Raw genomic sequence first — 57,671 nt, 5'->3', positions numbered from 1 at the left:
CCGCCGGCCGGCCGTCGATTCCTGTCCGCTGTCGTTGATCGTTGCCGCGCACCCGATGCCAGAGCACCCATTCGCGAACCTCCTCACGAGTGGCGGCCGCCCAATCGACTTCCACCGCGTCGAGGAACCGCAACCAGCCCAGCAGGTCATAGGCGTACGAACGCAGCGTCCCCGACGAGTAGCCGCTCGCCCACATCTCCCGTAACCAGGCTCCCGCGAACTCGACCTCCGTGCCGTCCGCGTCGAGCACACGCCACGGAACGTTGCCGGGAGCGGCAGCGGGAACCACCGCGCCGACACGCGGCACGATCAACAGTTCGACGCGCACCGGGTCGCGCTTCGGGTCGGAGTCCATAACGAACGACTACCAGCCCGCTCCGCGACTGTGCAACAGAAATCAGACGGCAAAGTCTGCAGTCAACATGTCCGGGAGCCGGCAAGACCATGCTGGCGCGCAGGCTCGCCGGCATCCTCCCCGACCTGGACGAGGAACTCGCACTCGAGGCCGCATCGATCCGCTCGCTGATGGGGGAGAGCGTCACCCGGCTGGACCGTCGCCCGCCCTTCGTGGCTCCGCACCACAGCGCGTCGATCGCAGCGCTGATCGGCGGTGGATCCCGGGCGGCTCGTCCCGGGGCGATCGCCCGGGCGCACGGCGGGTTGCTCTTCGTCGATGAGGCGGCCGAGGCGCCGGGCGGCGTCCTGGATGCGCTCCGACAGCCCCTCGAGGCCGGCATGATCGAGATCCATCGCGCGCAGTTCACGACACGCTTCCCCGCGCGGTTCCAACTGGTGCTGGCCACGAATCCGTGTCCGTGCGGGGCATTCGGCGTGGTGGGCGAGGAATGCATCTGCCCGCCCTCCGCGATCCGGCGCTACGCGGCGCGGCTGTCCGGACCGATCAGGGACCGGCTCGACATCGAGGTGCGGGTCGCTCGTGTGTCCGCCGTTCAGGTCACGGCGCAGGAGCGGGGCACGCTCTCGACGGCCGACGCACGCGGGCAGGTCGAGGCCGCCCGCGAGCGAGCGGCGCGGCGATGGAGGGGGACGCCGTGGCGGCTCAACGCGCACGTGCCAGGCACCTGGCTGCGCCAGGGCGACTTCCGGCTTCCGACCGAGGCGCGGGCGCCGCTGGACCGAGCGTTGCAGCGCGGCGCCCTCACCCTGCGCGGATACGACAGGGTTCTGCGTCTGGCGTGGTCCGTGGCCGATCTGGCGGGTGCGGACGCGCCCGAGCTCGCGCACGTGGGCCGTGCGCTGTTCCTGAAGAAGGGGATGACGGCATGAACGCAACGGAAGACGCGGGGGCACGGTCGAACACCGCGACCCCCGCGCAACGCACGCCGGGCGTCGCGGAGATGAAGTCGATGCTGCGTAATCTGCGCGAAGACGCCCGCTTCGTTGCGGCGGTCGCCCGACTCCGTCCCGATGCGGAAGAGCCCCACGTGCGGGACGGGCTGATCTGGAGTCTCATCACCGAGCCCGGCGACGGCGTCGCGGGAGCCCTCGTCGGGGCGCTCGGCGCGACGGAAGCTCTGAAGGTGGTGGCCGGCGGGCATGGCGGGTCACGGGAGCCGGCGGACGACGAACGCCCGGCGGCGGGTGCGCTGCGGGAGGGGCGACGCCGATGGGCGCCCCGGTTCGATCCGGAACCGCATCTGGGCGGCCTGCGAGCAGCGGTGCGTATGGGCGTGAGGCTCCTGCTCCCCTCGGATCCGGAATGGCCTGCGTCTGTGGCCGACCTCGGCGCGCACGCGCCGCTCGCGCTCTGGCTGCGTGGCGACGCGGCGGTGCTGGCCGCAGCCGGCGTCGCGCTCGTCGGCGCGCGGGCCTCCTCCAGCTACGGGGAGCACGTGGCGGGGGAGTTCGCGGGCGAGCTCGCCGCGGAGGGGCGCGTGATCGTCTCGGGAGGCGCGTACGGAATCGACGGCACCGCGCACCGGGCTGCGCTGGGCGCGGGCGGGGTGACGGCGGCCGTGCTCGCCGGCGGCGTGGATCGGCCGTATCCGAGCGGGCACGCGCAGCTGTTCCAGCGGATCGGGGCGAGCGGCGCGCTGGTGAGCGAGGTCGCCTGTGGTGTCGCACCGACCAAGTGGAGGTTCCTGGCTCGCAATCGGCTGATCAGTGCGCTCTCCGCAGCGACGATCGTCATCGAGGCGGGGCAGCGCAGCGGATCGCTGAACACCGCGGGGCACGCGGCCTCGCTCGGCAGGCCGCTCGGAGCCGTGCCGGGACCGATCACCTCGACCGCGTCGGCGGGATGTCATCGGCTGCTGCGCGACTACGACGCGCGCTGCATCACGTCGGTCGCCGACGTGCGGGAGCTGCTCGGAGGCGCACCGAACGCAGCGACGAGCACCTCGGAGGATCCGGACATGGTGCGCCTGGCTGATGCCCTGAATGTGCGCACGGCGCGCAGCAGCACTGAGCTGGCGCAGCGCAGCGGGCTGGGCATCGATCGGGTCGAGGCGCTCCTCGGCATCCTGGAGCTGGATGGCAGTGCGGTCCGTGCGGAGCGCGGATGGCGCAGTGTCCTGCACTGAGTCGGCACCCCGCCCGCGCGTGCTCCTGTCACTGTGGCGCGGGGGAGAGCATGCTGGAGCCATGCGCGTATCCGAGGCCGCCGCGGCGTTCACGGCGCACCTCGCCCAGGTGCGCAGGCTGTCCCCGGCGACGGTGCGTGCATACCGCTCCGACCTGGCCGATCTCGCCGCCTCCACGGCAGATGCGGAACTCGTGGAGGTCGACCTCGAGGCGCTGCGGGACTGGCTGTGGCGGGCCACGCAGCGCGGCGATGCGCGCTCGACTCTGGCTCGTCGGACGGCGGCGGTGCGCTCGTTCTTCTCGTGGGCCGCCGAGACCGGGCTCGTCACTCTCGATCCCGCGCTGCGTCTCGTGACCCCCAAACGCGGGCGGACGCTGCCGGCGGTCGCCTCAGCCGATGCGATGCGCGTACTGCTGGACGAGGCGCGCGACGGCGCGTTGGACGGAGATCCGATCCGGTTGCGCGACAGCGCGATCCTGGAGCTGCTTTACGGATCCGGCATGCGCGTCTCCGAGCTGTGCGGACTCGCCGTCGACGATCTCGATCTCGACCGGGGCACCGCGCGCGTGCTCGGAAAGGGCGACAAGGAGCGAGTCGTGCCGTTCGGAGCACCGGCACGCGATGCGGTGGCATCGTATCTGCGCCGAGCGCGTCCCGTGCTCGTGGCCCGTGCGGAGCGGCCAGGACCGGCACTCTTCCGCGGAGCCAGAGGGGGAACGCTCGGACCACGCACGGTCTATGAACTGGTCGCCCACGTGCTGGCGCCCGTCATCGGCGCAGAGACTGTGGGCCCGCACGCTCTGCGCCACTCCGCCGCCACGCATCTGCTCGACGGCGGGGCTGATCTGCGCGCGGTGCAGGAGATCCTCGGCCACGCGAGCCTCGGGACCACCCAGATCTATACCCACGTCTCTGCGGAGCGGCTCACCGCGAGCTACCGGCTCGCCCATCCGCGAGCGTGAGGGCGGCGCTGTACGAGCTCGGGGGCGCGTCCGCGAGCGAATCGGTCAGCATGCGGCGGGGCCGCAGGGGAGCAGCACTGCTCGTGGCACGCCGCCGAACAGCAGCATCGGATTGATGTAGTCGCCGTTCCATCGCACGCCGATGTGCAGCGCACCCGCCGGCGTGTGGCCGCCGGACGACACGGTCGCCAGCACATCGCCCCGACGCACCGAAGTGCCGGCGCTCAGCTCTGACTGCACGGGCTCGAGCGTGGTGACGAGGCCGCGGCCGTGATCGATCGTCAGGAGCGGCCGGTCGGCGACCACACCGCGGAAGGCGACCGCCCCGGAGGCCGGCGCCCGCACCGCTCCGGCCGCCGCGACGTCCATCCCGCGGTGGCCGGGCCCGTAGTCGTGTGCGGGAGCACGGAACGGCGCGATCACCGTGCGTACTCCCTCGACCGGCCACTGCCAGTCGCCGTCCGGCAGCGAGCCGGGGTCGCCAGCTGGGTCAGGCATGCGTGCGGCGCTCACCTCGAGAGCAGCCCGGCTCGGGACGGCGAGGGGCCTCGCCATCGCGACGGGTGCCGCAGCCGTGAGGATCACCGGCACCAGCCCGCCCAGCAGCCCGGCCGCGACCACGACTGAGATGGCAGAGGGACGGAATGCGCGGGCAGGTGCGACGGGGCGACGAGGGGAGCGGGGCATCCCCTGATCCTGCGCCGGTCGTCCTGCGCGCGGAGGGACGTTCGCGCAATCGGTGGGGAGCGCGCATCACGACTCGATTGTGCGGACGGACCGCGCACGATCCGGGCAACGACCCTGATATGCTTGCAGGGCATCCCGTACGTCGGGGTGACTACGCGTGCCCACAGCGTTCAACGTGGCGAACACTCCACAGGTCTCTCGGAAGAGAGCGGAGTGCGCGCCGGGCACCAGGATCGCCGATCACCCGATCGGCAGCACAACCTCAACCAACAAGGAGTACGACCATGGCCGTCGTCACCATCCGCCAGCTGCTCGACAGCGGCGTTCACTTCGGACACCAGACCCGTCGGTGGAACCCGAAGGTGAAGCGCTTCATCCTCACGGAGCGCAGCGGGATCCACATCATCGACCTGCAGCAGTCGCTGGGCTACATCGACAAGGCCTACGACTTCGTCAAGGAGACCGTCGCGCACGGCGGCACCATCCTCTTCGTGGGCACCAAGAAGCAGGCGCAGGAGATCCTTGCAGAGCAGGCGACCCGCGTCGGCCAGCCCTTCGTGAACCAGCGCTGGCTCGGTGGCCTCCTCACCAACTTCACCACGATCTCCAAGCGCCTCGCGCGCATGAAGGAGCTCGAGGAGCTCGACTACGAGACCCCGGCCAACAGCGGCTTCACCAAGAAGGAACTGCTGCTCAAGAAGCGTGAGCTCGACAAGCTGCACAAGTCGCTGGGCGGTATCCGCAACCTGACCAAGACCCCGTCTGCTCTGTGGGTCGTCGACGCCAAGCGCGAGCACCTCGCCATCGACGAGGCCAAGAAGCTCGGCATCCCGGTGATCGGCATCCTCGACACCAACGCGGACCCGGATGACTTCCAGTACCCGATCCCCGGCAACGACGACGCGATCCGCTCCGTCTCGCTGCTGACCCGCATCATCGCCGACGCCGCGGCCGAGGGCCTGCAGCTCAAGCACAACCCCGAGGCCGGCGACGCCGAGCCGCTCGCCGAGTGGGAGCAGGAGCTGCTCGAGGGCACCGAGGCGCAGACCGCTGCGACCGAGTCCGCCGCGGACGAGGCCGGCGCTGCCGCGCACGACGAGACGATCGCCGCTGCCGCCGACGAGACGGTGGCCGAGGTCGCCGACGCCGAGTCGACCGACGCTGAGTCGACCGACGCTGAGTCGACCGACGCTGAGTCTGTCGACGCCGAGGTCGCTGTCGCCGAGTCGACCGACGCCGAGTCCGCCGACAAGTAATCGCCGGTCTGTCAGCCGGCGGAAGCCGGCTGACCCGCAACCCACCACGCACACATACGAAGCAAGGAGCCACCACAACATGGCCAACTTCACCATCGCCGACATCAAGGCGCTGCGTGAGCAGCTCGGCACGGGAATGGTCGACACCAAGAAGGCGCTCGAGGAGGCTGACGGCAACGTCGAGAAGGCCGTCGAGATTCTCCGCCTGAAGGGTGCGAAGGGCAACGCCAAGCGCGCGGACCGTTCCACCAGCGAGGGCCTCGTCGTCGCCCGCGAGCAGGACGGCGCCGTGACGCTCGTCGAGCTCGCCTGCGAGACGGACTTCGTCGCGAAGAACGACCGCTTCATCGCGCTGGCCGACAAGGTCGCCGACGCCGTGGCCGCCATCAAGGCGGACTCCGTCGAGGCAGCCCTCGCGGCCGACGCCGGCGGCCAGACCGTCGAGCAGCTGATCTCGGACGAGGCGGCGATCATCGGCGAGAAGGTCGAGCTGCGTCGCGTCGTGACCATCTCCGGTGACAAGACCGAGGTGTACCTGCACCGCACGAGCAAGGACCTCCCGCCGCAGATCGGCGTCGTCGTCGCCTACACGGGTGACGACGCGGAGACTGCTCGCAGCATCGCTCAGCACATCTCGTTCGCGAACCCCTCCTACCTCACCCGTGAGGACGTCCCGTCTGCGGACGTGGAGAAGGAGCGCGAGATCGTCACCGAGATCTCCCGCAACGAGGGCAAGCCCGAGGCGGCGCTGCCGAAGATCGTCGAAGGTCGCGTGACCGCGTTCTTCAAGCAGGTCGCCCTGCTCGAGCAGGACTACGCCAAGGACAACAAGCTGTCCGTGGGCCAGGTCGCGAAGGACGCCGGTCTGAACGTGACCGGCTTCGCCCGCTTCAAGGTCGGCGCGTAACGTCATCGAAGGGGTTCGGATCCACCAGGATCCGAACCCCTTCGTCATGCCCCCGGGTTCGGATGCGTCGCACGGCGCATCTCCCGCGTTCCTCCGTGCTCGCGCACGGTAGTTTGTTCCACGGATGAGAGGAAGCACTCCATGACCGAACGACAGGGTCGACGTCGCGTCGTCCTCAAGCTCTCCGGTGAGGCCTTCGGCGGCGGCCAGCTCGGGGTCAACCCCGACATCGTCAGCCAGATCGCCCGGGAGATCGCGGCAGCCACCGACCGCGTCGAGATCGCGGTCGTCGTCGGCGGCGGCAACTTCTTCCGCGGCGCGGAGCTGAGCCAGCGCGGCATGGACCGCTCACGCGCCGACTACATGGGCATGCTCGGCACCGTCATGAACGCGCTCGCGCTGCAGGATTTCCTGGAGCAGGCGGGCGCCTCGCCGCGCGTGCAGTCCGCGATCGCGATGACCCAGGTGGCCGAGCCTTACCTGCCGCTCCGCGCGGAGCGGCACATGGAGAAGAGTCGCGTCGTGATCTTCGGCGCCGGTGCGGGCCTGCCGTATTTCTCCACCGACACGGTCGCCGCGCAGCGCGCACTGGAGATCGGAGCCGACGAGGTCCTGGTGGCCAAGAACGGCGTGGACGCGATCTACACCGCGGATCCCAAGAAGGACGCCTCGGCGGAGCGGATCGAGGAGATCACGTTCCAGGACGCGCTGGTACGCGGTCTCAAGGTCGTCGACTCGACGGCGTTCAGCCTGTGCATGGACAACGGCATGGACATGCGCGTGTTCGGCATGGAGCCGGCGGGGAACATCACCCGCGCACTGCTGGGCGAGCCGATCGGAACCCGCGTCATCGCCTGAACGCATCGGATCCCCGGACCGCGCCGCAGGGCGTCTGGCCGGGGATCCGCGCTTCCTCCCCGATAGACTGGGGGCGCTACCCCCTGACGAATAGGAGCCACCGTGATCGCGGATGTCCTCGCCGACACCACCTCCCGCATGCAGCGCGCCGTCGAGGCCGCCAAGGAGGACTTCAGCACGGTGCGCACCGGCCGTGCCAACCCGCAGATGTTCCAGAAGGTCCTGGTGGACTACTACGGCACGCCGACTCCGCTGGCGCAGCTCGCCTCGCTCGCCAACCCCGAGGCGCGTTCGCTGATCATCACGCCGTATGACAAGTCGGCTCTCAAGGCCATCGAGCAGGCGGTCCGCGACATGCCGAACCTGGGCGCGAACCCGACGAACGACGGCAACATCGTGCGCGTCACGATGCCCGAGCTCACGGCCGACCGTCGCAAGGAGTACGTCAAGCTCGTGAAGAGCAAGGGCGAGGACGCGAAGGTGCACGTCCGCGGCATCCGTCGCAAGGCGAAGGATGAGCTGGACGGCCTGAAGAGCGATCTCGGCGAAGACGAGATCGCTCGCGGCGAGAAGGAGCTCGATGCCCTCACGCGCCAGCACGTCGACCTCATCGACGAGGCTGTCAAGCGCAAAGAGGCCGAGCTGCTCGAGGTCTGAGACCGTCCATGAGCACTCCGTCCGACGGCGACGACGCGTCGAGGATCCCCCCGCGACCGCCGCTTCCGCTGCCTGCCGGCGATGTTCCGCCGGTGTCCGCCGGCGAGAATCCGCCCCCACGCACCGGCGATCTGCAGGCGCAGTTCCGGGCGAAGCGCGCGGAACTCGAGACGCACGTCTCGCACGCCCGTGATCAGCTCGATCAGGCGAACGAGCGCATCAAGGAGCGCACAGGGCGTGACCTCCTGGTCGCCACCGGCGTCGGCCTGCTGATCGGCGGGGTGATCCTCGCCTCACTGCTGTTCGCGAAGTGGTCCTTCGTGGTGATCGGCCTCGCCATCGTCCTGCTCGCGGTCTGGGAGCTCGTGCTCGCGCTGCGCAGCGGCGGGCGCAAGGTCGACCTGTGGCCGCAGCTCGTCCTCGGCGCCCTGCTCGCGGCCGGCGGCTACTTCGCGGATCCCTGGCTGACCTGGGTGATGCTGTTCGTCGCCGTTTTCGGCGTCGTCGTCTGGCGCCTCGTCTCGCAGATGGTCGCGAAGGACGGACGCACCTACGGCGACGTGCTGACGGACGTGATGGCCGGCGGCTTCATCCAGGCGTATGTGCCGTTCCTCGGAGCCCTCATCCTGATGCTCCTGCGCCAGCCGCGCGGAGAGTGGTGGGTGCTCTCGCTCATCGTCGTCGTTGTCGTCGCCGATACCTGCGCTTATGCCTCCGGGCTGCTGTTCGGACGTGGTGGACGCCATCCGATGGCGCCTCGGGTGAGCCCCAAGAAGACCTGGGAGGGTTTCGCCGGCGCCGTACTCGGTTCCCTCGTCGCCGGCGCCCTCGTCGGCGTCTATCTCCTGGGCGTGCCGTGGTGGGCTGGACTCATCGTCGGCGCCGGTCTGGTCGCCTCCGCGACGATCGGCGACCTGGCGGAATCGCTGCTCAAGCGCGATCTGGGCATCAAGGACATGAGCTCCTGGCTTCCCGGCCACGGCGGACTGCTGGACCGGCTCGACAGCATGCTCCCGTCCGCCGTCGTGGCCCTCGCTCTGTACTTCCTCCTCACCCCTCTGGCGGCAGCATGACCGATTCCGCACGTTCCGGCAGCGCCGTGTCCGGCGCCGCAGCGAGTTTCCCCGTGGTCCCTCGACGCGAGAGGGGCTATCAGCGCGCCGCCGTCGACACGTTCCTGGCGCGCGCACGCGGCGCGTTCGAGGACGATGTGGACGGAGTCGGCTCCGCAGACATCCGCGCGGCTTCGTTCCCGCTGGTGCGCGGCGGCTATGACATCGCGGCCGTGGACGCCGCGCTGGCCAGGGTCGAGGAAGCGTTCGCGCAGCGCGAGCGCGCTCTCGTCGTCTCGACCGACGGCGCCTCCGCATGGGTCGGCAGGGCGCGCACGGATGCGCAGGTGATCCTGGATCATCTCAGTCGCCCCCAGGGCAGGAAATTCGCGCGGACCGGTCTCCTCACCTTCGGCTATCGGATCGACGAGGTGGATCACGTCGCCAAGCGGATCGTGCGCTTCCTCCGCGACGGCGATGCGCTGACGGCGGAACAGGTGCGTCAGACCGCATTCCGGATGCAGCGTCGTGGCTACCGCGAGGAGCAGGTCGACGCACTACTGGATGCGACGATCGACGTGCTGCTCGCGATCCGTTGAGCCGGCTGAATGGCGGCGCGGAGCGCATCGCGGCGATTCTCATGGCGAATTCAGCTTCGGCTGGCTAAACTCGGAGCCATTGTGACTCCCGATAACGATTCGATTGTGGCGCGCTCCCGAACCGCCGCGCAGAACGACGCAGCCACAGCATCCCGCCTGAACGTGAAACCGCACCCCGGTCGGCGTGCGAGTTCTGCGGTGCTGGCCGGGCTCGCCGTGGTGGGATTCTCGGTCGCGATCGTGGCGCCCGCAGGGTTGGCCATGTCCGCCTCGGAGCCGGCCCACGCCTCGGTGACCACGGCATACTCGCTGGCGACGCGCGACGCGCAGAACATCACGGTCTCCGTGCACGGCGCGACGCCGACGGCGCAGACGCGCGACGCGTTCGACGTCTACGTCACGCCGAAGCCGACCCCGACGCCGGAGCCGGTCGTCGCGTCCAGCGACTCCTCATCGTCGTCCTCCTCGTCCTCGTCGTCGGGCGATGCCGGGCCGATGTTCTACAGCGGCGGCGGCGCGCCGGCCGAGTGGATGGCTGCAGCCGGTATCGCCTCGAGCGACTGGGGTTACGTCGACTACATCGTGAGCCGCGAGAGCGGCTGGAACCCGAACGCCACCAACAGCGGATCCGGCGCGTGCGGCCTGGTGCAGGCGCTTCCTTGCAGCAAGGTGCCCGGCAACGGCTACGACCCCGTCGACAACTTGCGCTGGGGCAACGGCTACGCCGTGGGACGGTATGGCAGCTGGGGCGCCGCGGTGGCGTTCTGGTCGGCCAACAACTGGTGGTGAGCGGCGCTCGCCCATGCCACGCCCGCACCGACGACGTCAAGAGCGCCCGCGCGATGATTCGCTCGACCGGCTGATCGCCGGATGGAAGCGCACCGAGATGCGTGGAGGCACCGAGTGGTACGTCCAGCCTCTGACGGCGGCTCAGGCGCAGAAGGAATACACCTGCCCGGGGTGCCGCGCAGTGATCCCCGCCCATACGGCGCATCTGGTGGTCTGGCGTGCCGACGGCGTGCTGGGCGATGCGGCTGACCTGGCGGCGCGTCGGCACTGGCACAACGGCTGCTGGAAGAAGAACTGAGGTGGAGATCCGCGGACCCCGCGCGCTGCCTGCACGGCGCGAGGACATCGAGCTGCGCACCGGCGACGGTCTCCGCCTGGTCGGGGAACTCGCTCTGCCCGAGGCCTGCGCCCCCGTGGCGACCCTCGTCACGCTGCACCCGCTGCCCACCGCCGGCGGTTTCATGGACTCGCACATCCTGCGCAAAGCGGCGGCACGGCTGCCCGCGCTGGCAGACCTCGCCGTACTGCGCTTCAACACCCGCGGCACGAGTTCGCCTCGGGGCGTGAGCGAGGGCGTGTTCGACGGCGGAACGGCGGAACAACACGACGTGGCCGCCGCGATGGCGTTCGTGCGGGAGCGCGATCTACCCCGGCCGTGGCTGGTGGGCTGGTCGTTCGGCACCGAGCTCGCGCTCAAGTACGGCCGTGAGCACGAGATCGAAGGCGTGATCCTGCTCTCGCCGCCGTTGCACCGCGCGACCGCCGACGAGGTCGCGGCCTGGGCTCATGAGGACCGGCGCGTGGTGGTGCTCGTGCCCGAGCTCGACGATTATCTGCGACCGGCCGAGGCCGTGGAGCGCTTCGCCGCGATTCCGCACGCCGAACTCGTCGCCGTGGACGGTGGAAGGCACCTCTGGGTGGGGGAAAGCCAGACCCGCCGCGTGATGGACGAGATCGTCGCCGCCATCAACCCTTCCGCGCTTCCTCTTGCGCGGGAGTGGCCGGCGGGCTAGCGCTCGTTCATCCGCGGGATCAGCACCTGGCGGTAGATGATCAGGATGCTGGCCGCGACCGGGATGGCGATGAGCGCTCCGAGCAGCCCCAGCAGTGCTCCGCCCGAAAGCGCGGCGATCACGACCACGGCACCGGGCACCGCGACCGCGCGGTTCATCACGCGCGGCGAGATGACGTAGGCCTCGATCTGCATATACACGAGGTAGTAGACCGCCGCGATGAGCCAGGCCCACGGAGGAGAGCCGAGCCCGGGGATCAGGCACAGCAGCACGATGAGCGTCGAGCCGGTCAGCGTGCCGACGAGCGGGATCAGGGAGAAGAAGAACGCGATCACGGCGAGCACGATCGGGAACGGGGCCCGGATGATCGACAGGAAGATGAAGCTCAGCACGCCGTTGATCACGCCCATCGCGACCTGGCCTATGACGTAGTGGCCCACCGAGGCGGTGATCTGCTCGGCGAGATCGATGAAACGGTCGCGCTTGGAGGCGGGCACGACCTGGTACACGGCGCCCTTGAGCGAGGGGATCGCTGAGGTGAAGTAGATGGTGAGGATCAGCACGATGAAGGTCCCGCTGATCCCTGCGAACAGGGCGCCTCCGACCACGATCACGCCCTGCCCGATCGAGCTGCTGATGTCGCCGAGGTTCTTGTTCAGCCAGTCGTTGATGTAGCCGAAGACGGTGTCGACGTCCAGGTTGGGGAGCAGGCTCTCCAGCCAGTGCTTGAAGTCGGCCATGGCCGTGCCGCTGTTGACGATCACGGTGATCTGCTGGACGAGCTGGGAGATCTGGTTCACCAGGATCGGGATCACCATCAGCACGATGCCCRCGAAGACCCCGAGCACCACGACGATCGTGATCAGCACCGCCGCCCACCGGGGGAGGCGGCGACGGGTCAACCAGCTCACCATCGGATCCAGGCCGAGGCTCAGGAACAGCGCGGTGCCGACGTAGAGCAGGATCGTGGACAGGGACTGCACGCTCTGGATGAGCATGATGCCCAGGCCCACGCCGAGCGTCGCCACCAGCGCGGTGCGGAACGGATTGTGCAGCTTCATGAGATCCTTCTAACTCGGTCCCTCAGCCTAACCGGCAGAGTTCGCGGAGCCTTGGCGCATCGCGGCCGAGGTCCCGGCTGAGCGAGTGGAGGGACCTCTCGTGGCATCCATACAGGTCGTTTCGCTAGTCTGAAACGTCGAGCGGAGATCCCGGGCGCCTACCCGCGGATCGCGGAGGAGATTTTTCGTGCGTTTTGTATGGGCTGTTCTAGCCTTCGTGCTGGCGGCCGTCCTGATTGGGACGGGTATCGCGCAGCGGACCATCTTCCTCGGCCCCCGGGATGTGACGGCCGAGCTCTCGGTGAAGGCCCCGCAGGCCTTCACCATGATCGATTCCGCCGTGCTCCGCGCTCACCCCGGCGAGCAGACGCTCGTCGCACACGGCGACGGCACGATCTTCGTGGCTCAGGCCCGCACGGCTGATCTCGAGGCCTGGCTGAGTGACACGAGCTACAACCGGATCACCCTCGCCAAGGACGGCACCACGACCACGGCGAAGCTGATCGAGCCGACCGCGAAGAGCGAGGACGGCAAGGACACGCAGCGCGACCCGGCAGGATCCGACCTCTGGCTCGACAGCTTCAGCGACAAGAACTCCCTGGTCGACCGCATGCAGGTGCCGGAAGGCGTGAGCGTGCTGCTCGCGTCCGATGGCAAGGCCGAGGCGCCGTCCGACGTCGCGCTGAAGTGGCCGCTCGACACGGCGACGCCGTGGGCGGGGCCGCTCATGGTCGCCGGCGGGGCCTTCCTCCTGCTCGGGCTGGTGCTGTACGTGCTCGCGATCCGGCACTCGCGCAGGGGCCGCGGCCCGCGCCGCAAGGCGCCGCCGCCCCTCCCGGTGACCGAGCCCATCGACGTGGCGGATCGTGCCGCCATCGATTCCGCTCCTGAAGCCGCTGCCGCTCCTGAGGTCTCGCCCACGCCTGATGCCACGGGTTCGYGTGCTCAGCCTGAGGCCGATCCCGCGGCGAACCAGGACGGCGCCGTGCGGGAACGCCGTGCCGTCGCGCCGAAGCGTCGGCGCGCCCTGCTGCTGATCCCCGCTGTAGGCGTCACCGCCGCGCTGCTCAGCGGCTGCACGCCCGACATCTGGCCGCACACCGCCGCGTCGCCCACTCCGACGCCGACCGAGACCCAGGCCGTCGAGGCGGGGCAGCAGGCCCCCGCGGTCTCCGAGGCGCAGGCCGCCCGGATCCTGGAGAGTATCTCCGGCACGCTCGCCGACGCCGACAAGAACCTCGACGCGGCGAAGGCGGAGACCCGATTGGAGGGTTCGGCGCTCGAAGCGCGCAAGACGGCGTACGCCGTGCACAAGAGTGTCGCGGACTTCGCGCTGCCGGCGACGATCCCGGCCGACAAGGTCAAGATCCTCGTGCCGCAGGCATATGACTCGTGGCCGCGCACCGTGCTGATGCTCGTGGAGCACGGCAGCAACGACAAGGTCGCGCCGCTGATCATGACGATGACGCAGCCCGATCCGTGGTCGAACTACAAGATCTCCCACGTCGCCGAGATGCAGGCGTCCGCGAAGCTGCCCAACATGGCCCCCGCATGGCTGGGCGCCAAGCTCACCCCGCCCGACTCCCCGTTCCTCGTGGTCGCGCCGGACGAGCTGGGCTCGGAGTTCGCGAACGTGATCGATAAGGGGGACAAGAGCGAGTTCTACGACAAGTTCGACAAATCGGCGCTCGCGTTCGCCAAGTCCGTGCAGGACAGCCGGGCGACCGTGCTGCAGGCGTTGAAGGACAAGAGCGCTGACACGACGTCGAGCCTCTCCTTCGCCGCATCGGTCGGCGCCGGGACGCCCGTCTCGATGTCGAGTATCGACAGCGGTGCGATCGTCGCCGTCACGGTCGACGACTCGCAGACGATCAAGCCGACGAGCGCCGACGCTTCGATCAAGAACGTCGATACGAACGGGACGGTCGTGAACGCTCCCGCGAAGGCGCTCACCGGTGTCGACGAGTCGAAGACGGGCTTCGTCTCGGTGTACGGGATGCAGCTCTTCTTCGCCGTGCCCGCGCAGGGATCCGATGCGAAGATCACGCTGCTGGCCGCGTCCCAGCAGCTCCAGAATGTGACGGAGATCAAATGACCGAGCTGTCCGCCGCCGCCCTTCGCGGCGCCGTCGACCTTTCCTCGCTGCGTAACCGCCCTGCGGCACCGGCGCCGGATGCCCCCGCCCAGTCGCCTGCGGACGGCACGACCATCCCGCTGGTCGTCGATGTCACCGACGCCACGTTCGGGCAGGTGCTCGAGCTTTCGCAGAGTGTTCCGGTCGTGGTCGACCTGTGGGCCGAGTGGTGTGGGCCGTGCAAGCAGCTCAGCCCGGTGCTCGAGAAGGTCGTGACCGAGCTCGCGGGCCGCCTGGTGCTCGCGAAGGTCGACGTGGACGCCAATCCTCAGCTCGCCCAGGGCTTCCGCGCACAGTCGATCCCCATGGTCGTCGCCCTCGTGGCCGGTCAGCCGGTGCCGCTGTTCACCGGTGCGGTGCCCGAGGAGCAGGTGCGCGAGGTGTTCGCCCAGCTGCTCCAGCTCGCGGCCCAGCAGGGTGTCACGGGCACGATCCCGGTCGGTGATGGCGCAGAGCAGGGCGAGCCCGCAGAGCCGGTCGAGCAGCCGCTCCCGCCGCTGCACCAGGCGGCCTTCGACGCGATCGAGCGCGGCGATCTCGCTGCGGCGATCGAGGCGTACGAGAAGGCCCTGGCCGAGAACCCCCGCGACGAGGAGGCCCGCTCGGGCCTCGGGCAGGTCCGGCTGCTGTTCCGCACGCAGGATCTCGATCTGAACGAGGCACGTGCCGCGGCCGCTGCGGCGCCGACGGACATCGCGGCGCAGTTCGCCGTGGCCGATCTCGACGTCGCGGGCGGTCACGTCGATGACGCATTCGGCCGCCTCCTCGACCTGTTCTCCGCTGTCCCCGCCGATGAGCAGGGTCGCGTGCGCGAGCGCCTTGTGGAGCTGTTCGGTCTGATCGGCGATGCGGATGCCCGGGTCGTCACGGCGCGCAAGCGCCTCGCCGCTCTGCTCTTCTGAGTCACGTCCGGCGCCTGCGCGTCAGGACGAGTGGGGCAGTGCGCGCAGCCAGCGTTCCGTCTCGTGCGGATGCGTGAACCGCAGGACCGGGAGAAGCGGATGCTCGACGGCGATCTCCGGCATGCGCTCGGTCCACTTGTGCAGGGTCGTGGTCTGCCAGCGCAGGATGTTCTCCTCGGGGCCGTGGCGGAGCATGGCCCACAACGGCTTCTCGCGGTTGCCGTTCCAGAGCTCGCTGCGCAGAACGCTCCGGGAGATCGTCCGCCGCAGCAACCGCGCCCGCACGACGCGATACGGGTAGTCCAGCCAGATCGCCAGATCGGCGCGAGGGACCAGGATCGGATCGGTGCCCTTGCCGGAGTACTGCCACTCGGTCACCCAGCGCTCGGCGTCGGCGAAGGCGCGGACGTCGTCCAGGAACGAGGGACGCGGGGTCCAGCCTGGACCGTGGAACAGCGCGTCCAGCTCGATATGAGGGAGGCCCCGGATCGCACTCAGCCGCCGCGCGAGGGTGGTCTTCCCGCTCCCTGTCACGCCCGCGATGAGGATCCGCTGCGGTGCGGACGGCACAGTCGCGGGCTCGGCGGGCATCGGATGAGGCTAGCATCCGGAATATCCCCGAAGAACATGCGGTTGAATCGAGGTGTGAGTGAACCCATCTCGATCGACATCTGGTCCGACATCGCCTGCCCCTGGTGCTACATCGGCAAGCGCAATCTCGAGGCGGGGCTCGCCGCCACCGCCGAGGACGACGACGCGCCGCAGGTGACGATCACGTTCCACTCCTTCGAGCTCTCACCGGACACCCCTGTCGACTTCGAAGGAGATGAGGCCGACTTCCTCGCGGGCCACAAGGGCATGCCGCGCGCGCAGGTGGAGCAGATGCTCGATCGCGTGACGGGCGTCGCGAAGGAGGCAGGACTCGAGTACCGCTTCGACCTGCTGCAGCACACGAACACGGTCAAGGCCCATGAGCTGCTGCACCACGCCAAGGCCGAGGGCCGCCAGCACGACATGGAGGAGCGGCTCATGTCCGCGTACTTCATCGAGGGACGTCACGTCGGACGCGTCGACGACCTGGCCGACCTCGCCGCCGAGGTCGGGCTCGATCGGGAGGCTGCTCTCGAGGCGCTCCGTTCCGAGCGGCACCTCGCCGACGTGCGCGCGGATCAGGCGCAGGCCCAGGCCTACGGGATCCAGGGTGTGCCCTTCTTCGTGATCGACGGTCAGTACGGCGTCAGCGGCGCGCAGCCCCGGGACCGCTCAGTCGAGGGCGTTCTCGATGGCGGAGACGATCTCCGGATCGTCCGGCACCTGGCGCGGACGGAAGCGCTGCACGGATCCATCGGGCGCGACGAGGAACTTCTCGAAGTTCCACTCCACGCGTCCGGACTTGCCGTGACCGTCCTCGGCCTGCTTGAGGGTCTTGTAGAGATCCGCCGCGCTGCGTCCGTTGACCTTGACCTTGTCGTTGATCGGGAACGAGATCCCGTAGGTCGTGGAGCAGAACTCGAGGATCTGGTCCACCGATCCGGGTTCCTGACCGAAGAACTGGTTGCAGGGGAAGCCGACGACGGTGAGGCCGCGTTCGCCGAATCGGCGCTGCAGTTCCTCGAGCTGCTCGTACTGCGGAGTCAGTCCGCATTTCGACGCGACGTTGACGACGAGTACGGGGCCCGTGCCGTAGTCGTCCAGCGTGCGGGTGGCGCCTTCTGCATCGGTGAACGGGATCTTGCGCAGGGGAGTATCCGACATATCCCCAAGCCTAGGAGCGACGGGGATCGAAGGCTCGGAATCTGGGACAATGGACAGGATATGACTCTCGCCCCCGCTTCCGTCCGGCCCCTGCAGATCGGCCCGCTCCGTATCGACGTCCCCGTCGTGCTCGCGCCGATGGCGGGCATCACCAACACGGCCTTCCGCCGGCTCTGCCGCGAGTACGGCGCCGGCCTGTATGTCAGTGAGATGATCACGTCGCGGGCGCTCGTGGAGCGCAACGCGATCACCATGCGTCTCATCCAGCACCACGAGAGCGAGACGCCGCGATCGATCCAGCTCTACGGCGTGGATCCGCAGACCATCGCCGAGGCGGTGCGGATCATCGTCGCGGAGGATCGCGCGGATCACATCGACCTCAACTTCGGCTGCCCCGTGCCCAAGGTCACCCGCAAGGGGGGCGGCGCCGCGCTGCCGTGGAAGATCGGCCTGTTCGCCGACATCGTCGATCGCGCCGTCAAGGCCGCCGGCGACGTGCCGCTCACCGTGAAGATGCGCAAGGGCATCAACAAGGATCACCTCACGTTCCTCGATGCGGGGCGTGCTGCGGAGGATGCCGGGGCGGCCGCGGTCGCGCTGCACGCGCGGACGGCGGGGGAGTACTACTCCGGACACGCGGACTGGTCGGCGATCGGCGAACTCAAGCAGGCGGTGACCTCGATCCCGGTCCTGGGCAACGGCGACATCTGGAGCGCCGATGACGCCGTGCGGATGATGGCGGAGACGGGCTGCGACGGCGTTGTGGTGGGCCGTGGCTGTCTCGGCCGGCCCTGGCTCTTCGGCGAGCTCGCCGGGGCGTTCGGCGACGAGAACGCGGTGCAGGTCGACGCGACCCTGGGCTTCGTGAAGGACGCGTTCCGCCGGCACGCGGAACTCCTCGTCGAGTTCTTCGAGGACGAGGACCGCGGCTGCAAGGACGTCCGCAAGCACGTGGCGTGGTACTTCAAGGGCTACCCGGTCGGCGGAGAGACCAGGGCGGCGCTCGCCCGCGTCTCGACACTGCAGGAGATGGACGACATCCTGGGCACGCTCGGCGACGCCCCGTACCCCGGTGCGCCGGCCGAGGGGCAGCGGGGGCGCGCGGGCACACCGAAGCGCACTGCGCTGCCGGACGGTTGGCTGGACTCTCGCGAGGTCGCCTCCGAGGTCACCGACATGATGCGCGGCGCCGAGGTCGAGAACAGTGGCGGCTGAGGCCGTCGTGCCCGTCGACGGCTACGACGCGCACGATGCCGCCCGCTTCTTCGCCGAGACGCACCGCTCCGAACGGGACGACTTCGCCCGCGACCGCGCCCGGGTGCTGCACTCGGCGGGGCTGCGCCGTCTCGCCGCGAAGACGCAGGTGCTCAGCCCCGCGAGCACGGCGGACTTCGCCCGTAACCGGCTTACGCACTCGCTCGAGGTGGCGCAGGTCGGGCGCGAGCTCGCGGTCGCCCTCGGGGTCTCCGCCGATGTCGTCGACACCGCGTGCCTCAGCCACGATCTGGGGCACCCTCCGTTCGGTCACAACGGAGAGCGCGCGCTCAACGATTGGGCCGAGGACATCGGCGGCTTCGAGGGCAACGCGCAGTCGCTGCGGATCCTGACCCGCCTCGAGGCGAAGGTGCTCGACGACCAGGACCGCTCCGTCGGGCTCAACCTCACGCGGGCAAGCCTGGACGCGACGTGCAAGTACCCCTGGACGGTCGACAGCCCGCTGCCCGACCCCGGCGGCCGGCTCAAGTTCGGTGTGTACCCCGACGACGAGGATGTCTTCCGCTGGATGCGCGAGGGCGCTCCTGGTCGCCTGCGCTGCATCGAGGCCGAGATCATGGATCTCTCCGACGACATCGCCTACTCGGTGCACGACTTCGAGGATGCGATCGTCAACGGCTACCTGGACGTGGCGCAGCTGGCGGATCCGGCAGAACACCATGCACTCGTCGGCCGTGTGCAGCAGTGGGTGGGCTACGACTTCACCCGAGAAGATCTCGCCGATGCTCTGTACCGGCTCACCCGGCAGCCGATGTGGCTGCCCTCCTTCGACCGTTCTCGCCGCGATCTCGCCCGCCTGAAGAACCTCACGAGCGACATGATCGGCCGCTTCGCGCGCGCCGCCGTCTCAGCGACCCGGGAGGCCTACCCCGGCGCGAACCTCGCCCGGTACAACGCGCACGTGGTGGTGCCGAAGGTCATCGAGGCCGAGATCGCGGTGCTCAAGGGGATCATGGGGCAGGCGATCGTCACGATCGACGCCCGCCGCGGGGTGTATAAGGAGCAGCGGCGGGTGCTCAAGCGCCTGGCCGATGCGCTGTGGTCCACCGACGCGTTGTGGACGGCCGGAGCTGACGTGCTCGAGCCGGCCTTCGCCGCAGACTTCCACGCGGCCGGATCCGACGCCGAGCGCGCCAGAGTGGTCGTCGACCAGGTCGCCAGCCTCACGGACCAGACCGCGGTGGACTGGCACAATCGCCTGGTGGGGGACATCGACCCGGCCGAGGTCGGCATCTGGTCGCCCCGGCACGCAAGGCCCCGTGCGGCGCACGCGCCGCGAGCCGTGCTCGCAGACGTCGAACACGGCGGGCGCTGATGCCGCGGATCTTGCAGGCGGACGTCGACGAGGTCAAGTCGCGCACCAACATCGCCGACATCGTGGGGGAGCGCGTCTCGCTGAAGTCCGCGGGCGTGGGGTCGATGAAGGGCCTGTGCCCGTTCCACGACGAGAAGAGCCCCAGCTTCCACGTGCGCCCGCAGGTCGGCTACTACCACTGCTTCGGATGCGGCGCGTCGGGCGACGTCTACTCGTTCCTGCGGGAGATGGACCATGTGAGCTTCACCGAGGCCGTGGAGCGTCTCGCAGGGCGCGTCGGCTACACCCTGCACTACGAGGATGGCGGGCCCGCGCCCGAGACGAGCGGGCGCAGCCGTCTCTACGCCGCGAACACCGCCGCGGCAGAGTTCTTCCGCGGCCAGCTGCTGAGCCCCGAGGCAGAGTCGGCGCGCGCCTTCCTCGGCCAGCGCGGGTTCGACGCGGGAGCCGCCGCGCACTTCGGGGTGGGATATGCCCCGCGCGGCTGGGACGGGATGCTCAAGGCACTGAGCGCGCAGGGATTCACCCGCGACGAGCTCACCGCTGCGGGACTCGTGTCGGCCGGGCAGCGCGGCGTCTACGACCGGTTCCGAGGGCGCGTGGTGTGGCCGATCCGCGACGTGACCGGCCAGACCGTCGGGTTCGGGGCGCGCAAGCTCTACGACGACGATCAGGGCCCGAAGTACCTGAACACTCCCGAGACGCCGATCTACAAGAAGGCGCAGGTGCTCTACGGCCTGGATCTGGCCAAGCGCGACATCTCTCGCGGCGAGCCCAAGCGCGTGGTCGTGGTCGAGGGCTACACCGACGTGATGGCCTGCCACCTCGCCGGCGTGACCACCGCCATCGCGACCTGCGGCACCGCGTTCGGCGCCGAGCACATCAAGCTTCTGCGCCGGGTCATGGGTGATGACTCGGCTGCGGGTGAGGTCGTGTTCACGTTCGACGGCGATGAGGCGGGCCAGAAGGCCGCGCTCCGGGCCTTCGCGGAGGACGATCGGTTCAATGCGCAGACCTTCGTCGCGGTGGCGCCGGACGGCCTGGATCCCTGCGATCTGCGCCTGCAGCGCGGCGACCAGGCCGTGCGCGCGCTCATGTCGGCCAAGGTACCGATGTTCGAGTTCGTGATCGACCGCAAGATCGCCACGTTCGACCTGAGTACCGCGGAGGGGCGGGTCGGTGCGCTGCGCGCTGCGGCGCCGATCGTCGCGGAGATCCGCGACGCTCTGCTGCGCCCCGAGTACGAGCGGATCCTCGCCCGCCGTCTCGGCATGGATCCCACCGACGTGCACGCCGAGGTGCGCCGCCACGAGCGCCGTCGCCGTCAGGGCGACTCCGGCGCTCAGGAATCACGCACGGCCTCTCCGGTTTCCGGCGCGCGTCCCGGTGCGCCCGACGCGCCACCCTCCGTGCCGGTTCCCGTAGTGACGCTCCTCACGCTTCCGCGGACGGGGGACGCGCTGCTCGAGCGCGACGCGCTCATGGGGGCGCTGCAGTACGGCCATCAGCTGGATGCCGAGCTGCTTCAGCGGGCGATGTCCGCTGAGTTCTCCGTTCCCGCACTGGACGCGGTGCGGGAGGCGATCGCGCAGATCTCCGACCGGCAGCGTCCCGGGTGGGCGCTCCACGCCGTCGACGCCGTGCGGGAGCCGTACCGCGGCCTGGGCGGAGAACTGCTCATGGCGGCGTTCCCCGCGCGGGACGAGCAGGGCGCCAGGGCGTCCGCGACGGACCTCTGCCGACGACTCATCGCGCGTGGCCTGGAGCGGGAGAAGCATGAGCTGCTGGGAGCCATCCAGCGGCTGCCGGCGGATTCCGACGGCGCTCGTTCGATCGCGCGCCGCATCGTCGAGATCGATGCCGAGCGGCAGCGCTTCATCGAGTACTGAGGCCCGCCGCCGAGCACGACCCTGCGCCCCCGGGCATCGGGCAGGATGGGGGCATGGCACGTGCGACGGGGGATGCTTCCACTGCGATCGTCTGCGAGGACATCGTGATCGATCGGATCGGGCACTCGGCGCCCACGAGGGCGATCGACGGCGTGACGTTCTCGTTGCCCGCAGGCGAGCTCATGTGCATCGCCGGTGCGACAGGATCCGGAAAATCGACGCTCGTCGGGGCTCTCGCCGGCGCTGCTGATTCCTCGATCCGCGTCGTCGGCGGATCCGCCACGGTCTGCGGCGTGTCCGTGCGTCACCCCGGACGCCGCCTGCGGGAGCTGACCTACCGGGCCGGCTACCTGCCGCAGAACGCCGGAGCCCAGCTCACGCCGCAGCTGACCGTGCAGGAGACCATTGCAGAACCGATCCTGCAGCGCGAGCGGCGCGTGAACGTGAAGGCGCTGGCCATCCGGGTCGCGACGCTGCTGGATGAACTGCACCTGCCGCTGGGCCTCGCCTCCTCGTTCCCCTACGAACTGAGCGCCGGCATGCGCCAGCGCGTGGCGATCGCCCGCGCCCTGGTGCTGGATCCGACCGTTCTGATCGCCGACGAGCCGCTCGCCAACCTCGATCTGGAGGTGCGGCCGGTGGTCTTCGCCGCGATCACGCGCCGACGAACCGAACGCGGGATGGCTGCTCTGCTGGTGAGCAATGACGCGGCGTTCGCACGCGAGCTCGGCGCGGAGACCCTCATGATCCGTGAGGGCCATGTGGTCGCCCGCGGCGCGGGCGCGGATCTGCTCTGGACGCCCGGCACCGAGCACGCGCGCTGATTCGCCACGCAATGATTCCGACGTCGTTCGACCGTCGGATCACGTCGCCGGACGGATCACGGCATTCGATTGTGCACAGGTGGCTGACTAGCGTTGCAAAAGATATGCGATGCCGAGTCCCAGGAGCACCACGACGAAGCCGAGGAGAGCCCAGATAGGCGCTCCGTAGAACTCCTTGAGCAGCCACGGCCTCTCATAATCGCTGTCCCCTTTGCGCGCACGGTTGCGCCTCTTTTCTCTCGCCATCGCCGCCTCCCCAGTGGCTACTTCGTGCACAGCAGTACCGCTGATCGCGGAGCATATGAGAGACACTACAAGATCAGACACCCTCAAGCATCATCGTGTTTCCGGCACGACCAATCGAGATGCGGTTGCCCCGCCCTATTTGTTGACGTTATGTTAACGCGGGATAACGCAACTGGGGGAGTTCGTCTCGCGGTGATCGACGGGGGAAGATCGTTAAATGGGGAATGCCACGATTTCAGGGGATTTGACACGGCTGCTCCGCGGAGAGCGGCAGCATCCGATCGTTGCACTGCGCTACCGCAGTGTTCTTGCGACGCAGCACGTCGTGGGTCGTGACATATCGTGGCGCTGGATGCCACAAGAGGTCGACGGAACGGAGACGGCGGCGCTTCTCGTCTCTTCGATTCCGCTCGAGATTCGCGGAGCGGAGGGGGAACCGCAAGAGGTCCCTCCCGGTGCGCTGGTGTTCCTGCATCCGCATCGCACGGCGTCGGTGAGTGCAGTGAAGGCCGGTACCGTCATGATCGCGTGGGTCCCCTGGGGTGAACTGGCCGAGATCGAATCGGGTGTCGGCGCTCCGATGGAGGTGATCGCGGCGAGTGCACTCGGGCGCGGGCTGCGTGCGTTCCTCGACTCCTTGCTCACCCAGCCCTCCGAACCGACGCTGTACACCGACTACCTCGTGGAGCAGCTGATCACGGAGATGGTGTTCGGGGTCCTCGTCGAGGCGGGACCGCGTACGACGATCGCGGGCATCGAGGCTCCAGGGATCGCACGGGCGCGCACCCTCATACTGATCCGGCGCACCGAGCCGGAGTTCGGCGTCGCCGGGCTTGCGCAGGACCTGCACATGTCGGTCCGGAACCTGCAGAGGCTCTTCGCGCTCGAGGGGACGACGCCGGCGGACGAGTTGCGACGCGCGCGGGTGGACCTTGCGCAGGAGCTGCTGGCCAATGCGGGCAACGCGCCGTTGGGCATCGGCGAGATCGCGGAGCTCGCGGGCTTCCGGGATGCATCGGCCCTGCGTCGGGCGTTCGCATGGGTGGGGCTTGCCACACCACGAGAACTGCGCAGGGCGTCCCGTCGCTGATCCTGGTCAGAAGGGGGCGCGGGCGCTGTTCATCACTATCGCGCCAGAGATGTTAGATTCTGCGACGCCGAAGTCGCAGAAGCGAATTCTGTCGACGGTCGTGCGACATTCTTCGCGGCAGATGGCCGGATCGCCGGCGAGGGACAATCTCATGTGATTTGATGAGTTGCGCGACTTCCTGTGTTCGACGGATCTCCGGGTCCTGTTCGATCGTCCCTGGGAAGGCGCGTGATCCTCGGTGTTCGACCGAATTTCCCGTCGGTCTGGCAATGGTCGAAATGACTTCCTCGCCGAGAATCGTCTGATCGGTCACCGCAGATATTCCCTCCCCGGATCCTGCAATGGCCGGGCATTGAGAATCCACCTCGATGCCGATAGTTCGCCTCATGGGGATGCGAACGGGTCCGGCGGCTCCTCCAGGGTATGTCGAGCCGCCGATTCCCGTGCCTTCCCGCGCGCGCTCCCCGATGGTGAGATTGCATTCCGCGCCGCATTTCATCGTTATTGCGCCTGAGCACTCCGCCGTGGCGAACCGTGCATCGATGATGGTCGAGCGTGGCACCTGCCCGCCCGTCGCGACGGGCACTGGGCCATGCGATCCGAACACTACTTCTTCTGGGGAGAGACACATGTCCGAAAGCAAGACCACGGTGAGCACGCGTCCCGCCATCGATCGCCGCACCATCGTCAAAGGCGCGGCGTGGAGCATCCCGGTCGTCGCCGCGGCAGCGGCCATGCCGCTGGCGTCCGCCTCGACTCCGGGTTGCCCGACGTGCATCAAGGCGGGTTTCCCGATCATCGGAGGCATCATCTCCGGCGCCTGGACGTCCCAGGCGGTCGTCCTCGGGAACAAGGCGACGATCGCGTTCYCGTCGATCTTCGGTCTCGACGCGACGCAGTGCGGCATCAGCTTCACCAACATCTTCCAGCCCGCCTTCACGTACATCGTGACCCAGGCGCAGCTGACGATGTCCGATGGCAAGACCTACAACTCCGCCGTCGGCCTCGGCGCCGGTGCCGGCAACATCTCGACCGTCGGCGCGATGCCCGGAGCCTTCGTGTTCACCAACGTCTCGCTCCCGAACGGTGGAGCGGTGGGTGGTCTCGGCAACTACACCGATGTCCCGACCAAGCTCTCGGTCACGGTGCAGACCACGCTCCAGTACGGAATCGGCCTTTCGATTCAGTGCCCGATGGTTCTGACCTGGGATCTTCATGGCGTCGCGACAGGGCTCGTGGCGTTCGGCGCGGGCACCGTCAACTTCACCGGAACCGCGACCGCCTGAACCGCGTTCGCACGTGCAAGACGCCGTCGGGTCGCACCCGGCGGCGTCTTCGCAATGGACAGGGCTTTAAACACGGGCGGGACCCCYGCGCTGTGCCGTCGTCTCTGGCTACCCTCGGAAGAGGCAGAGATGAGAGGAACGAATCATGAGGGAAATGATCGTTGTGGGAGTCTCGGACTCGCCGGTGGCGGCGCGGGTCGTGGAGTGGGCGATGGCACGCGCCGCGGAACGATCGCAGCGCGTGGAACTGGTTTCCGTGGTCGGGGGAGCGATCGGCACTCTCGGCGAAGGCGGTCCGCTGGCTGAGGCCACCGCCGCGGCGCGCTCCTTCATCGAGGAGCATCTCCAGTCGTACGCCGAGCGCGGCGTGGAGGTGACCGTGCGGGTAGACGTGGGAAGTCCCGTCGAGCGGCTCGTGGCCGCATCGGAGGACGCCGCGTTGCTCGTCATCGGGAGCGACTATCAGGGAGGGTCATCGCCGTCGGTCCGCGGGTTCCACGGGGTCCGCATCACCGCCGCCGCGAAGTGCCCCGTCGTCGTGGTCCCCGACTACGACCTGACAGAGCGGAGGGGGATCATCGTGGGCGTCGACGGATCCGAGACCTCCGAGAGCGCCCTTCGTTTCGCTGCCGCGGAGGCAGATCTTCGCGACGAACCGCTGACGGCGGTATCGGTGTGGACGCCTCTGACGGCGCCCGGTTTCGGGCTGGTCGGCTATTCGCAGCCCTATCTCGACAACATGCAGACGGCGACCGAGGAGATCCTCGCGATCGCCCTGGCCGGATTGTCGACGGACTATCCCGATCTCACGATCATCCCCGTCGTGGAGAGCGGCTATCCCTCCCGGGTGATCGACGAACTCGCCGCATCGGCACGACTCTGCGTCGTGGGCTCACGTGGGCGAGGCGCGATCCGGCGCCTTCTGCTCGGATCGATCAGCCAGGAGGTCATCGCGCATCCGGCCACGGCCACGGCCGTCGTCCGGTAGGCGTTCGGACGCGCATCACTCGTGCTGCTCCGTCGACGCGGGCGCGAGGTGAAGCGCGTCGCGATCCAGACGTGCCTGCAGCCGGTGCAGGGTGACGTCGCTGATCGCGCCATGGTTGCGGAGACGGATCACGACGTCCCTGGTGTGGTCCACGAGGGCGAGACTCAGCGCGGCGTAGTCACTGTCCAGGTCCCGCCGGGTGCTGCGCTCGGGTTCGGGTGAGCCGTCGATCCTCTCAAGGCGCTCCCGGTACTCGTCCACGAGCCGTTCGCGTACGTGGTCCGGGGCGTCGATCCCTTGCGCGATCGCGGGCGTCGCGTCGATCGCGGAGAGCAGAGCGGTCCGATGCGCGCGGGAGAATTCGGCGGAGACCATCGTGTCGGGTTCGAAGCGCGCCCAGCGGATCACCGCAGGCAGGAGCAGCCCCTGCGCGAGGATCGTCAGAATGACGACCCCGGTGGCGACGAACACGATCTCGGCGCGACCGGACATCCCTGCGGGCACCGCGAGCGCGACGGCGAGGGAGATCGCGCCGCGGAAGCCCGCGACGGTCGACACGACCCTGGCCCGATGCGTCATCCGCTTCCTGCGCTGAGCGGGGCTCCGATCCACGAGCCGGATCGTCCAGGTCGTGAACATCTGGAACACGAAGCGGATGAGCAGGATGGCGATCCAAATCAGCACGCAGAGTGCGAGCAGCAGCGGAATGCTCTGTGGCGAGACGGATCGGAGCGCGGACTGCGCTTCGATCCCGATCAGCACGAAAAGTGCGCCGTTGAGGGTCGTCGTCGTCAGAGTCCAGAAGCCGTCCCGCTGCTGGCGGGACTGCGGTGTTCCGGAGCGGGGTCCGGTGCGGCTCAGGTACAGGCCGGCGAGGACGACGGCGATCACGCCGGACGCATGGATCTGCTCCGCGGCGAGGAACGCGGCGAAGGGCACCAGGACCAGGGCCGCGTTGTGCAGGAGGGGATCGCTCAGGCGCTGGAGGACGGCGGTGGCCAGAGCCCCCGCGAGGAGGCCGATGACGGCGCCGCCTCCGTAGGCCAGCGCGACGAGCCCCGCGATCTCTGCACCGGAGTAGTGGGCGCCGCTTCCGGCGAGCCCGATCACGACCGTGTAGATGACCAGGGCGGTGCCGTCGTTGATCAGGCTCTCGGTACGCAGCTGGACGAGGTTCCGGTGCGGGAGCGCCTTGGCGAGTGCTCCGACGGCGGTGGCGTCGGTGGGAGCCAATGCGGCGCCCAGGACCAGCGCCGGCAGCCATCCCCAGCCGAGGGCCACGCCGATCCCTGCCGTGCCGAACGTCGTGGCGACGACCAGCAGCGTGCTCAGCAGCAGGATGACCCGCAGATCCCGTCGCACCTCGCGCAACGGCGTCATCAGTGCCTCCCAGAACAGCAGCGCAGGAAGGAACAGCACCAGAACGGCATCGGAGGGCAGGTGAATGCTCTGCACCGCGGGAATGAGTCCGACGAGCAACCCGACCAGGAGCTGCAGCAGCGGGCGAGGCAGGCGAAGCCGCGGGGCGACCCAGGACGCGCCCACCACGAGGCACCCGACCAGGACGAAAGTGGTGAGCGGATCCATGAGTTGTCCTCTCCGGCAGGCAGGCAGGCAGGACGGAGCAGGGAACCGGGGATCCCGCCATCGCGACGCCGGTCCGGAAGGCTCGGTCGAGAAGAGCATCTCAGCCCGGTGTTTCGATGCCGTTTCCGGGAGGAGCGAGGGGCGTTTCGCCCGCACCGCAGCACGGGGACAGCTGGTCTTGTTCTTCCAGGGCCTACGGACTCGACGTCAGTTCGTCAGCTCTCCAGCCGAAAATACGTTGTGTACCGCTCATCCGTAACTTCATTGATCGGGATGAACCGGATGTCGGGGACACCCCTCGTTCGATAGCGGCCGGCATTCCACCAGTGGTGCTCCCGCTCGTCGTCCGGCGCCAGAAAACTGGTCGGATCCGCCGGGTCACCATGGAGATCGTGTCGCTCGTCGGTGACTCCGACGAGAACGTGGGGTCCCTCGGCGAACGCCACGACCTGGGTGTCGTCAGGTGCAGGGATGATGCGCAAGCCGATCGGGAACTCGAGTCGGAGCGTCTGAGCCTGCCATTGTTGCCTGACGATCAGCCATCCCTCCTCCATGCGAATCGGCTCAGCAGACCCGTCGAGGGTGAGCTTCGGTTCACCCTGCACCCATTCGGGAAGCCGGATGCGGAGGTCGAACTCCGTCGGGTGGTCGGCGGAGATGACGATTCGATACACGACTCGCTGCGGCCGGTGTAAGGGCAGGTCGGGAACGAGCCTCTGAATGGCGTCGAGCCCCTCCTGTGTGCGAGTCTGCCCGAAGACCAGACCGTCGTTCGGATCCTGGTCCAGTCGGACCTCGACCGCGGAACCCTCGATATCCCAGCGCGTGACGGACGGGATGAACTGTGAGAGGCGCAGCCCGTCCGCATCGCGTTGGACTACCGCCGTTGCATGATGAGAATGGGCTTGCAGCAACGTTCCGTGACAGCACCAAAAATCGTTGGTGCGACTGCCCCACTGCTTCGCGCTTCCCGGTGCCAGGGGCTGGAAGTAGGTGACCATACCAGTACGCGCGTTCTGCTGCGAATAGATGCCGTTGAGCAGGTTGCGCTCCCAATAGTCGGCGTATTCTCGGTCGCCCGTCCAGCGGTAGAGCGCCTCGGCGAGCCGCATGAGATTGTAGACCAGGCAATGCTCCTGCACTCGATTCAACCGAGTTACGACGGTCCCAGGCGGCTGCCACACCTCGCCCGAGCTCGATCCGCCGGTGCAGTAGGTGCCTCGTTCCCGAATCGCCAGGCGCCAGAACTCCTCGACGATGCGCCGCCATCGTGGGTCGCCGGTGACCTCCCACGCCCTCGCGGCTCCGAGGATCTCCGGCACCTGCGTGTTCGCGTGACGATTGCTGATCACATCCTGGCCGGCGAGCATGCGATCGAAGAAGCGCGGGCGGTCGTACCGGCGGATCAGCTCCAGATGGATGGGATCCCCGGTCAAGCCATAGAGGTCGGCCCAGATCTCGAGCATGCCGCCGGTCTCCACGTCGAGCACATCATCCAGTTGCTCCCGGCTCATGTCGTCGGTCCAGCGGCTGAACCACCTCGCAAATCGCAGCAGCACCTCGAGCGCTTCCGAGCTGCCCGCCACTGCGTACATGTCCCACAGCCCCATGAGCAGCTTGTGAATCGTGTACTGCGGCGCCCACACGGCGACGCCATCGACGACGCGCTGCAGATACTCAGGTGGAAACGCTGCAACCCACTCGCCCCCGTTGGCATCCTGACAACGGCGCAGTTCGCGAACGATGTACTCCGCGCGTGCGCGAACCTCGCCATCGTGGACCGAGAAGTAGGCAGCGGCGGAGAGCCAGTGACCGAGGATGTGGCCGCGCAATTCGCTCGTCGGGGACTCCCATCCCCAATGCCACGCGCTCGGACCATCGACCGCGGCCTCGCTGATCGTTGTTCCGACGGAACCGGAATATCCCCACAGGCCTGCTTGGAGCCGGAACGTTCGCAGCAGGTTCTCTGCGCTCAGACTCATCAGATAGTCGCGGTCGACGGTCGCGCGCGGGAGCGCAGGTCCGTCCAGCAGAAGAGCGGACGCCGGCGACGCGTGGCGGATCATGATGTCGATGACAGGGGCTCCTTCGGTGACCAGCATGAACAAGGCGGGGGTCGACTCAGCAGATGACAGCTCAGCCGCCATCAGCAGAGCCGCTCAGACCAGCGCGGCGGCCCGCGTGCTCGGTACGGGACTTCGAAGGAGATGCGGGGAGCTGACCGAGACGTAACGTATCGCAGTTTGCTGCGGGTGGCGAGATAAATATCGATCTGACGGCGTCATGGGCAGATCCGCTCGCGTTCAGCCGGAGACGTCGAGTCCAAGGGGGAGTAGCGACCGTGGCGGCCACCGGGTAGAGGGCTTGCTGTTCCTACTGAGGAAGCACTCGAGGTTGACTGGCGCGTTTGGTGCTCGTGGGGAGGATCGGTTTGTGCGTGCCGGCGAGGCGTTTGCGTGGCTTCGGCGTATCGTTTCATCACAGGCGCGCTTTCGTGGCGTGACCAGAAGGGACGTAGGCATGACGCGTCGAAAGACTTCTGCCACCTATACCGATATCCAGAGAGTCACTGGTTTGTCGCTTGCAACGATCTCGAAGTACTACAACGGCGGCAACGTGCTCGAGCGGAACCGGGACGCCATCAAGGCCGCGTCCGAGTCGCTGGGATTTCGTCTCAATCGCAACGCGAGCGCCCTGCGGCGAGGCGCGACCCGCACGATCGGTGTGCTTCTGCCGTCACTTCTCAGTCAGTTCCATGTATCGATCGTCGCGGTGGCGGAGCAGTATCTTCGTGCCCACGGCTACAGCGTTCTGCTCGCTTCCGACGAGGGCGGACCCCTCGGTCGCAGCCGCGACGCCATGGAGTTGCTCCTCGGCCGTCAGGTCGACGGCATCATCACCATGCCGTCGCACTCCGATGTTCCCGCGTTGGCCGGGGTGATCGAGTCGGGCATCCCCGTGGTCGCGATCGACCTCTGGCAGCCAGGCTTGAACGCGGACTTCGTCTGCCTCGACAACAGCGGGGCGGGGTGGCTGGCCGGCCAGCACCTCGTCGACCACGGCCATGAATCGGTTGGTGTCATCGTCGGCGACTTCGCGATTTCGACCATGAAGGAGCGATACGAGGGATTCGCCGCAGCTCTCCCCGCCGCGATCCCGACCGAACTCGTCCAAACGGGGCCGCTGACGTCCGAATGGGGGCACGAGGCGATGAACAAGATCCTCTCTCAGCGGCCCAGACCGACCGCCGTGTTCGCGGCCAATTACGATCTCACGCTCGGCGCGGTGATCGCCATCAACGAGTCGGGTCTGCGTCTCGGTCAGGACATCTCATTCATCGGGTTCGACGGCAAAGAGCTGGCACGCGTGACACGACCGCCCCTGACCATCGTCACTCAGCCGGTGGCAGACCTCGCGCGCGAGGCGGCCCGCACGATGCACGAGCGGCTGGAGGGCGACCGGTCCGCTCCATCGGAGCCGACCATGACGAGGCTTCCCGGAACCCTCGTCGTCGGGGGATCCGTCGCGACCCTTCGCGTCTGAGGCTTCTGCTCCTCAACCGACAACAGGCGCTCTGGGAGACATTGTCAGGGCGGAGTGAGGTGTTTCGCTCGATCTTGCGGCGACTCGTCTCCGTCTCGAGGTGGGCTGCGTACGCGTCCTGAGGGACCCTCTCGCTGGGCTGAACGTTGAGCTCAATGCGGTGTGATGACGTCGGGCGACACTACCGATCCGTGTCGATTACCGACTCCGCAGGCGTCTGGCGGGTGCCCGTCGCCACGTCCTGTCGTCGAGGTGATCTTCACGCCGAAGAGTCCGCGGACTAAACGTTACGCGTATGTTGTCGGCTCGGAGTCTCAATTACCAACCCCGAGTTGACGGTTCGCGTTCGCGAAGAGTAGCTTGAGAGCGAATCGTTTCAGGCTTGGTCAAGGGAGATGAATGTCGGCGATCACGCGGTCCTTGCTCGGGTCCACTGCCGTCAGCTTTGGAGCGACCACGGTCATGGCCCCGCCGGACAAGTCACGGGCGACGGCGCATGTCGACTACCGAGCAGAACGGGAGCCCACGGTCTCGTTCCACGCCTCACCACGGGCCTTCGCACATCGGGATAACCCCCTTTGTAAAGGGGGCGTCATCGACCCGCCCACCACGAACGTGCCCGGCGAGACGCTCGCTGATGAGCAAAGGAGCAGAACATGACCGACGAACGAAGCCTGCCGACCTGGGCGCAGGAAGCCACCTTCGGCATCTTCATTCACTGGGGGCCCTACTCGGTGCCGGCGTGGGCGGAGCCGACAGGCGCGTGGGGGGCCGTGCCTCCCGAGCGGTGGTTCGCTCACAACGCATATGCCGAGTGGTACGCGAACACCATCCGCATTGAGGGGTCTCCTGCTGCGGAGCATCACCTGAGAGCATTTGGCGGCCTGCCGTACGAGCAGTTCTTGGACTCCTGGACAGCGGAAGAGTACGATCCCAAGGCTTGGGCGGCGCTGTTCGAGTCAGCCGGCGCGGACTACGTGATACCCGTGACGAAGCACCATGACGGAGTGGCGTTGTGGGACGCGCCGGGAGCGGGAGATCTGACCACTGTGGCGAGAGGGCCGAAGAAGGACCTCCTGGCTCCGCTGGCGGACGCCGTTCGCGAGCGCGGAATGAAGTTCGGCGTCTACTACTCGGGAGGCCTCGACTGGGCATTCTCGGGCTTCCCGCCGCTGGAGTCCATGGAGCAAGTCGAGGCTTATCGCCCCATCGATGATGCCTACGCCGCGTATGCCTCGAATCACGTGAAGGACCTCATCGATCGGTATCACCCCTCGGTCATCTGGAACGACATCAACTGGCCGGACGCGGGAAAGGCAGACGGGTCCTTGGACTCCCTCATGGACTACTACAAGGTGGTTGTGCCGCAGGGAATCACCAACGATCGGTGGGGGACGGATCGGTGGGACTACCGAACGAGTGAATACTCGCACGACACCCACCACGAAGTGGGGCAGGGCTGGGAGCACAACCGCGGGTTGGGCTTCTCCTTCGGATTCAACCAACTCGAGGACGAATCGCTGACGATGAACACTCGCGAGCTGGCTCGGCTGTACTCCGATGTCGTGTCACGCGGGGGACGGCTCCTCTTGAACGTCGGCCCGAAAGCATCGGGGGAGATCCCCGATGTCCAGCGCCGGACGCTTGAGGGCATCGCGCCCTGGATGGACACCGTGAAACCGCTGACCACAGGGCGGAGTTTCATCGAGGCGGGTGTTGTTGAGGCTGAATCCTCCTCGGATCCTTCGCCTTGGTTCCGGGCGTGGAGAACGGGCGATTCGATCGTCGTCGTGACCGACGACGAACACACGAGGGTGTCTGCGCCGGGCGAGATCATTCGAGTTGATTTGCCTTCTGGGCTCTAGCTTGCGACGCCAGCGCGGAGCCAGAGCCGCGCACCCGGCAGCCGCAACCTCCCTCGTGATGGGAAGCGCGGTTCGGTCGATACCCAACGAAAGGAAGAGACAATGACGTACTCACCCACCTCAAGACCGAAACGAGCTGTCGCAAGACTCCTCGTTCCGGCGTTGGTCGTGACTGCACTCGCGTTAGCAGGTCCGGTCAGCGCAGCAGCTGCGAGCAGCGCGGCGACAGACGACTTCGAACGCGCCGATGGAGCCCTCGGGAGCTCCTGGACTTCAGACCGAGGCGCCTGGAGCATTGCGAGCGGTGCCGCCCAAGCAACCAGCGCGACCAGCAACGCCGTCGCCACGTACAACCCTCTCCCGCTCGGCGACGACTACACCGTTTCTGCTCGAGTGAATATCGTCACAACGGGAACCCCGGCCGGCTCGGAGTGGGTTGGCGTGGTCGGCAACCTTCAGGGCACCACTGCTTCGAGTCTGAACTACTACGTGCTCCGGGTCACGACCGGCTCAGGGACGGGCACTAACGGTCGCTGGCAGTTGTTGCGGATGACCAACAGCACGTCTCCTGGTGTGCTCGCTAGCGGCACAATCGTTGCCGCGTATGGCACGCAACTCGATGTGACGCTGACCCGCACAGGTAAGTCCCTGCGCTCGCAGGTGATCAACGCTGCCTCGAGCGTCACGCTTGCGGACCAGACCTACACCATGGCGGTCGTCGACCCCAATGTCGTAGGGGGCCGTTCCGGACTGTATTCCAACAGCGGAAACCTGCGAGCGCAGACCTGGAGCCTCTCGACGAGCGCCCCTGCTGTTTCGCCCCCGGGCCCGCTCGACTGCGCACCGGGGGGCGGAAGCTACACCTACCCGGATCCCAACCCGACTGTCGTTTCGACAAGCACGGTGGGAACGACCTGGGCCGGAATGCAAGTGGGGCAGCGACTTCTCACGAGCGGAAACGACCAGTACGTCGCGTACTACGACGTGAACCGCGGCATGACCGTCGCCAAGCATACGATCGGCGGCGCCTGGACCTACAAAATCCTCCCGTCGACTCTCGGATGGGACAGCCACAACTACGTTTCCATCGGGCTTGACCGGGCCGGAAACCTCCACGTCGCCGGCAACATGCACAATGTTCCGCTGGTCTACTTCCGCACCACCGTCCCCGGCGACATCAGTACGTTGGTGAGAGTCACCAACATGGTGGACGCAGCCACGGAGAACTCCGTTACCTATCCCGAGTTCGTCAACCGCGCGGACGGAAGCCTCGTCTTCGACTACCGCCAGGGTGGGTCCGGAGATGGCGTGACGTATTTTGATGTCTACAACGAGTCGACGAGTTCGTGGTCGCACCTCGTCTCCACGCCGATGTTCGACGGGAACGGATCCGCGAGCAACCCTTCAGGAACATGGAGCTCCTACTTCCAAGGTCCGACAAAGGGACCGGACGGGTGGTTCCACATGATCTGGGTCTGGCGTGACACGCCGGACGCGGCGACGAACAGCATGCTGACATACGCGAAGAGTCACGATCTCGTGAACTGGGTGACGAACAACGGGACTCCTCTCGCCACCCCGTTCAAGTACGGCCAAGGTGACGTCATCGACCCGGTCCCCGACTACGGCGGCCTGCTGAACGGCAACGCCAGGATCGGTTTCGACGCTTCGGGCAACGCCCTCATCACGTACCACAAGTACGATTCGCAGGGCTTGTCGCAGTTGTACGCCGCACGTCCGACTGCCTCCGGCACATGGCAGATCAGTCAGATCACGAACTGGACCGGACGTTGGAGCTTCGGGGGTACCGGGAGTCTCAACTTCCAGGTCGCCATGCAGGGCTCTCGTGTCCTGTCCAACGGCGACATCAGCGTGGACTTCTTCTGCAACGGCAGCGGGAACAAGCAATCGGTCATCATCGACTCGTCGCTGAATCGGATCGCTCAGGTACCCACGCAGCCACTGCCCGCGTCAGTGACAACGGTAACCGGCACCTACCCGGGGCTGCAGGTCCTTATCGCGGACGACCTCGCGGGCGCCACCGCGGGCGGCCAGTACATACTGCGCTGGGAGACGTTGCCGGGCAACGATGACAAGCCACGAACGAGCTACCCCACCGGCGGGAGCACCCTGCAGGTGATTTTGCTCCACTAACGACAAAACGGATCGGCCCCGGCTTTCCGCCGGGGCCGATCTTCACGTGGTTCTTCGGACCGCACCCACAACGGGAAGGAAACACCGTGTGCACGATCTCGTGGCTCGATACGCTTGATGCCAGCTGCCCCCTGCGATCAGAGGAGCTCGTTCCATGATTCACGGTCAGGTTGCGCCGGGCTTCGAGGCGGTCGCCGATGCTTTCGAGCGCGGACAGTCGGACGATCCCGGTGGCGCCCAACTGTGCGTTTATCAAGGCGCGACCGTGGTCGTCGATCTGTGGGCAGGCTCGGACGCGGAGACTGGTGTCGCGATCGACGGGGACTCCCTTTTCGTATTGTGGTCCACGACCAAGGGCATGATCGCGATCATCGCGGCGTCGCTCATCGAACAGGGCCGGCTCGACCCCGATGAGCCGGTGGCACATCTGTGGCCGGAATTCGGCGTTCGCGGTAAGGATCGGACGACCGTTGCGCACCTCCTCAGCCATGCCGCCGGACTTCCCTTCTTTCCCTCGGGGGCGGGGATCGAGAGTAGCGACCTACCGAATTGGGCGCTGTGTGTTGAGGCGCTGGCCGATGCGGAACCGCTATGGGTGCCAGGTACCGTGTCGTGGTACCACCCGTTCACCTTCGGGTATCTCAACGGTGAGGTCATTCGTCGAGTGACAGGCAGGAGCGCGGGCGAACTCTTCGCTGAGCGCGTCGCCAGACCGCTCGGTGTGGACTCCTGGATCGGTGGCCTCCCGGCCGATCGCGAACGTGACGTCACGTGCCGCAGCCGTATGAACCCCCTGCTCTCCAACGATCCGGCTGAATTGTGGTCCCAGTACGGAGTGGATTTCTCCGATCCCTTGGTCCAGGAACTGCTCAAGGAGGTGCAGTCGATTCCGGACATGGCCGAGTTTCTCAACACCGTGGAGGGACACCGAATGGAATTCGGCGGCGCCGGCGGAATCGCGAGCGCACGTTCGGTGGCAAGAATCTACGCCGCCACCATCGGTGAGATCGACCACATTCGGCTGCTCTCGCCGCAGACACTCGACTTGGTGACCAGGCCACGCACTGTGGGCTTGGGCCCCGTTCCTCAACTCGCCGCCCTGCCCAACCAGAAGCTCGCCGAGTTCGGGCTGGGATTCTGGTTGGGCTCGCAATTCGCGAGCGGGCGATTCGCGTCAGGTGGAACTTTCGGCCACCCCGGGGCGGGTGGAAACATCGCCTTTGCGCATCCCGAGTCACAACTGGCCGTCGCGTACACCTGTACCGGCATGTGGTCGGACGACTCGCGACCGGATCCGCGCATGGGCTGGGCCGAGCCTCTCGCGGATCTGGTCGGCGCGTAGAGCGCAAGTGCAGGAGCCGGGACCGGACCTACGGCGGCTACCGAGCCTGCACGCGGTCGAGCCACTAGGCGGGCGCGTCGCCAAAGTCGTGAATGGGCAGCCGAACTCCGCCGAGGCGCGCGGAGTCGTGAGCAACGATTCCCGGCAGGGTGAACCGGGCCGCAACCCACGCGTTCACACTCGGCATCGAAGAATCTCTGACCGCGGTGACGAAGTCGTCCACGAGAAAGTGGTGGCTTCCCTCGTGTCCATCGGGAGCCCCAGCGAATGTCGCCGGAAGCCGCGACGTATCGTGTACGCGCGCGTGCCCGGACACGAACGCGGCACGCAGTTCAGGTGCCACGTGCGCCAGCGATGCGTCGTCGAGGCTGATCGTCTCGCTGGTAACCAGGAGATCAGACACGTCCTTCAGTCCGGCCTTGTCTTGCCAGACGGACACGTTCGCGAGTTGTTCGAAGCTGGCGTCGGTGCCGAAGTACCTGAATCGCGACTCGCGCAGGTGACTCGGGTATCCCACGCGACGGAACTCATTGATGCGCATCGAACCACCAGAGGCGAGTTCGTAGAGCGCCGTCGCGTTAGAGAAGTCATTACCAAACTGGCTGACGTTGCGGTCGAATACTCCGTCGTCGACGTCATCTCGCACACCGATGCAGCTCACGCTTGAGGCGTAAGTGGGCAACGCACCCAGGACCCCGCCGATCGAATGCGTCGGGTAGAGCATGGGAGGGTAGCTGGCGGTGCGCTTCCACTCGGGCCCGCCGCTGTACTCGTAGGCCGAGTAGAAGCCGAGATCCATGTCGTGAAGATAGTCGCCTTCCGCATAGAACACGCGACCGAATGCACCTGCGGCGTACTGGTTGCGAGCGAACACGGTCGCCGGGTTGTAGTAGCTCGTCTCTCCCATCATGTAGGTCAGCCCCGTTTGAGAGACGGCATCTATGATCTCGGCGATCTCGGCCGACGAGATCGCCATCGGCACTGCCGAATACACGTGCTTCCCGGCTCGAAGGGCCCGGACCACCAACGGTCCGTGAGTCCACCGCTGGGTGAAGATGGCGACCGCGTCGACATCCGACGCCAACATCGCCTCGAAGGACGGGAAGGTCCCCGCAAGTCGTTGATCTGCGCGCAGTGCTTCTGCGCGCTCCGGAAGCAGATCGGTGACGTACACCGAGGTCACGTCGGGATGTCGAGAGAACAACGTTGAGAATTGGCCGGCGAATTGCCCGGCGCCGACGATGCCTATTGAGAATGACATGTCCATCCTTTTCCTGTTGAGTGAGCCCGGCGTCTTTCACGCCGAACAACGTGGCCGAGATCGGATGCCACCTCGCTACTTGGAAAGCGTTGGCGGCCGGGCGGCATCGCGCGGACGACGGGCGACTTTCGCGGTGGTACGCGATCGTCGCCCGTCGTGCAGAGCCTGCAGGCAGATCGGGGCTAGCCCACGTCCGTCCATTTGTTGTTGGTGACCTGCTCGTGTGCCCAGGTGACGTTCGCCGCCTGCTGCGCGGCCAGGTACTCATCGAGGGTCTTAGAACCGATCAGGTAGCCGGTGAGCAAGTTCTGCCCGGTTTGAGCGGCGGGCGTCAGCAGCAAGCCGTTACCCAGCTTTGCCGGCGCGGCCCAGTCCTTGGAGGTGAGTGCCTTGATCGTCGACGGAGCCTTGGCGCTGGTGATCGCCGGGATGCTTCCCGTCGCCGCGAGCCAGTCCGTGACCTTCGGGCTCGACACATACTGGAGGAACGTGATCGCCGCCTTCAGCTTCGCACCCTTGATGTACGCGGGAATCTCGTACGACGTGCCACCTGCTCCCGTTCCAAACGATGCCGGCGCGCCAGAAGCGTACTTCGAGTCCTTCGTCGAGATGGTCGGGAATGGCACGGTGCTCCATTTGAACTTCACCGTGGAGAGCCCGGCGGCCGAGAAGTTGGTGCCCCAGGCCATGGCGGCCTTGCCGCCGGGGAAGGCTGTGCTGCCGGTGAAGGCTCCGGCCGAGGTGACACCCGACCAGTTCGGCGTCGCGCAGGCGTCGTACCACTTCTTGATGATCTTGACCGAGTCGGCGATGGCCGGGTCGGTGCTCACGTCGATCGATCCGTCGAGGATTCCCTTGGCGATGCTCTTGGTGGCGATCGGGCTGGTGGTGCCCGCCTTTCCGTCGGCACCGAAGACGTTGATCTTGTCGGACAGCTGGTCGARCATGGTCGACTGGATCGCGGTGGTGGCCCAGAGGGAAGCCAGGGTGCCTTTGTCGGTCGCCAGCGGGTTGATGCCATCCTTCTTCAGCGTGGTGCACGCCTTGGTGAACCCGTCGAAGGTCGACAGCTGCGAGGGTGAGATGCCCGCCTTGCTCAGGATGTCGTTGTTGTAGAAGATGCCGACCGTTACGAGGTTGAACGGTACCCACGAGTGGTGGCCGGTTCCGTCGCGCTGGGCATCTCCGAAGTAAGTCTTGTCGAATCCGTCGAGCCACGTTTTCGAATCCGGGTCGAACGGGTTCTTCTCGGCGAGGTACGGGTCGAGGTTCGTGACCTGGCTCGGCTTCGGCGCCGGCTGGTTGAAGATCAGCTCGGGCGCGGTCCCCGCGGTGAGCTGCGTCGTCAGCGTGGTGCCGAACGACGAGAGCGGCAGCACATTGGTCTTGATCGTGATGTTCGGGTTGTCCTTCTCGAACTTCGCGATCAGCGCGTCCCAGGCCGGACCGAAGGTGTTGGTCTGGTCGGTGAACTGGTTCGGGCCGGAGAGGGTGATGGTGACCTTGCCGTCGGAGCTGGATCCGGACGAGCATCCGGTCAGTACCAGCGCGGCTGCTGCGATCGTGCCGACCGCGGCGACGAGCGCCTTGGGTCGCACGAGGCTTGTGGGCTGTGACATTGCAATCCTCTTTGATTGGGTTGTGGGTGGAGCGACGGAGGGGTGTGGTGCGAGTCAGTGATTGCGGAAGGAGACAGAGCTCGTCTCGGATGTTCGGGGTCGGTGCCCTAGTGCGCGCCGGGGAGACCGCCCTGTACCCCCGCCAGGAAGTACTTGGACAGGAAGGTGAACAGGATGACGAGCGGCAGACTGGCGAGGAAATATCCGGCCATCAGCGGTCCGTATTCGATGGCGTTCTGCCCCTGGAAGAACTGCAAGCCGACCGACACCRTGCGCAGGTTGTCGTCGGTGATCACGAGCAGTGGCCAGAAGAAGTCGTTCCACACCGTGCTCAGCGTGATGAGCGTGATCGAGCCGAGCACGGGCAGCGACAGAGGGAGGGTGATCGAGCGATACAGGCGGAAGTTCGACGCACCGTCGATCCTCGCGGCGTCGTAGATCGACTGCGGGATCGACTCGATGAAGTTGCGCATGATGACGGTGCCGAGCAGGACCCCGCCCGCGACGTACGGCACGACCAGCACCGCGTAGGTGTTCAGGATGCCGAAGTCCTTCATCATGATGAACAGCGGAATCAGGTTTACGATGCCGGGCACCGCCATGAGCGCGAGCACCAGTGCATAGACGACGGCGCGGCCACGGAAGCGGAATCGTGAGAGGACGAAGCCGGCAACGGAGCCGATGGCCGCGATCAGGACGACCGAGGCGATGGCCACATAGAAGGTGTTGCCGAGGTACGGCGCGATCTGGTTCCACGCCACGGCGAAGTTCTCGAAGTGGAACGGAAAGACCGGCGCCCAGAAGCTGTCCGCGAACTGCTGGTTCGTCTTGCCCGACGTGATGAGCATGAAGACGTAGGGCGCGAGGCCGATCACGACGAGGATGATCAGCACCGCCTTCGCGCCGACCTGCAGGTGGGAGCGGTTGCGGAGCTTCTTCGGCTGCTGCGAGAGCCGGACGGTCGCGGTGCTCACATCTCACCTCCATCGTTGGCGCCCTGATTGCGTCGCCCGATGAAGAGCGAGAGCAGGCTGAGGGCGAGGGTGATCGCGAACAGCGTGGTGGAGAGCGTGGCAGCGTAGCCCCAGTCTCCGGCGCTGAACGCCTGGTTGATGATGTACAGCACCGGCACCATGGTCGCGTTGTCCGGCCCACCCGCGGTGAGCACGAAGGCGACGAAGCCGTACTGAAGGGTGGCCACCACGACGAGGAAGAAGAGGATGCGGATCTGGCTCACCATGAGCGGCAGGTCGATCCGCCAGAGGCGCGCCCAGCGGCCGACGCCGTCGAGCTGGGCGGCCTCGAGCACCTCTTTCGGGATGTTCTGCAGGCTCGAGTAGAAGATGAGGAACGGCAGCCCGGCRATGAACGGGAAGCCGACGAGGAGCAGCGCGACGAGTGCCGTGCTGGGCGAGCCGGTCCAGTTCTGTTCGAATGCCTTCAGGCCGATCGCGCCGAGGAACTGGTTGAACACCCCGGCGTTCGGGTCGTAGAAGAAGCCCCAGATGAGCGCGGTCACGACACCTGGGAAGGCCATGGGGATGATGAGCAGGGTGCGGATCACGTACTGCCACCGCTCGCTCTTGAGGGTGACGAGCAGCTCTGCGGCGAGCAGCGGCAGGATCCACGACGCGAGGTTGAAAAGGAAGATGATGCCGAGGTTGCCGAACGAGTGCCACCAGATGCCGTCGCTCATCATGCGTGCGTAGTTGTCGCCGCCGAGGAAAGTGGAGACGCCCGCGGGCACCCAGTTGAAGAATGACCAGAAGATGGAGGAGAGGGCCGGGAAGTAGGCGAACACTCCCAATACGGTGATCAGCGGGAGGAGCGCCAGCCACACGGTGATGCGGAAACGAGGACGCGTTGACCCTCGCAGGCTTGATGGCCGACCCGCGACGGAGGCACGCTCGTCCGCGAGGGGTTCTTCCTCCGTCAACGCCATGGAGCGCCTCTCTTCTTCGAGATATGCGGCGGACGAATCGTCTTCGCCGTGAGATCTCTCAGCACTGCGGAACACTTTCACTCCTTTGTGATACTCGGGCTGTTACAACCTCTACAGCGAATCGTTTCGTGTTGCCGCGGGGCTTCGCTTCGAGAGTTGATGTGTGACGAGTATGACGGATGAGGTGCTGACTTGCAAGCTTCGACGCCGATTCCCTCAATGACGCGAAAGTTGCCGAGGTCTGAGGAGCAGCGAACCCGAGCGGCGGAATTAGACATGAACACGGAACGTTACGCTCGTGGTTCGCCTTCTGGCTCACTTCGCCTCACCGCAGGGGTGGTTCGAGTCGGATCACCGACCCGCCGCTGGGCAGGAGTCGGCCGTTCTGCTGGGTTCATCAGGAGCAGGGAGTGCCGGAGGGACGGGCGGACACGGAGAAGCCCCCAACCTCCTTGTCGTATCAAGGGGGTTGGGGGCCTATTGGCTCCCCGGCTTGGACTCGAACCAAGAACCTGCCGGTTAACAGCCGGCTGCTCTGCCAATTGAGCTACCGAGGAATGCTTCCCGCTGCGCGGGCAACTCGTCAACTATATCAAAGGATGACTCGTGGCTCCGCCACGGGGCGTCGCCCGGGCGCGTCGCCCGGTGCATGCGCGCAGGCGACGGAGGGGCTCGCCGTGGCGAGCCCCTCCGAGGATGCAGGATCTGCAGGAATCAGCGCGCGGCGCCCTTGAGGGAGCCGGTGGTCTGGCCGGCGGGGTCGCTCACGATGCACTGCACGAGGCGGTCGTTCATCGAGTCCCAGGTGTCCTTCGTCGGCGTCATGTAGGAGACGTCGAGGGACGAGGAGTCGTAGGCCACGCCGATGAACGTCGTGAACGCCTCGCCGGCGCACTTCTCGACCTCGGCGTCGATCGCGGCCGAGTCGTACTCGGTGCCTTCCAGCTTGAACTCGTAGAAGACCTCTTCGTCGTGCGGCTTGTCGCAGGGCACCACGTCGGTCTCGCTGATCGTCGTGCCCGTGTCGCTCATCTTGCAGTCGCCGAGCTTGAGATTGAAGATGCCGATGTTCGAGCTCGCCGTGACCTGGGACTTGTCGTCGCGCGGCGCATCGCCGCCACCGTTGCCGAGCACGCTGTTGAGAATGCTGCAGCCGCTGAGCCCGGCGGCGAGCACCAGCGCGGAGCCGACGACGGCGACGCGACGGAGTAGGGCGCGGTCGTTCATGGGAATTCCCCCTCTAGAAGCTATGAATCCACGCAGAACACGGGACAGCTACGAACGTACCGGTGCGGGAGAGGAAATCTCAAACCTGCAAGAAAGTCGGTCTGTCCAGGGGGATTTCTGGTCCGAGTCGAACTTTCGGTCTCAGCCTTCGAGATCGTCCACGCCCGGCAGCCAGCTGGCGCCGGGGCGGCCCCAGCCGCGCTTGCGGGCGATCTTCTGCACGGTCTTCCAGTCGCCGTCATCGAGGCGGTCGACGTAGAGGATGCCGTCGAGGTGATCGAACTCGTGCTGCATGATGCGGGCGCGCCAGCCGTCGACCTCGATGCGCACGTCGTCGCCGTTCAGATCGACGCCCGTCACGAGCACGCGCTCGGAACGTCGCAGCGGGAACCGTTCGCCGGGGAAGGAGAGGCAGCCCTCCGACTCGAGGTCGGGATCGGGGGAGCCGGGCTCGAGGGGCGCCATCCACAGCACAGGGTTGATGATCTCGCCCCGCCAGGGCTTCTCGTCGTCGTCCACATACGAGTAGACGTAGATCCGCAGGCCGACGCCCACCTGAGGTGCGGCGAGTCCGACACCCGGGGCGACATCCATGGTCTCGTGCATGTCTGCGACGAGGGTGCGGATCTCATCGGTGATCTCGCCGACCGGGTCGGCGGGGGAATGCAGGACAGGGTCACCCATGATGCGAATCGGAAGCACAGCCACGCGTCAACCCTAGTCGGCGCCGGGTGGCAGGTAGGCTCGAAGGGTGCTTGAGAACCTGACGCGGACCACAGGGGCCGCAGACGTCGGCGAGCATCTCGCCGGGGTCTTCCAGAACCCCGGCTTGCTCATGGGCATTCCTCTCGCTCTGGCCGGCGCGGTCTTCATGTCGCTCGGTGCGCAGTACCAGCACCGCGGCGTGGAGAAGGTGGAGCGACTCAGCGGTTCCGACGCGGCCACCGGCCTCAGCTGGGTGCAGGTGCGCGGACTGCTCACCCGTCCCTCCTGGATCGCCGGCACGCTCATGCTGACCCTCGCCATCGTCTGCCAGCTCGCGGCGCTCACCAAGGCTCCGTTGATCGTGGTGCAGCCGCTGGGCGCGATCGCGCTCGTCATCACGACTCTGCTGAACGCTCGGGTGACCGGAATCACGCCCACCAAGCGTTCGCTCGTGTCGATCTTCGCCTGCGTGGGCGGCATCTTCATCTTCGTCCTGTTCGCGGCGCTGTTCGCGGTGGAGCGCGCGATCACGGAGATCCAGCTGTTCACGATCCTCACGATCCTGCTGGTCGTGATCATCCTGCTCGGCACCTGCTGGCTGATCCTGCGCCATCGCATGCGCGCGCTCTTCTACGTAACCGGCGCCGGAATCCTGTACGGATTCGTGGCCACCCTCGCCAAGGCGGTCATCAACCGGATCCAGGCGGGCCAGTTCGACTGGCTCACGGCCGTGTGCGTCATCGCGCTGATCGCCGCGGGCGCGGCGGGAGCCTACTTCGTGCAGACCGCGTACGGCTCCGGCCCCCCGGACCTGGTGATCGCGGGCCTCACGGTGATCGACCCGATGGTCGCAGTGCTGATCGGCCTGCTCGTCCTCGAGGAGGGCGCCGCCGCCCCGGTCTGGGTGTTCGTCGCATTCGGGATCTCTGGAGCGATCGCGGGCTGGGGCGTGGTGACGCTCGCCCGTCACCACCCGCAGGTCGTCAGCGAGAGTCAGGAGCTGCCGATCGCACGGGGCAGCTCCGGCGGCGCGACGCCGTCCGCCGCGCATGCGGATCCCGCACCATCGGTGTCGGAGACGCCTCAGGGCGGATCCGTGTCGCAGAGTGTTCCGCCCGGGGACCTTCCGGAGTGGCCGTCCAACGTCGCACCGATTCGACGCGAGGATCCGCCTCGCGACGGCGGCGACGCAGGCGAGCGCGGAAACGGATCCGCAGGCGTCTGAGCCGTGACCGGATCCGGGCCCGTCGAGCCCCGATCTCGCTCAGTAGTCGACGTCGATGAGGTCGGGCGCGACCTCGGAGGCGGCCGCCTCGTCGACGAAGAACACTGTGCGCTTGCGCCCCTTGGCGCCCGCGGCCGGCACGTTCTCGTAGTTCGCCCCGGCCAGCGCGAGCCCGAGCGCCGAAGCCTTGTCCGTACCGGTGAGCACGAGCCACACCCGCTTCGAGGCGTTGATGACCGGCCGGGTCAGCGTGATCCGCTCCGGCGGCGGCTTGGGGGAGTCGCGCACCGGCAGCACGGCGGCATCGGTCACGGTGATCTCCCGGCGATCGGGGAACAGCGACGCGATGTGTCCGTCCGGGCCGACGCCGAGGAAGCACACGACGAAGGAGGGCCAGGCGCGTCCGGCGTCGCCGAAGCGCGCGAGCTCCGCAGCGTAGGCGGCGGCCCCCTCGTCCAGGCTCAACCCCGCGTCGCTCGCCGCCATCTCGTGCACGTTCTCCGCCGGGACCGGAATCCGGTCCAGCAGCGCCTCACGCGCCTGCCCGGCGTTGCGATCAGGGTCGTCCGCCGGTACGAAGCGCTCGTCGCCCCACCAGAAATGTACGAGCGACCAGTCCACGTCGGTCGCGCGGGCGTCCTCGGCGACGGCGCGCAGCACAGCGGATCCCATGCTGCCGCCGGTGAGGGCGACATGGGCGAGTCGCCCGTCCCTGATCCGCGCCTGCACCCGGACGAGGAAGCGGTCGGCGACGAGGTCGGCGAGGGACGCCGGATCCTCGCCGATGACGACGCGCTTGACGGGGGAGTCGGCAGCCATGTCAGGCCACCGGCTCCGGCGCCTCGAGCAGCTCCCAGCCCTCGGTGATCACCCGGCCGTACAGCACGTCGGGATCGAGTCGGCGCAGTTCCTCGGCGAGGCACTCGCGCAGCGTCCGCCGCGGCAGGTGCAGCTCGTGGTCCGGTTGGCCGGGCTGCGTCAGCACGGCCGAGCCGGGCACGGGGCGCTCCAGCAGGATGTCGCCGTTCGCGCGGGTCAGGCGCACCGACTTGATGCCCTCCTGCCACACGTGCGGGCTCTCGTACGCCCAGCGCACCGGCACATCGAGGGCGAGCCGCAGCCATCCGGCCAGCAACGCGGTGGACGGCGATGCGGCGGATCCGCGCACCTCGACGGCGGTGACCTCGTCGTACGGGGGCTGGTCGAGCACGGCGGCGAGCTGCTCGCGCCAATGCGTGAGCCTGGTCCAGGCCAGGTCGGTGTCCCCGGGCACGTGCGTCTGGCCGAGCACTTCGAGCTGCGCACGGACGTCCCGCGCGGTCGCGGCATCGGTGATACGGCGCTGCGCGATGCGACCCAGCGGCGATGCGGCGGGCGCCTCCGGCGCCTCGCGCGGCCACCACACGACCACGGGGGCGTCGGGCAGGAGCAGTCCGGTGACGAGGCTCTCCTCGTTGCTCGCGGCGTCGCCGTGGGCGTGCAGCACCACGACCTCGCTCGCGCCGGCGTCGCCGCCCACACGGATCTGCGCGTCGAGGCGTGACTCGCCCTCGCTCGTGGTCAGCACGATCACGCGCATCGGGTGCTCCCGAGACGCGTCGTTCGCGGCGTCGATGGCCGACTCGGCGACATCGTCGGTCGCGGCGATCACGAGCGTGAGCACGCGGCCGAGGGCGACCACGCCGCCCTCCTCGCGGGCCTTGACCAGGCTCTTCGCGACCTGGCTGGTTGTGGTGTCGGGCAGATCGATGATCACGGGCGCCTCCAGACACGTCCGTCGCGGGCGAGCAGGGCATCGGCGGAGGCCGGTCCCCAGGATCCGGGAGCGTACTGCTCCACGGGGCCGCCTTCCGCGGCCCAGTACTGCTCCACCGGGTCGAGGATCTTCCAGCTGAGCTCGACCTCCTCATGGCGTGGGAAGAGTGGCGGATCGCCGAGCAGGACGTCCAGGATGAGCCGCTCGTACGCCTCGGGGCTGGCCTCGGTGAAGGCGTGCCCGTAGCCGAAGTCCATCGTCACGTCGCGCACGTTGCTGCCGCTACCCGGCACCTTCGAGCCGAACCGGAGCGTGACGCCCTCATCGGGCTGGACGCGGATGACCAGTGCGTTCTGCCCGAGCTCCGACGTCTGCCCACTGCCGAACAGGTGCTCCGGAGCGCGCTTGAAGACGACCGCGATCTCGGTGACGCGGCGGCCCAAGCGCTTACCGGTGCGCAGGTAGAACGGCACGTCGGCCCAGCGTCGCGTGTTGATCTCCAGCTTCACGGCCGCGTAGGTCTCCGTGGTCGACTCCGGATCCATTCCGTCCTCGTCCAGGAACCCCGTGACCTGCTCGCCGCCCTGCCAGCCGCCGGCGTACTGCCCGCGGGCGGTGGCGACGGAGAGGTCGTGGGGCAGGGAGACCGCGGCCAGAACCTTCTCCTTCTCCGCCCGCAGGTGCTCGGCGGAGAGGCTGATCGGCTCCTCCATCGCGGTGAGGGCGAGAAGCTGCAGCAGGTGGTTCTGGATGACGTCGCGGGCAGCGCCGATGCCGTCGTAATAGCCGGCACGCCCTCCGACTCCGATGTCCTCGGCCATCGTGATCTGCACGTGGTCGACGTAGTTGCGGTTCCAGATCGGCTCGTACAGCTCGTTCGCGAAGCGCAGCGCGAGGATGTTCTGGACCGTCTCCTTGCCGAGGTAGTGATCGATGCGGAAGATCGAGTCGGCCGGGAACGTGCCCTCGAGCGCGTCGTTGAGCGCCCGCGCCGACGCCAGGTCGTGACCGAACGGCTTCTCGATCACCACGCGACGCCAATGGTCCGCGTCCTCATGGGCCTCGACCAGCCCCGAGTCGCGCAGCTGCTGCGCGACGAGCGGGAACTGGTTCGGCGGGATCGACAGATAGTAGGCGTGGTTGCCCATGGTGCCGCGCTCGACGTCGAGCTTCTCGACGGTCTCGCGCAGGCGCCGGAACGCGTCAGGGTCGCCGAACTCGCCGGAGACGAAGCGGATGCCCTGCAGCAACTGCGCCCAGGTCTCTTCGCGGAACGGGGTGCGTGCGTGCTGTTTGACGGCGTCGTAGACGACCTGAGCGAAGTCCTGGTCCTCCCAGTCGCGGCGGGCGAAGCCGACCAGGGCGAACCCCGGAGGCAGCAGACCGCGGTTGGCGAGGTCGTAGACGGCGGGCATCAGCTTCTTGCGCGACAGGTCGCCGGTCACGCCGAAGATCACGAGGGCGCTGGGCCCCGCGATCCGGTTCAGTCGGCGGTCGTCGGGATCGCGGAGCGGGTTGCTGTCGCGGGAGACGGGAACAGTCATCGGTGGGGGATTCTCCTGAGTGCTCTCTGGGGCGCCTACTGTGCGGCCTCGAAGAGGTCCAGCACATCGTCCTGGGGTTCGGTGATGGTGAGCGTCACGACGGGGCGGCCGTGCGCGGCGAGTACACCAGCATCGCCGGCGGCCTGTGCGTCGATGAGCTCGCCGAACGTGAACGGGCGATCGGGGATCTCCAGATCCACGTCCGTGCGCTCCAGGATCTGCAGGAATACGCCCTGCGCGGGACCGCCCTTATGGTACTGGCCCGTCGAGTGCAGGAACCGCGGTCCCCAGCCGAAGGTCGTGGGTCGTCCCGCATCGGCGGCGACGAGTTCGCGGAGTCCCTGGAGCTGCGGCGTCTCGAGACGATCCACGTACGCCTGGATGGAGACGTAACCGTCCGCCGGCAGGGTCTGCCACAGGGCGTCCAGGACGCCGGCGATCGTGCCGGATGCGAGCAGGGAGGCATCGGAGGCGCGGACTTCGACCCCGTCCTGCACGAAGGCGGCCGGCGCAGCCTCCGGGCGTGCATCCAGCAGGCCGCGGGCGGCGATCTTGGCCGACTCGACGTCCGGCTGATCGAACGGGTTGATCCCGAGCAGGTACCCCGCGACTGCGGTGGCGTGCTCCCACACGATGAACTGCGCGCCGAGCGTTCCGCTCACGAGGATCTCGCCGGGGTGGCGCTCACGCAGGTGGAACTCATCGGCCTCGTCGACGAGGCGCACCAGCTGCAGATCTGCGGGCTGGTCCTCCACCTCGGGGGAGACGGGGAGCAGCACGACGGGAAGGATCCCGGTGCCCTCCTTGCCGGTGGACTCCGCGACGAGCTGCTCGATCCAGTCGGGCAGACCCACGATGTGGGTGCCGTCGGTGATCAGCCCCAGCTTGTCGCGCCGCGGACCGCCCGGAGTCTGGGTGCTCGCGGCGATCGCCGCCCCCAGCAGCAGCGCCGGGTTCTCGGCGGAGTCGATTGCGACCTGCAGCAGCGTTGCCTCCGCCTCGTCGAGGAGTTCGGAGATGTCGACGCCGGCCAGACCTGAGGGCACCAGTCCGAAGGCGGTCAGCGCGGAGTACCGGCCGCCGACGTTCGGGTCGGCGTTGAACACCCGGTAGCCGGCGGCGCGCGCGGATTCGTCGAGGGGCGAGCCGGGGTCGGTGACGACGACGATGCGCTCGACGGGGTCGATCCCGACATCGCGGAACGCGGCCTCGAAGGTGCGACGCTGCGAATCCGTCTCGACCGTGGATCCGGACTTGGAGGACACCACGAGCACGGCGTCGGCGAGGCCGGCGTCGATGGCCGCGAGCACCTGACCGGGAGAGGTCGAGTCGAGGATCGTCACGTCGATGCCCGCGGTCTGCGAGATGACCTCGGGGGCGAGGGAGGAGCCGCCCATCCCCGCCAGCACCACGCGCGTGACGCCCTTGCCGGCGAGCTCATCGCGCAGGGCGACGATCTCGGGCACGAGCGGACGCGACACGGAGACGGCGTCCACCCAGCCCAGGCGGATGCTCGCCTCGGCCTCGGCGGCCTCGCCCCACACGGTCGGGTCGCCGCCCGTGATCCGGGACGCGATCAGTTCGCCGACCAGCCGAGGGACGACCTCGTCGATCGCCGCTTTCGGCGCCCCGGAGGTGTGGATCTCGAAACTCACCGCTGGGCTTCCAGTCCTTCGCGGACCTGGCTGAGCAGGCTGTGCCAGGAGTCGATGAACTTCTCGACGCCCTCATCCTCCAGCACCTGGGTCACGTCGGCGAAGTCGACGCCGACGGCCGCAAGTCCCGCGAACACCTCGCGAGACTCTTCATACGCGCCGGTGACCGTGTCGCCGGTGACGACGCCGTGGTCGAAGGTCGCCTCGAGCGTCTTCTCCGGCATCGTGTTGACGACATTCGCCGCGACCAGCTCGGTCACGTACAGGGTGTCGGGAAGTGCCGGGTCCTTGACGCCGGTGGATGCCCAGAGCGGGCGCTGGCGGTTGGCGCCCGCGGCGAGCAGGGCGGCGGCGCGGTCTCCCGCGAAGGTCTGCTCGTAGAGCTCGTAGGCAAGGCGCGCGTTCGCGAGTCCTGCCTTGCTCTTGAGCGCGACGGCCTCATCGGTGCCGATCGCCGAGAGGCGCTTGTCGGTCTCGGTGTCGACGCGCGACACGAAGAACGAGGCGACCGAGTGGATCGTGGAGAGGTCGTGCCCGGCCGCCTTGGCCTGCTCGAGCCCTGTGAGGTAGGCGTCGATGACCTCGGCGTAGCGCTCGAGGCTGAAGATCAGCGTGACGTTGATGCTGATCCCCTCCGCGATCGCTGCCGTGATCGCCGGAAGGCCCGCCTTGGTCGCGGGGATCTTGACGAGCAGGTTGGGGCGGTCGACCTTGGCCCACAGCTCCTTGGCCTGCGCGGTCGTGCCATCGGTGTCGTGGGCGAGGTCGGGGGAGACCTCGATCGAGACCCGGCCGTCGACGTGCCCGGTCTGCTCCCACACCGGGCGGAAGACATCGAGCGCATCGCGCACGTCCTGAGTGGTCGCCTCGAAGATGGCCTCCTCGGCGCTCGCGCCCGACGCGGCGAGGTGCGCGACCTGGCCGTCGTAGGAGGTGTCATCGGGGTTGGTGATCGCGTTCGCGAAGATCGTCGGGTTCGTGGTCACGCCGACGACGTTGCGGGTGGCGATGAGCTCGGCGAGATTGCCGGAGGTGATCCTGGTGCGGGACAGATCGTCCAGCCAGATGGAGACTCCGGCGGCGGCGAGTGCGGCGGTGGGGGTGGTCATGCGTTCTCCTCGGATCCGTGCTTATGCAGCCGCGTTCGCGGCGATGGTCTCGTGGGCCGCGGCGACGACGGCCTCTGCGGTGATGCCGAACTTCTGGAACAGCGTCTTGTAGTCGGCGGACGCACCGAAGTGGTCGATGCCGACCGAGCGTCCGGTCGAGCCCACGATGCCGTGCCAGGTCAGGGTCGATCCCGCCTCGACCGAAACGCGCGCCCTGACGCCGGACGGCAGCACCGACTCGCGGTAGGTCTCGTCCTGCTCGGCGAACCACTCGAGCGACGGAGCCGACACCACGCGGGCGTTGACGCCCTCGGAAGCCAGCGTCTCGCGAGCGGCGACCGCGAGCTGCACCTCGGAGCCGGTGGCGATGAGGATCACGTCGGGCGTGCCGCTGGGAGCCTCGGCCAGGACATAGGCGCCCTTGACCGTGTTCGATGCGGCGGCGAACGTGTCGCCCGAGGCATCGCCGGCGCCGCGTGCGAAGTTCGGCACGTTCTGACGGGTCAGCGCGATTCCGGTGGGGCCGCCATGACGGCGCAGGATCTCCAGCCATGCGGCGGCGGTCTCGTTGCCGTCCGCGGGGCGGACCACGGCGAGGTTGGGGATCGCGCGCAGCGTGGCGAGCTGCTCGATCGGCTGGTGCGTGGGACCGTCTTCGCCGAGGGCGACGGAGTCGTGCGTCCACACGAAGATGCTCGGCACGTTCATGAGGGCGGCCAGGCGCACCGCGGGCCGCATGTAGTCGCTGAAGATCAGGAACGTACCGCCGAACGGCCGGGTCGGGCCGTGCAGGACGATGCCGTTGAGGATCGAGCCCATCGCGTGCTCGCGGATGCCGAAGTGCAGCACGCGGCCGTACGGGCTGCCGTCCCAGTCGTGCGTGGACCAGGTCGCCGGGATGAAGGATTTCGCGCCCGCGATCGTGGTGTTGTTGGATCCGGCCAGGTCGGCGGATCCACCCCACAGCTCGGGGAGCTCGGGGGCGAGCGCGTTGATGACCTTGCCGGAGGCGGCGCGGGTCGCCAGCTCCGTTCCGGCCTCGAACACGGGCAGCACGTCTTCGATCCCCTCAGGGAGCTCATGCGCCTCGAGGCGCTCGAGGAGGGCCTTGCGCTCGGGGTTGGCCGCGGCCCAGGCGTCGAAGTCCTGCTGCCAGGCGGCGCGCTCCTCGACGGCACGTGCGCCGAGTTCGCGCGTGTGCTCGATCACGGCGTCCTCGACGACGAAGGACTTCTCCGGGTCGAAGCCCAGCACGACCTTGGTGGCGGCGACCTCGTCCGCGCCGAGCGCGTTGCCGTGCACCGACTCCGTGCCCTTCTTGCCGGGCGCCGGCCATCCGATGATCGTGTTCAGGATGATCAGGGACGGCTTGGAGGTCTCGGCCTTCGCCTGCTCGATCGCGTCGAACAGTTCCTTCACGTCCTCGACGTAGGTGCCGGTGCGCACCCAGTCCACGTGCTGCACCTGCCAGCCGTAGGACTCGTAGCGCGCGCGCACCTCTTCGGTGAAGGCCACGTTCGTGTCGCCCTCGATCGAGATGCGGTTCGAGTCGTAGATCGCGATCAGGTTGCCGAGCTGCTGGTGACCGGCGAGCGAGGAGGCCTCGCTCGTCACGCCCTCCTGCAGGTCGCCGTCGCCGGCGATCACGTAGACGTAGTGGTCGAAGGGGCTCGTGCCCGCCGCGGCGTCCGGGTCGAAGAGCCCGCGCTCGTAGCGGGACGCGTAGGCGAAACCGACGGCGGAGGCGAGGCCCTGGCCGAGCGGTCCGGTCGTGATCTCGACGCCCTTGGTGTGCCCGTACTCCGGGTGGCCCGGGGTGAGCGAGCCCCAGGTGCGAAGCGCCTCGAGGTCGGTCAGCTCGAGGCCGAACCCGCCGAGGTACAGCTGGATGTACTGGGTGAGGGAGGAGTGCCCCACGGAGAGGACGAACCGGTCGCGGCCGATCCAGTGAGTGTCCGCCGGGTCGTGGCGCATGACGCGCTGGTAGAGCAGATAGGCCACCGGGGCCAGGCTCATGGCGGTTCCGGGATGGCCGTTGCCGACCTTCTGGACGGCATCCGCCGCCAGAACCCGGGCGGTGTCCACCGCGCGTCGATCGATCTCATCCCACAGCAGTTCCGACACTCCAGAGCCCTTTCCAAGACAGTGAGTGCGCCCGGCAGTCTGCGCGCCCACCGCGACTTCACGGAGGGCGTGGCACGTTGACGGGCGCGCGAGTGATTTCAGCATAGTGCGGTCGCATGGCTGCGTGGCCGGTCGGGACCCTATGTTGCACCCGGCCGTCCGCCGTGCTGTTCGACGGGTCCGGAGAGGACGGGCCGGACTCCGCCGTGGCGTAGGATGAAGGCGTTCCCGTGTGCGCATGAAGGAGGCGGTCAGCATCGCGACCACCATCGAGTCCGTCGCCGCCGAGCGCTCTCTGAAGCGGACCGTCAAGGCCTACATCGAGCTGACCAAGCCGCGTGTGCTCGAGCTCCTGCTCGTCTCTACCGTGCCTGTGATGTTCCTCGCGCAGCACGGTCTGCCGAATCTCTGGCTCGTCGCCGCGACCGTGATCGGTGGCTCCATGAGCGCCGGGTCCGCGGCGTCGTTCAACATGTACATCGACCGCGACATCGATGCGCACATGCACCGCACCGAGAAGCGTCCGCTCGTGACCGGCGAGGTCTCGCCGCGCGGCGCGCTGATCTTCTCCTGGGTGCTCGCAGTGCTCTCGACCGCCTGGCTGTGGCTGACCACCAACTGGGTCGCCGCCGCTCTCTCCGCTGCCGCGATCTTCTTCTACGTCGTGATCTACACGCTCATCCTGAAGCGCCGCACCGAGCAGAACATCATCTGGGGCGGCATCGCAGGGTGCTTCCCCGTGCTGATCGGCTGGGCGGCCGTCACCGGTTCGCTGGACTGGCCGGCCTTCGTGCTGTTCGTGCTGGTCTTCCTCTGGACCCCCGCGCACTACTGGCCGCTGTCGATGAAGTACAGGGACGACTACGACGACGTCGACGTGCCGATGCTCGGCGTCACGCGGTCCGCGTCCCAGGTCGGTCTGCAGGTCATCCTGTACGCGTGGGCGACCCTGGCGTGCTCGCTGCTGCTCATCCCCGTCGCGGGCATGGGGCTGGTCTACTCGGTCTCCGCGCTGGTCTTCGGCGGCTGGTTCGTGTACGAGTCGCACCGGCTGTACACGCAGGCGGTGAAGGGCGCATCGGCCAAGCCGATGCGCGTCTTCCACGCCTCCATCACCTACTTGACGTTGATCTTCGTGGCCGTCGCGGTCGACCCGCTGCTTCCGTTCTGAGTCTCCTCGACTGACGCGTCCTCGACCTCGGTCCGGTCCTGCTGCTCCTGCTCGATCTCGTGCGGTGCGGCGGGCGCGTCGAGCGCTCCCTCCGGATCGACGTCATGCTCGAGGTCGTCGAAGGCGAGCGGAGCGATCGCGACGGGATTCGCCGTGGCGGCGCCGAGCAGCGACGAGACGACCGCCAGAGCGAGTGAGAGCAGCACGCCGAGTGCTCCCACGCCGAGCAGGGCTGCTCCGAGCACGATCCAGGACTGTCCTCCGTACACCTCGAGCCCTGTCGCGCTGCCGTCCTTGAGGGTGGCGGTCATGGTGCCCAGATGATCGAGGACGGTGAGAAGGCCTGCGACGATGAGGGCGATCGAGGCGGCCAGGAGGATCCAGAACGGGATGCTTCGGTTCAGTACGCGTGTCATGGATCCAGCCTCACCGGCGAACTCGTGCGTCCGGTCTGCGTCGCCTATGAGGCCCATATGTGTCCGAGCCCATGTGTCGGCGCCGACGGCGGCGTTCCGCGCATCGGCGTCGTGGCACGCGCGTCTCCGGGGGAGAGGTCCCGGCGCACAGGCGCCGGGACCGGTGTCCCCAGCACGCAGGGTGCGGATCCGTCCCTGATCCGGAACACCCTGCTACCGTCCAGAACACATTCCAACTGACCTGATCAGGACGGCGCAAGGTCCGGTTCGTGCGCTGTCCGCAAGAGGACGTGACATGACCGACGACGACCTGCTGGATCTGCTGCTGCGTGAGCGGCTCCTCGACGTGGACGCCCTCGTGGCGCGATCCGGCCTCGGTCCGGATGCGGTGCACTCGAGCCTGGAGCGTCTCGCGGACGAGGGCAGCCTGTCCCTGCGGGACGGGGTGATCCTGCTCAATCCGCCCGTGCACGCCGCCGCGATCGCGGTCGAGCGGGAGCTGCAATCGGAGCGTGCTGCGGCGCAGGCCCGCAGCGACCGACTCACCGCGATCGTGGACGCGGTCGCGCGTCGCACCTCGTCGTGGAACGTCGGGGAGTCCGTGGCTCAGGACCGGCTCTCGCTGCAGAGCGCGCACGGTCCGCATGCGGCGGAGGACCTGTGGTTCGCCGTGCAGGCTTCTCGGGTAGGCTCGGGCGGCCGGGTGCGCGCCGTGCTGACCGACCTCGATCGGTACCGTGCGAGCAGTCCGGAGCGCAGCAGGTCGTTCGCGCAGGCGATGTCCACGTACTCGTCGGTGCAGGTGATCATCCCCGCGATGCCGCTCGATGAGCAACTGACGGCCATGGTGCGCGGCTTCGGGGACTCCGGGGTCGAGTTCCGCATGCTGGCGGATCCGCCGAGCTGGTTCTGGGTGGATGATCTTGACGTCACGGGCGTGCCGCTCGTGTGGGGCGACAAGGCGCCGCAGAGCGTGCTGGCCGTCGCGAGTCCGGTGATCGCCGGGATCACGAAGGCCTACTTCGCCGAACTGTGGCAGCAGGCCAGTCCCGTCGAGAAGGACCCCGGCGGCTACGGCCAGCTGCTGCATCGCATGCGTCGCGGGATGACGCTGGACGCGGCGTCGCGTTCGCTCGGGATCACCCCGCGCACCGGGCGGCGCAGGATCGCGGCCGCGATGGACCGCTACGGGGTCGCCACGCTGTTCGCGCTCGGCGTCGCCTGGGCGCAGGACGGCAGTCCCGGCGCCGAGCGATCAAGCGGCTGAGGGGCGCGGTTCAGCCGCGCGCGGTCGCGGAGGCGGCTCCTGTGGCTCCCGTGATTCCCGTGTCCTCGGTTCCGGCGGCCGAGGGCGAGGTCGTCGTGGTGGGCTGCTTCAGCCGCAGTACGAGGGCCGTGCACGCGCCCACGAGGATCGCGGCGAGCACCATGTGCACGCCCACAGCGAGCGGGGGCAGGGCATTGCGCGCCTGGTACAGGCCGACGGCGATCTGCACGAGCTCGATCGCGAGCAGGGCGATCACCGCGTTGCGGATCGCGGTGAGCGAGTTGGCCAGCGCGATCACGAGCAGCGTCAGGGTGAGCGCGAACAGCGCGTAGGCGGGCCAGGAGTGCACGTGCTCGAGGATCGTCGCGTCGAAGCCGTTGCGGAGTGTCACCGCAGGGTCGCCCGAGTGCGGACCCGCGCCCGTGGTGAGCACGCCGAAGATCACGGTCAGCGCCAGCACGAACGAGGTGATGTGCGCCAGGATCGCGACGCCCTTGGGCACGGCGCGCACTCGCGCTCCGCGGGGCTGCCCCATCCGCACCAGGAAGGCCGCCGACACCGCGACGAGCACGAGCGAGACCAGGTAGTGGAACGCGACCATGTTCGGATGCAGTGCGAAGATCACCAGGATCCCGCCCACTACGGCCTGCACGAGGACGCCCGCGAAGACGATCCAGGACATGATCCAGAGGTCCCGGCGCTCCGTCCTGATGCGTGAGATCAGCACGATCACCGCGATCGCGGCGAGGCCCACGAAGAAGCTGAGCCCGCGGTTCCCGAACTCGATGAGCGAGTGGTAGCTCTGCGCGGCGGTGGGGAACAGGGAGTCCGGCGTGCACAGCGGCCACTCGCAGCCGAGGCCCGAATCGGTGAGGCGCACGGCGCCTCCGGTGCCGACGATCGCCACCTCGAGCACGAATGACACCCAGGCGGCGATCCGCACACGAAGGTCGACGCGATCGGGGAGCCAATCATGGACTCGGCCCAGGAATCCGGAGCGGGTGCGGGGGGCGGACTGTGGTGCGATCTCGGGCATGGCTCCTCCGGAACCCTTCCGGCGGGCGCACTGCGGCCCGGATGTCGGAGGGAACCTGTAGAATCTCAGGTGTTGGCGATGGTCGCAGGAGCGCGGAACGCGCATGACACTGCCATCGACAACACAGTTTAGRCGCGAATGCTTTGCGTCCATGATGAGGGCCCAGAAGCGGCACCCGTTCCCTGCAGACTCGACGGGATCGACGGTGTGCCGGGGCGGATGAACCGTTACGGCCCAAGAGGAGAGTGTGATGTCGGATGTGCTGATCGACCGCCCGGAGCTTGATGGTCTGGGGGTGTACGAGTTCGGCTGGCACGACACGGATGCCGCCGGCGCGACCGCACGACGCGGTCTTTCTGAAGACGTGGTGCGCGGCATCTCGGCGCTCAAGAGCGAACCTGAATGGATGCTGAAGACGCGCCTGAAGGGCCTCCAGCTCTTCGGCCGCAAGCCGATGCCGACCTGGGGCGCCGACCTCAGCGAGATCGACTTCGACAACATCAAGTACTTCGTGCGCTCCACCGAGAAGCAGGCGCAGAGCTGGGAGGACCTCCCGGCCGACATCCGCGAGACCTACGAGCGCCTCGGCATCCCCGAGGCCGAGCGTCAGCGCCTCGTCGCCGGCGTCGCCGCGCAGTACGAGTCCGAGGTCGTCTACCACCAGATCCGCGAGGACTTGGAGGCGCAGGGCGTCATCTTCATGGACACCGACACCGCGCTGCGCGAGCACCCCGAGTTCTTCGAGGAGTACTTCGGCTCGGTGATCCCGGCCGGTGACAACAAGTTCGCCGCCCTGAACACCGCCGTGTGGTCCGGCGGATCCTTCGTCTACGTCCCCAAGGGCGTGCACGTGGAGATCCCGCTGCAGGCCTACTTCCGGATCAACACCGAGAACATGGGGCAGTTCGAGCGCACCCTGATCATCGCCGACGAGGACAGCTACGTCCACTACATCGAGGGCTGCACCGCGCCGATCTACAAGAGCGACTCGCTGCACTCGGCCGTGGTCGAGATCATCGTGAAGAAGAACGCC

General features: G+C 67.7%; 49 protein-coding genes, 1 tRNA gene and 2 pseudogenes (2 of these 52 running past the window's edge). 30 read left to right on the top strand and 22 right to left on the bottom strand.

Annotated features, from left to right (window positions below; translation table 11 throughout):
• On the bottom strand, positions 1-355 hold the start of the coding sequence (locus AC1DG4_RS13665; protein WP_477420360.1) for a tyrosine-type recombinase/integrase. The gene continues 860 nt to the left of window position 1, outside the view; only the first 355 of its 1,215 coding nucleotides appear in the window; the start codon lies at positions 353-355; its stop codon lies off the left edge, out of view.
• A 71-nt stretch (positions 356-426) separates the two neighbouring features.
• Here AC1DG4_RS13665 and AC1DG4_RS13660 point away from each other — a divergent pair.
• The 3 genes and pseudogenes from AC1DG4_RS13660 to AC1DG4_RS13650 form a co-directional block, all read left to right on the top strand.
• Positions 427-1,287: pseudogene (locus AC1DG4_RS13660) on the top strand (ATP-binding protein); the annotation flags it as partial.
• Positions 1,284-2,543 carry a DNA-processing protein DprA gene (gene dprA / locus AC1DG4_RS13655; protein ID WP_477379130.1) on the top strand — a complete coding sequence of 420 codons (1,260 nt, stop codon included), beginning with the start codon at positions 1,284-1,286 and terminating at the stop codon, positions 2,541-2,543. The pseudogene AC1DG4_RS13660 and the gene dprA, both read left to right, overlap by 4 nt.
• Before the next feature lie 61 nt (positions 2,544-2,604).
• Positions 2,605-3,507, top strand: a complete 903-nt coding sequence (locus AC1DG4_RS13650) for a tyrosine recombinase (RefSeq protein WP_477379132.1) — start codon at positions 2,605-2,607, stop codon at positions 3,505-3,507.
• A gap of 45 nt (positions 3,508-3,552) precedes the next feature.
• On the opposite strand, the gene AC1DG4_RS13645 is transcribed toward AC1DG4_RS13650, so the two are convergent.
• A complete protein-coding gene (locus AC1DG4_RS13645) occupies positions 3,553-4,194 on the bottom strand; it encodes a peptidoglycan DD-metalloendopeptidase family protein (RefSeq protein ID WP_477379134.1) in 642 nt (213 codons plus the stop codon).
• A gap of 284 nt (positions 4,195-4,478) precedes the next feature.
• Here AC1DG4_RS13645 and rpsB point away from each other — a divergent pair, with 284 nt between their 5' ends.
• The 9 genes from rpsB (at position 4,479) to AC1DG4_RS13600 (ending at position 11,325) form a co-directional block, all read left to right on the top strand.
• Positions 4,479-5,450, top strand: coding sequence for a 30S ribosomal protein S2 (rpsB, locus tag AC1DG4_RS13640; protein ID WP_477379136.1), 972 nt, complete (start codon positions 4,479-4,481; stop codon positions 5,448-5,450).
• A 79-nt stretch (positions 5,451-5,529) separates the two neighbouring features.
• Positions 5,530-6,357 (top strand): translation elongation factor Ts, encoded by an 828-nt coding sequence (gene tsf, locus AC1DG4_RS13635; protein ID WP_477379138.1) that lies wholly within the window; start codon positions 5,530-5,532, stop codon positions 6,355-6,357.
• Between the two features lie 141 nt (positions 6,358-6,498).
• Positions 6,499-7,215, top strand: coding sequence for a UMP kinase (gene pyrH, locus AC1DG4_RS13630; protein WP_045273203.1), 717 nt, complete (start codon positions 6,499-6,501; stop codon positions 7,213-7,215).
• Positions 7,216-7,317: 102 nt separating this feature from the next.
• A complete protein-coding gene (gene frr / locus AC1DG4_RS13625) occupies positions 7,318-7,872 on the top strand; it encodes a ribosome recycling factor (protein ID WP_309337356.1) in 555 nt (184 codons plus the stop codon).
• Positions 7,873-7,880: 8 nt separating this feature from the next.
• Positions 7,881-8,945, top strand: a complete 1,065-nt coding sequence (locus tag AC1DG4_RS13620; protein WP_477379141.1) for a phosphatidate cytidylyltransferase — start codon at positions 7,881-7,883, stop codon at positions 8,943-8,945.
• Positions 8,942-9,523, top strand: coding sequence for a DivIVA domain-containing protein (locus AC1DG4_RS13615; protein WP_477379143.1), 582 nt, complete (start codon positions 8,942-8,944; stop codon positions 9,521-9,523). Before AC1DG4_RS13620 ends, AC1DG4_RS13615 begins: the two co-directional genes overlap by 4 nt.
• 105 nt (positions 9,524-9,628) lie before the next feature.
• Complete coding sequence (locus AC1DG4_RS13610; RefSeq protein WP_477379145.1) at positions 9,629-10,312, top strand: aggregation-promoting factor C-terminal-like domain-containing protein; 684 nt, start codon at positions 9,629-9,631, stop codon at positions 10,310-10,312.
• Positions 10,313-10,325: 13 nt separating this feature from the next.
• Entirely contained in the window at positions 10,326-10,610 is a 285-nt protein-coding gene (locus tag AC1DG4_RS13605) for a hypothetical protein (protein ID WP_477379147.1), read from the top strand.
• Between the two features lies 1 nt (position 10,611).
• Positions 10,612-11,325 carry an alpha/beta hydrolase gene (locus AC1DG4_RS13600; RefSeq protein ID WP_477379149.1) on the top strand — a complete coding sequence of 238 codons (714 nt, stop codon included), beginning with the start codon at positions 10,612-10,614 and terminating at the stop codon, positions 11,323-11,325.
• Here the strand turns inward: AC1DG4_RS13600 and AC1DG4_RS13595 are convergent.
• A complete protein-coding gene (locus tag AC1DG4_RS13595; RefSeq protein ID WP_477421286.1) occupies positions 11,322-12,386 on the bottom strand; it encodes an AI-2E family transporter in 1,065 nt (354 codons plus the stop codon). The two genes, AC1DG4_RS13600 and AC1DG4_RS13595, sit on opposite strands and share 4 nt — an antisense overlap.
• 187 nt (positions 12,387-12,573) lie before the next feature.
• Here AC1DG4_RS13595 and AC1DG4_RS13590 point away from each other — a divergent pair, with 187 nt between their 5' ends.
• Together AC1DG4_RS13590 and AC1DG4_RS13585 are read left to right on the top strand one after the other, a co-directional pair.
• Positions 12,574-14,481: a DUF8094 domain-containing protein gene (locus AC1DG4_RS13590; RefSeq protein ID WP_477421285.1), complete on the top strand. Its 1,908-nt coding sequence runs from the start codon at positions 12,574-12,576 to the stop codon at positions 14,479-14,481.
• Positions 14,478-15,422 (top strand): tetratricopeptide repeat protein, encoded by a 945-nt coding sequence (locus tag AC1DG4_RS13585; protein ID WP_477379155.1) that lies wholly within the window; start codon positions 14,478-14,480, stop codon positions 15,420-15,422. Before AC1DG4_RS13590 ends, AC1DG4_RS13585 begins: the two co-directional genes overlap by 4 nt.
• A gap of 21 nt (positions 15,423-15,443) precedes the next feature.
• Here the strand turns inward: AC1DG4_RS13585 and AC1DG4_RS13580 are convergent, their stop codons facing one another.
• On the bottom strand, positions 15,444-16,013 hold the full coding sequence (locus tag AC1DG4_RS13580; RefSeq protein WP_477379157.1) for a P-loop NTPase family protein: 570 nt from the start codon (positions 16,011-16,013) through the stop codon (positions 15,444-15,446).
• On the opposite strand from AC1DG4_RS13580, the pseudogene AC1DG4_RS13575 reads away from it, so the two are divergent.
• Positions 15,894-16,625 (top strand): annotated as a pseudogene (locus AC1DG4_RS13575) (DsbA family oxidoreductase); the annotation flags it as partial. The gene AC1DG4_RS13580 and the pseudogene AC1DG4_RS13575 overlap by 120 nt on opposite strands.
• A gap of 60 nt (positions 16,626-16,685) precedes the next feature.
• Here the strand turns inward: AC1DG4_RS13575 and AC1DG4_RS13570 are convergent.
• Positions 16,686-17,177, bottom strand: a complete 492-nt coding sequence (locus AC1DG4_RS13570) for a glutathione peroxidase (RefSeq protein WP_477379161.1) — start codon at positions 17,175-17,177, stop codon at positions 16,686-16,688.
• 60 nt (positions 17,178-17,237) lie between these two features.
• On the opposite strand from AC1DG4_RS13570, the gene dusB reads away from it, so the two are divergent.
• From dusB to AC1DG4_RS13535, 7 genes are all read left to right on the top strand, one after another.
• Positions 17,238-18,392 (top strand): tRNA dihydrouridine synthase DusB, encoded by a 1,155-nt coding sequence (gene dusB / locus AC1DG4_RS13565; protein WP_477379163.1) that lies wholly within the window; start codon positions 17,238-17,240, stop codon positions 18,390-18,392.
• Positions 18,382-19,767 carry a deoxyguanosinetriphosphate triphosphohydrolase gene (locus AC1DG4_RS13560; RefSeq protein WP_477379165.1) on the top strand — a complete coding sequence of 462 codons (1,386 nt, stop codon included), beginning with the start codon at positions 18,382-18,384 and terminating at the stop codon, positions 19,765-19,767. Before dusB ends, AC1DG4_RS13560 begins: the two co-directional genes overlap by 11 nt.
• Positions 19,767-21,656 (top strand): DNA primase, encoded by a 1,890-nt coding sequence (dnaG, locus tag AC1DG4_RS13555; RefSeq protein WP_477379167.1) that lies wholly within the window; start codon positions 19,767-19,769, stop codon positions 21,654-21,656. Before AC1DG4_RS13560 ends, dnaG begins: the two co-directional genes overlap by 1 nt.
• A 53-nt stretch (positions 21,657-21,709) precedes the next feature.
• Entirely contained in the window at positions 21,710-22,480 is a 771-nt protein-coding gene (locus AC1DG4_RS13550) for an ATP-binding cassette domain-containing protein (protein ID WP_477379169.1), read from the top strand.
• Between the two features lie 766 nt (positions 22,481-23,246).
• Positions 23,247-23,816, top strand: coding sequence for a helix-turn-helix domain-containing protein (locus AC1DG4_RS13545; RefSeq protein WP_477379171.1), 570 nt, complete (start codon positions 23,247-23,249; stop codon positions 23,814-23,816).
• A gap of 629 nt (positions 23,817-24,445) precedes the next feature.
• Positions 24,446-25,102, top strand: coding sequence for a hypothetical protein (locus tag AC1DG4_RS13540; RefSeq protein ID WP_477421284.1), 657 nt, complete (start codon positions 24,446-24,448; stop codon positions 25,100-25,102).
• 145 nt (positions 25,103-25,247) lie between these two features.
• A complete protein-coding gene (locus AC1DG4_RS13535) occupies positions 25,248-26,090 on the top strand; it encodes a universal stress protein (RefSeq protein WP_477379175.1) in 843 nt (280 codons plus the stop codon).
• Between the two features lie 15 nt (positions 26,091-26,105).
• Here AC1DG4_RS13535 and AC1DG4_RS13530 read toward each other — a convergent pair whose 3' ends face one another.
• Positions 26,106-27,677, bottom strand: a complete 1,572-nt coding sequence (locus tag AC1DG4_RS13530) for a Na+/H+ antiporter (protein WP_477379177.1) — start codon at positions 27,675-27,677, stop codon at positions 26,106-26,108.
• Between the two features lie 215 nt (positions 27,678-27,892).
• A complete protein-coding gene (locus tag AC1DG4_RS13525; RefSeq protein WP_477379178.1) occupies positions 27,893-29,824 on the bottom strand; it encodes a beta-L-arabinofuranosidase domain-containing protein in 1,932 nt (643 codons plus the stop codon).
• 286 nt (positions 29,825-30,110) lie between these two features.
• Here AC1DG4_RS13525 and AC1DG4_RS13520 point away from each other — a divergent pair, with 286 nt between their 5' ends.
• The 4 genes from AC1DG4_RS13520 to AC1DG4_RS13505 all read left to right on the top strand — a co-directional run bounded on the left by AC1DG4_RS13520 (position 30,111) and on the right by AC1DG4_RS13505 (position 36,581).
• Positions 30,111-31,220, top strand: a complete 1,110-nt coding sequence (locus AC1DG4_RS13520) for a LacI family DNA-binding transcriptional regulator (RefSeq protein WP_477379180.1) — start codon at positions 30,111-30,113, stop codon at positions 31,218-31,220.
• 656 nt (positions 31,221-31,876) lie between these two features.
• Entirely contained in the window at positions 31,877-33,085 is a 1,209-nt protein-coding gene (locus AC1DG4_RS13515) for an alpha-L-fucosidase (RefSeq protein ID WP_477379182.1), read from the top strand.
• A 168-nt stretch (positions 33,086-33,253) separates the two neighbouring features.
• Entirely contained in the window at positions 33,254-35,239 is a 1,986-nt protein-coding gene (locus AC1DG4_RS13510) for a BNR repeat-containing protein (RefSeq protein ID WP_477379184.1), read from the top strand.
• Positions 35,240-35,393: 154 nt separating this feature from the next.
• Positions 35,394-36,581: a serine hydrolase domain-containing protein gene (locus AC1DG4_RS13505; protein WP_477379186.1), complete on the top strand. Its 1,188-nt coding sequence runs from the start codon at positions 35,394-35,396 to the stop codon at positions 36,579-36,581.
• A 64-nt stretch (positions 36,582-36,645) separates the two neighbouring features.
• Here the strand turns inward: AC1DG4_RS13505 and AC1DG4_RS13500 are convergent, their stop codons facing one another.
• The 7 genes from AC1DG4_RS13500 to def all read right to left on the bottom strand — a co-directional run bounded on the left by AC1DG4_RS13500 (position 36,646) and on the right by def (position 43,338).
• Positions 36,646-37,842 carry a Gfo/Idh/MocA family protein gene (locus tag AC1DG4_RS13500; RefSeq protein ID WP_477379345.1) on the bottom strand — a complete coding sequence of 399 codons (1,197 nt, stop codon included), beginning with the start codon at positions 37,840-37,842 and terminating at the stop codon, positions 36,646-36,648.
• A 182-nt stretch (positions 37,843-38,024) separates the two neighbouring features.
• Positions 38,025-39,461 carry an ABC transporter substrate-binding protein gene (locus AC1DG4_RS13495; RefSeq protein ID WP_477421283.1) on the bottom strand — a complete coding sequence of 479 codons (1,437 nt, stop codon included), beginning with the start codon at positions 39,459-39,461 and terminating at the stop codon, positions 38,025-38,027.
• A gap of 107 nt (positions 39,462-39,568) precedes the next feature.
• Positions 39,569-40,435 (bottom strand): carbohydrate ABC transporter permease, encoded by an 867-nt coding sequence (locus tag AC1DG4_RS13490; protein WP_477421282.1) that lies wholly within the window; start codon positions 40,433-40,435, stop codon positions 39,569-39,571.
• Positions 40,432-41,403 (bottom strand): carbohydrate ABC transporter permease, encoded by a 972-nt coding sequence (locus AC1DG4_RS13485; RefSeq protein ID WP_477379192.1) that lies wholly within the window; start codon positions 41,401-41,403, stop codon positions 40,432-40,434. Before AC1DG4_RS13485 ends, AC1DG4_RS13490 begins: the two co-directional genes overlap by 4 nt.
• A gap of 481 nt (positions 41,404-41,884) precedes the next feature.
• Positions 41,885-41,960 (bottom strand) — tRNA-Asn (locus AC1DG4_RS13480).
• Positions 41,961-42,117: 157 nt separating this feature from the next.
• A complete protein-coding gene (locus AC1DG4_RS13475) occupies positions 42,118-42,630 on the bottom strand; it encodes a septum formation family protein (protein WP_477379194.1) in 513 nt (170 codons plus the stop codon).
• Positions 42,631-42,771: 141 nt separating this feature from the next.
• Positions 42,772-43,338, bottom strand: a complete 567-nt coding sequence (def, locus tag AC1DG4_RS13470) for a peptide deformylase (protein WP_477379196.1) — start codon at positions 43,336-43,338, stop codon at positions 42,772-42,774.
• Positions 43,339-43,465: 127 nt separating this feature from the next.
• Here def and AC1DG4_RS13465 point away from each other — a divergent pair, with 127 nt between their 5' ends.
• A complete protein-coding gene (locus AC1DG4_RS13465) occupies positions 43,466-44,560 on the top strand; it encodes a DMT family transporter (protein ID WP_477379347.1) in 1,095 nt (364 codons plus the stop codon).
• 39 nt (positions 44,561-44,599) lie between these two features.
• Here the strand turns inward: AC1DG4_RS13465 and pgl are convergent, their stop codons facing one another.
• Genes pgl through tkt form a run of 6 tightly spaced genes read right to left on the bottom strand, consistent with a single transcriptional unit; the run spans position 44,600 to position 52,748 of the window.
• On the bottom strand, positions 44,600-45,379 hold the full coding sequence (pgl, locus tag AC1DG4_RS13460; protein WP_477379198.1) for a 6-phosphogluconolactonase: 780 nt from the start codon (positions 45,377-45,379) through the stop codon (positions 44,600-44,602).
• 1 nt (position 45,380) lies between these two features.
• On the bottom strand, positions 45,381-46,316 hold the full coding sequence (locus AC1DG4_RS13455) for a glucose-6-phosphate dehydrogenase assembly protein OpcA (RefSeq protein WP_477379200.1): 936 nt from the start codon (positions 46,314-46,316) through the stop codon (positions 45,381-45,383).
• Positions 46,313-47,860 carry a glucose-6-phosphate dehydrogenase gene (gene zwf / locus AC1DG4_RS13450; protein WP_477379202.1) on the bottom strand — a complete coding sequence of 516 codons (1,548 nt, stop codon included), beginning with the start codon at positions 47,858-47,860 and terminating at the stop codon, positions 46,313-46,315. The genes AC1DG4_RS13455 and zwf overlap by 4 nt, the downstream gene beginning before the upstream one ends.
• Positions 47,861-47,895: 35 nt before the next feature.
• The gene (locus AC1DG4_RS13445) at positions 47,896-49,515 is read right to left on the bottom strand and encodes a glucose-6-phosphate isomerase (protein ID WP_477379204.1); all 1,620 of its coding nucleotides are present in this window, start codon (positions 49,513-49,515) and stop codon (positions 47,896-47,898) included.
• Positions 49,512-50,624 (bottom strand): transaldolase, encoded by a 1,113-nt coding sequence (gene tal, locus AC1DG4_RS13440; protein WP_477379206.1) that lies wholly within the window; start codon positions 50,622-50,624, stop codon positions 49,512-49,514. Before tal ends, AC1DG4_RS13445 begins: the two co-directional genes overlap by 4 nt.
• A gap of 21 nt (positions 50,625-50,645) precedes the next feature.
• Positions 50,646-52,748 (bottom strand): transketolase, encoded by a 2,103-nt coding sequence (gene tkt, locus AC1DG4_RS13435; RefSeq protein ID WP_477379208.1) that lies wholly within the window; start codon positions 52,746-52,748, stop codon positions 50,646-50,648.
• A 238-nt stretch (positions 52,749-52,986) separates the two neighbouring features.
• Between tkt and AC1DG4_RS13430 the strand changes: the two genes are divergently transcribed.
• The gene (locus AC1DG4_RS13430; protein ID WP_477379349.1) at positions 52,987-53,919 is read left to right on the top strand and encodes a heme o synthase; all 933 of its coding nucleotides are present in this window, start codon (positions 52,987-52,989) and stop codon (positions 53,917-53,919) included.
• On the opposite strand, the gene AC1DG4_RS13425 is transcribed toward AC1DG4_RS13430, so the two are convergent.
• Positions 53,865-54,335 (bottom strand): dinucleotide-utilizing enzyme, encoded by a 471-nt coding sequence (locus AC1DG4_RS13425; protein ID WP_477379210.1) that lies wholly within the window; start codon positions 54,333-54,335, stop codon positions 53,865-53,867. The genes AC1DG4_RS13430 and AC1DG4_RS13425 overlap by 55 nt on opposite strands.
• A 295-nt stretch (positions 54,336-54,630) precedes the next feature.
• On the opposite strand from AC1DG4_RS13425, the gene AC1DG4_RS13420 reads away from it, so the two are divergent.
• The gene (locus AC1DG4_RS13420) at positions 54,631-55,602 is read left to right on the top strand and encodes a helix-turn-helix transcriptional regulator (RefSeq protein ID WP_477379212.1); all 972 of its coding nucleotides are present in this window, start codon (positions 54,631-54,633) and stop codon (positions 55,600-55,602) included.
• 10 nt (positions 55,603-55,612) lie between these two features.
• Here AC1DG4_RS13420 and AC1DG4_RS13415 read toward each other — a convergent pair whose 3' ends face one another.
• Entirely contained in the window at positions 55,613-56,638 is a 1,026-nt protein-coding gene (locus AC1DG4_RS13415; protein WP_477379214.1) for a COX15/CtaA family protein, read from the bottom strand.
• A 250-nt stretch (positions 56,639-56,888) separates the two neighbouring features.
• Here AC1DG4_RS13415 and sufB point away from each other — a divergent pair, with 250 nt between their 5' ends.
• Positions 56,889-57,671, top strand: the 5' portion of a protein-coding gene (sufB, locus tag AC1DG4_RS13410) for a Fe-S cluster assembly protein SufB (RefSeq protein WP_477379216.1). The gene runs 636 nt beyond the window's last position; the window shows 783 of its 1,419 coding nt (coding positions 1-783); the start codon lies at positions 56,889-56,891; its stop codon lies beyond the right edge, outside the window.

The sequence above is a fragment of the Microbacterium sp. 05N427 genome (assembly GCF_056397105.1).
The sequence above is the reverse complement of the archived record's forward strand: the minus strand, read 5'-3'. Positions and strand labels throughout refer to the sequence as shown.

Coding starts and splice junctions, on each gene's coding strand:
- dprA (WP_477379130.1), top strand. CDS start 1,284: ATGAACGCAACGGAAGACGCGGGGGCACGGTCGAACACCGCGACCCCC.
- AC1DG4_RS13650 (WP_477379132.1), top strand. CDS start 2,605: ATGCGCGTATCCGAGGCCGCCGCGGCGTTCACGGCGCACCTCGCCCAG.
- AC1DG4_RS13645 (WP_477379134.1), bottom strand. CDS start 4,194: ATGCCCCGCTCCCCTCGTCGCCCCGTCGCACCTGCCCGCGCATTCCGT.
- rpsB (WP_477379136.1), top strand. CDS start 4,479: ATGGCCGTCGTCACCATCCGCCAGCTGCTCGACAGCGGCGTTCACTTC.
- tsf (WP_477379138.1), top strand. CDS start 5,530: ATGGCCAACTTCACCATCGCCGACATCAAGGCGCTGCGTGAGCAGCTC.
- pyrH (WP_045273203.1), top strand. CDS start 6,499: ATGACCGAACGACAGGGTCGACGTCGCGTCGTCCTCAAGCTCTCCGGT.
- AC1DG4_RS13620 (WP_477379141.1), top strand. CDS start 7,881: ATGAGCACTCCGTCCGACGGCGACGACGCGTCGAGGATCCCCCCGCGA.
- AC1DG4_RS13615 (WP_477379143.1), top strand. CDS start 8,942: ATGACCGATTCCGCACGTTCCGGCAGCGCCGTGTCCGGCGCCGCAGCG.
- AC1DG4_RS13605 (WP_477379147.1), top strand. CDS start 10,326: ATGCCACGCCCGCACCGACGACGTCAAGAGCGCCCGCGCGATGATTCG.
- AC1DG4_RS13585 (WP_477379155.1), top strand. CDS start 14,478: ATGACCGAGCTGTCCGCCGCCGCCCTTCGCGGCGCCGTCGACCTTTCC.
- AC1DG4_RS13580 (WP_477379157.1), bottom strand. CDS start 16,013: ATGCCCGCCGAGCCCGCGACTGTGCCGTCCGCACCGCAGCGGATCCTC.
- AC1DG4_RS13570 (WP_477379161.1), bottom strand. CDS start 17,177: ATGTCGGATACTCCCCTGCGCAAGATCCCGTTCACCGATGCAGAAGGC.
- dusB (WP_477379163.1), top strand. CDS start 17,238: ATGACTCTCGCCCCCGCTTCCGTCCGGCCCCTGCAGATCGGCCCGCTC.
- dnaG (WP_477379167.1), top strand. CDS start 19,767: ATGCCGCGGATCTTGCAGGCGGACGTCGACGAGGTCAAGTCGCGCACC.
- AC1DG4_RS13550 (WP_477379169.1), top strand. CDS start 21,710: ATGGCACGTGCGACGGGGGATGCTTCCACTGCGATCGTCTGCGAGGAC.
- AC1DG4_RS13545 (WP_477379171.1), top strand. CDS start 23,247: ATGATCGCGTGGGTCCCCTGGGGTGAACTGGCCGAGATCGAATCGGGT.
- AC1DG4_RS13535 (WP_477379175.1), top strand. CDS start 25,248: ATGAGGGAAATGATCGTTGTGGGAGTCTCGGACTCGCCGGTGGCGGCG.
- AC1DG4_RS13530 (WP_477379177.1), bottom strand. CDS start 27,677: ATGGATCCGCTCACCACTTTCGTCCTGGTCGGGTGCCTCGTGGTGGGC.
- AC1DG4_RS13525 (WP_477379178.1), bottom strand. CDS start 29,824: ATGGCGGCTGAGCTGTCATCTGCTGAGTCGACCCCCGCCTTGTTCATG.
- AC1DG4_RS13515 (WP_477379182.1), top strand. CDS start 31,877: ATGACCGACGAACGAAGCCTGCCGACCTGGGCGCAGGAAGCCACCTTC.
- AC1DG4_RS13505 (WP_477379186.1), top strand. CDS start 35,394: ATGATTCACGGTCAGGTTGCGCCGGGCTTCGAGGCGGTCGCCGATGCT.
- AC1DG4_RS13500 (WP_477379345.1), bottom strand. CDS start 37,842: ATGTCATTCTCAATAGGCATCGTCGGCGCCGGGCAATTCGCCGGCCAA.
- AC1DG4_RS13475 (WP_477379194.1), bottom strand. CDS start 42,630: ATGAACGACCGCGCCCTACTCCGTCGCGTCGCCGTCGTCGGCTCCGCG.
- AC1DG4_RS13465 (WP_477379347.1), top strand. CDS start 43,466: ATGGGCATTCCTCTCGCTCTGGCCGGCGCGGTCTTCATGTCGCTCGGT.
- pgl (WP_477379198.1), bottom strand. CDS start 45,379: ATGGCTGCCGACTCCCCCGTCAAGCGCGTCGTCATCGGCGAGGATCCG.
- zwf (WP_477379202.1), bottom strand. CDS start 47,860: ATGACTGTTCCCGTCTCCCGCGACAGCAACCCGCTCCGCGATCCCGAC.
- tal (WP_477379206.1), bottom strand. CDS start 50,624: ATGACCACCCCCACCGCCGCACTCGCCGCCGCCGGAGTCTCCATCTGG.
- AC1DG4_RS13430 (WP_477379349.1), top strand. CDS start 52,987: ATGAAGGAGGCGGTCAGCATCGCGACCACCATCGAGTCCGTCGCCGCC.
- AC1DG4_RS13425 (WP_477379210.1), bottom strand. CDS start 54,335: ATGACACGCGTACTGAACCGAAGCATCCCGTTCTGGATCCTCCTGGCC.
- AC1DG4_RS13420 (WP_477379212.1), top strand. CDS start 54,631: ATGACCGACGACGACCTGCTGGATCTGCTGCTGCGTGAGCGGCTCCTC.
- AC1DG4_RS13415 (WP_477379214.1), bottom strand. CDS start 56,638: ATGCCCGAGATCGCACCACAGTCCGCCCCCCGCACCCGCTCCGGATTC.